The sequence below is a fragment of the Psychrobacillus sp. Z16_25 genome (assembly GCF_056856695.1).
In genome coordinates this window covers 57,672-115,342 of sequence record NZ_JBXEOV010000003.1, presented here as the reverse complement: position 1 = coordinate 115,342, position 57,671 = coordinate 57,672, and the positions used below count along the sequence as shown (strand labels likewise).

The following is a 57,671-nucleotide window of genomic DNA, read 5'->3' as shown; positions in this document are numbered from 1 at the left end:
GTTAAAGGAGCAAAAGTTAGAGGAAAAGAAGAAGCTTTCGGAGGAGGGCTCTGGTGAATCCTCTTTAACAGCCGAGGAGCAAAAAGAGCTAGCAGCGTTAGAGGATGCAAATCAGTCTCTTGCGAATAGTGCAGGAAACGCTCAAACCTCCCTAAGTAACATGGGGAAAAGACTTCCCTTCAACGCTGGAAATTTAGCTCAAGGAAACAGTCAGAGTACTAATAACCAAAGCAACAGTAATACTCAACAGGGACAAAGCCAGCAAGGAAACGGTCAGGCTGGCCAAAACCAAGGGCAACAGGGAAGCGGCCAACAAGGACAGGGTCAACAAGGTCAAGGGCAGGGACAACAAGGTCAAGGACAAGGACAGGGTCAAGGACAGGGTCAAGGGCAGGGTCAGGGTCAAGGACAGGGTCAAGGTTCAGGATCTGGCTCAGGTTCCGGTTCAGGTCAGGGTGGTAGTGGAGCTGGTCAAGGCTCAGGGGGAAGAGATTTACTTTCCATCCCTTCTAGAATCGGAGGCTCTGGATCCACAAGCGTGGATGGAGGAAAGCTAGGAGAAGGGCAAGCAGCTAGCGAGCAGGAGGCAGAGGGCCCAGTAACGAAAGGGACTGTAAGACCTTATGAAGAGGTAATTAATGAGTACAGTGACTCCTACCTCAAAAGCTCCCAGCGTATGCAGCTACCATCTGACTTACAAAGAATTGTTCAAGACTACTTTTCTTCAGTAGAAAACAATTAGGAGGAGCATATGACGTTAACAACAGAGGAATACGTAAAAATGAGTAAGCGACTCGAAGAAGTTCGAGAAGAAATTGGCCAATTTATCGTTGGGCAAAGGGAAGCAGTGGAGTTTTCTATTTATTGTGTGCTAGCAGACGGCCATGCTCTTCTAGAAGGGCTTCCGGGTCTTGGGAAAACGATGTTAATCCGAACGATATCCGAGGTGCTGGATCTTTCCTTCTCTCGTATTCAATTTACGCCTGACTTAATGCCATCGGATATAACAGGGACTAGTATGATTGAAAGAATGGAGAACGGCAAGCAACAATTTACATTCCAAAAGGGACCTATTTTCAGTCAAATGGTGCTTGCGGATGAAATAAACCGTGCTACACCCAAAACACAAAGTGCGCTTTTAGAGGCAATGGGAGAAAAAACTGTTACTGTGCTTGGGGAAACAAAGCAAATGGATAAGCCGTTCTTTGTTTTAGCGACTCAAAATCCAATTGAAATGGAGGGAACTTATCCACTACCAGAAGCGCAAATGGATAGATTCCTCTGTAAAATACTCGTTTCCTATCCAACCAAAGAAGATCTAATGGAAATTATGAAGAGAACGACAGGAGCTCAGGTAATTTCGCTTAAAAAAATCATGAATGCCGAGGAATTAATTCATGCTCAGCAGATGGTCAAAGAAGTATTAATTGCGGATGATATGCTAGAATACGCTGTCGATATTATCACTGCTACCCATCCTGATTCTACAAGTGTACCGGAAGTTAAACAATACGTTCAGTATGGCAGCGGTCCTCGTGGTTTACAAAGTTTGATTAAGCTTGCAAAGGCTCGTGCATTAGTTGCTGGAAGATATCATGTATCGATTGCGGACATTAAAACCGTGGCTAAGCCGGTACTTAGACATCGTCTGCTCTTAAATTATGAAGGAGAAGCAGAAGGTAAATCCGCTGACGATTTAATTGAGGTTATTCTACAAACGATCAAACAAGGACAATCGGTATGAGTAGTGAGCATTTAATACCGAGAGATTGGGCAGGCAAGCTTAGTCGCCTATCTATTGCCACTAAGTCAAAGCTACGTGGACAGCATAAAGGGTCCCATCGCTCTCAGCGTTTTGGTGCATCCCTTGACTTCTCTGATTTTCGTGAATACAATCCTGGGGATGATGTGCGTCAAATCGATTGGAATGTGTATGCAAGGACGGATAAATACTTTATTAAACGATTTTTAGATGAACAGGAAATGAGAGTTCATATTCTACTGGATTCTACTAAATCGATGGGTGGTACCCTAAAGTGGAGCTTTGCGAAGCAGCTAGTTATTTCTTTGGGCATGATTGTGCTGCAGAGGGATGATCGACTATCATTCTCTGTGGCTACGGAGGAGAAGGTTCTACCTTTTAGAAGAAAGGGAGCAACCTACCGACAGGCGTTCACGAAATTTGTGTCCGATATACCGGAGCCGACGCTGACGAATAGCTTTGCGAAGTCTGTCCCATCTCATTTGCCAAAGGATAGTACCGTTTTATTTATCGTGTCTGATTGCCTAGAAAAGCTTGAATATTGGGAAACACTTTTGCAAAAGCTACCGAAATTTGCTGGAGATATACGAATTCTCCAAGTAGTGACGGATGAAGAGCTTTCTCCTTCCTTTTTGGGAGATGTACAACTGGAAGATGTGGAAACAGCACAGCAACTCAATATTTCGATGTCTCCAAGAGTATTGGAAAACTATGAAAAAGAAATGCGTCAGCACCAGAGAGGCTTAGAATTATTATGTAGAAAATATGGTGTGAGAATTCAGCAGGTGAATGCGAACGAAGGGGTCTCCCATGTTTTATTTCATCAGCTAATGCGAGCAAACTGGGTACAATGAGGTGAGCAAATTTGGGGTTTAGTCAATTACCGTATTTATGGACACTTATCTTTCCATTAGCGGTTCTCTTGTATTATTTCTTTCGAAAAAAATATAAAAAGCAGGCTGTTTCCTCTACTCTCTTTTGGGAGGAGATAATGAAGGAAACGAAGGCATCTCCTTATTTGAAGCATCTCCAAAAAAATGCCTTGTTTTATCTACAGATGCTTGCAATGCTTCTGCTGGTGCTTGCCCTTCTTCAGCCATTTTGGAAAACGGAGGCTCTGGCTGGGGAACAAGTTATTTTCCTAGTCGATACCTCTGCAACGATGGAAACCTCTGTGGAGGGAGAAAGCTTACTTGAAATACATAAAAAAGAAATGCTTCAGTTAACCGAGCAATTATCAGATAAACCTTTTACCTTGATTACCACGGGCAACCAACCTAAAGTGGTCGTACGACAAAGTACGGATATAAAGGAAATAAAAGAAGCGATAGAAAAGCTTGCGTTAACCTATGAGGAAGAGAATATGCCCAAATCATTGGATTTTGCGCAATCCTTTTTTCAACAGAAGGCTACATCGGTTTATGTATTTACAGATCACCTAGATAAGCAGGCTCTTCCTTTACAATATGAAAATGTCACTTGGAATGTACGAGGCATACAAGCTGAGGTGACCAATCTATCGATTAAACGATTTGGAGCAACGAAAACGAATAATGGAATTGCCGCCTTAATTCAGATTGAAAATCAGTCAGATAAGGAACAGACGACCACTCTGATTATTTCAAATGAAGAGAAGGAAGTTAAAAGAGAGAAGGTAACCATTGCCGCTAATGAGACGACCACTCTTTCCTTTGATGATCTAGCAAGCTCATCCTATCTGAAGGCAAAAATAGAGAGTGCAGATTCCTATGCCTTGGATAATGAAATTCCTATTTATATGGCGGAGCAGCTATCTAATGTCTATGTGGATGGTAGTCTGCATTCGTTGGTGAGGACTGCATTTCAATCCCTTGATATAAATGTCAGTACGGTTCCAACCGAGCAAATTAATATGATTGATGAGGATGGAGTGCTCGTGACGAATCAGTTTAGCTCGATAGACCAGATAAAGAACCCTTCCTTATTTATTGGAAGAAACGATGAAATAGCAAAAGAGGCAAGTGGTTCGGTTTCCATGGAGGAGCATTCACTCTTTTCTTTTGCTGATTTAAGCAATATATACGTGGATAGTATTTATCCAAGTATAGAAGGCTATACAACGATTGCTAGAGTGGGAGAGGATCCCTTTATCCAGCTATCACCACGAGGGGATATTGTCGTACTAGCAGATATTCAAATGACAGACTGGCCACTGAACCCATCCTTCCCGTTGTTTATGTGGAGTGTGAAGGAACAGCTTTCTAATGGCAATGCATATCTTGGGACGTTCTCGCCAAACGAACGCAGACCACTATCGCTTGGTGGAACAAATGAATGGGAAATCTACACGATGGATGATTCCTATGAGTATTCCATTGAAAATGGAGGATCCTTTATTGCTCCTAAAAAGCCAGGGTTATATGTATTAAGATCAGGTGGAGAGGAAAGAAGCTTTTCTGTAGCTATTTCCCAAAATGAAAAAAATATAGTTAAGGGTAGCTCTTATACAATAGGTGGAGCAGAAGTAGAAAAACAGAAGGCATATGAGGAAAAATCCTTTGTACCTTATTTATTAATCGTGTTACTTGTTTTATTTGTCATAGAGTGGGAGGTGCAAAGAAGACGTGGATTTAAGAGTTGACCAACCACTATATTTTTTATTGCTCATCCCAATCGTCCTCTATTTCGTTTGGTTTTGGATCAAGCATAAGAAAACGCTCCGGAAGGAAGGGAAAACGGTATTCGTACTTCGTATCGTGGCGATTCTCTGTCTTATTCTTGGCCTAACAAATCTTTATCTTCTACTCCCAGTCAAGGAAGAACAGGTTCTTTTCTTGGTAGATAAATCAGCATCTGTTCAAGGCACTGAGCAGGAAGTAGTACGTTGGATTGAAAAGAGCTTGGAATCGAAAAAGGAAACTCATATCGTCGGGGTGTACACCTTTGCGGAGGATTTCCAATCGGAGGTTGCTATTACGGATGGCAAAGTAAATCTACCAGTCTTCTCTCCGATGAAGGAGCCAGGAAATACGGATATTGCCAGAGCATTGCAGCTGGCAACTGGCATTGTGGATTCTAATTTAGCAACTAGAATTGTGCTTTTCTCTGATGGAAATGAAACAGCTGGATCTGTAAACGACGAGCTGATGAAAATCTCCGGAGGAAATATTAGTATCGATGTCGTGCCGATTGAGCGAGTCTCTTCGGAGGATGTAGCAATTACGGAATTTGAAACTCCACCAGTTGCATTTGAAGGGGAACAGCAGCAGCTCAACGTCACACTGGAAGCAACCCAAAATGCAGAGGGGGAATTGCTATTATTCCAGAATGACGAGCTCTTGTTCCGAGAGCCAATTGTAATTGAGCAGGGAACGAATAGCTACACATTCCGAAATTCTGCAAAAGGTGAGGGGCTACTGAAATACGATGCTCAGGTAGTGATAGAAGGCGACGGACTGATTGAAAACAATAAGCTGACGAGCGTAACAAATGTGGAGAGCTCTCCAAGTCTATTGATTGTCAACCATGAGCGAGAGCATTCAAATATCGCAACTGTAATAGACCAACAGGCAATTCGCACGGATGTCATAGACGCTAGTGCACTACCTTACGATTTATCTAATTATCTCGCTTATGATGCAATCATCTTTGACAATGTGCCAGGACACGTCGTGGGAGAGGAGAAAATGACAGTAATCGAGCAGGCGGTTAAAAACTTCGGTGTTGGCTTTATGATGGTTGGAGGCAATCAAAGCTATGGACTTGGAGGCTATTTTAAAACGCCTATCGAAAAACTGTTGCCGGTAGAGATGGAAGTGAAGGGGAAGGAGCAATTGCCGTCCCTGGGACTAGTAATCGTAATGGATAGATCCGGAAGTATGTCCGGCTCCAAAATGGAGTATGCAAAAGAGGCAGCCGCAAGGTCGGTTGAGCTATTGAGAGAAGGGGATACCCTTGGCTTTATTGCGTTTGATGATCGTCCTTGGGAAATCATTGAAACTGCAACCATAGAGGACAAGGAAGAAGCAGTGGATACGATTCTCTCTGTCGGGGTAGGCGGCGGAACCGAAATCTATACGAGCTTAGCCTTAGCGGTTGAGAATCTTGCAGAATTAAAGCTTCAGCGAAAGCATATTATCCTTTTGACAGACGGCCAGTCAGCATCTAATAGTGCATATTCTGAGCTGTTAGAAACCGCTGGCGAGAAAAATATCACTGTTTCCACCGTTGCGGTAGGACAGGATGCGGATAGAGGCCTCCTAGAGAATCTTGCAGATTGGGGCTCCGGTACCTTTTATGATGTGGCAGACGAATCGACCATACCTTCCATTATGGCGAGAGAAACTGCGATGATCTCCCGAACGTATATTGAGGATAATCCATTTTATCCAATCATCTATGGGGAGCCTTCTTGGACCAGCCTATTTGCGAATGGGGTACCTCAAATGAATGCATATATCGCTACCACAGCCAAGCAAACTGCTTCGGTTGTAGCGGAAAGTGAAAAAGAGGATCCGGTTTTAGCGGAATGGATGTACGGCCTGGGTAGAACGATTGCATTTACTTCTGATTCTACAGGGGAATGGAGTGGAGATCTCGCAAGATGGGAGAACTGGGGAGATTTCTGGAACACTGCAGTGTCTCGTCTGCTTCCTTCCTATAGCGAGGTTCCTTTTACAATTCAAAAGGCTAGTGACGGAAGCTATACAGTCACAGATCCTACCGGTAAATCTTCATTTATTGAAGTTGCTGCGGTGAATGAAAAAGGAGAGGAGCTACCGGTCAACTCTGAGCCGTTATCTCCTGGAAAATCGAGAGTAACTGTCGATAGCGATCCGGGCTTAGTATTTTTCCGAATATCAAATGAAGAGAATGCAATTTACCAAGCCGGAATCTCGATCCCATACAGTGAGGAATATAAGGTACAAAAGCCAAACGCGGATTTGCTTGATATAATTGCAAGCAGTACAGGAGGTAAGGTACTAACTTCTGAAGCGGAAGCTTTCCGGGAAATGAATAACAAGAGCAGCGAAAGACAATCTATCCAGCAGTTTTTAATCTTGCTTGCGGTCATTCTCTTTTTCTTGGATATAACAATCAGAAGGTTTGGTTTCGCCCTATTATTGTCTCCTTTCCGAAGAAAGAAAGTGGAAGAACGAACTGAGCCAGTTATTACAAGCAACATGGAGCAGCTGATAAAGGCGAAGAAATAGAGATAGAATGCCAATTGGTCCGCTGGTGGAAAGCGAGAGCAGGAGAATTAGAACCCCCATTGTTAGCTGGGTCTAACAATGGGGTTTTTATGTGGGGTTTTAGTGCTTGCGATTATGCTGTTGGATCTTGCGATTAACCGAGGGTATTTTGCGATTAAGCAGGTCAATCTTGCGCTGAGGTTCTCCTGAGGAAGGGACTTGCGATAATAGAGTATCATCTTGCGATGAAGTGCACCACTACTTCGCTCAGTAGTGACCGATAATAGTAAAAAAGGAAAGGACTTACGATTCAATTGTAAGTCCTTTTTTCTCTAGTCTCTTATGCTTCTTCTTGGAAATAGATTTTATAATATTTTCGATTGGTTGCTTCGTCATAGCCAAGTTCAATCAACTGCTCGACTTCCTCCACGTTTTGCACATTTACCTGTATTTCAATGCTGGAGTCTAGCTTTATTTTTCTTTTATAGCTCTTTTCCGCTTTTACGATAGCTCCCTCTGATATGACGGTCTCGTATGGCTTCACTGCATTCACAATAATATCCTTTTGGACAGGGTCAGGCTTATCAAACACTGCTTCTACATAGTCGTCTACTTCAAACTCTTCTTCCTTTCGGAAATAATCGAGCGTTTTGTTCAAATACCCAAGTTTCTCGGTATTAGAGAAACTCTCTTCCTTTAAAATAAACTTCTTACACTCCGTTAAGGCAAGGTTTGTCTTGTAGAAGCTTTCATCTGCTATCTTAAGCTTTAGGAAGCGTTCTTGCCAATATACTACGTCTTCCTTTTTCTTTGTTTTGATGAAGACAGTTGGTGATTTGTCTGGACCATTGTCAACGATAACTGCCATGTTGTTCGCCTTTTTAACATTGATTCCGTCTACACCATGGATTTTCATGTTGTTTTCTTCATTCTTCACATCGAGATACATTTCTCTATCCTCAATTTTTACAATGGCTATCGCCTTCGTTGTTTCATTATGCCAAAAACAATTTTCAAACAAGCCAATGAAAAGCTCACCTTCTTTAATATTTGAGTGTTGAGAAACACTATGAAGATGAGTTGCTATATTTCTAGATTGCTTCAAGAAATTTTCTGCTGAATAAAAAACAGAATTTATATAAGTAAATATTTCATTTAACCCAATTTCGGTTTCATGAAAAAATTCATATTGCTGGTCAGTATCAATTTTGTGGAAGGCTAATTGTGTAAAAGCTGCTTCCAGTAGCACTTCAGGTTCTTTTTCTGCCTCATCACTCAAGATCAAGTTGTCACTCACATGATGGACGACATATTGCACTAATTTACTTTCGCTTACGTCTAGCATATCTTTCTCCTTCCAAAATCACGTATGAATGAATTTCTACCTTACCATATTTTCTTCTCCCTCGTAATAGAAATATGGAAGTCTGAAAAATGTTATTTTATGTAGGAATGAAGAACTCCTTCATCATTAAAAGCAGGAGGGTTGGGATAAATCAAATGAGAAGCAGACATGGTTCTATATTATGATTAGAATCATAACTTCTTTCTTTTTTGAACCTCAAGTTCCACGGTGTCGGACGCTTTCCCGACGGCTAACAGGAAACAGAGTTTTAACGGTGTGGCGACCAAATATCTAAAACAATTACCTTGAGTGGTTTAAAATATTAGAAAGCATCTATCAACAGAGAAATGAAGTTACGGTGAACAATATGATATTTAAAAAAGGAATTTAATTCCAAGTGCTGAAACATATGATACACTTGGATTATCTAAGTTTTCTGTTTAAGGTTATTTCTTTAATCAACTAACGGGGCAGGTTAGTTGAAGAGTGTTGTTTAATTTGTGTTCACAATCGGTTCATTTAGTTGAGTAAGCATTTTAACTACTTCTGAGGTGTTTCAATTTATAAGATTATTTATTTGTCTATGTAAACAAGAAAATGTAATCTTATTGGAGTGAATTTTATGGAAAAAGAAAATCGTTCGACAGCTTACTTAAAAATGCATAAAAATCCTAAGACAGATTTGAAATCAGATGAAGATTATATAAGATGGTCAGAAAACTGTCTCAACGAAGCGAATGCGTATTTTGAAGTATCAATTAGATGTAAGGATATGATTCTGAATGATTATAGGAACGCTTTTTTAACAAACGTTTCATTTGCATGTGAACTATATTTAAAATACTTGCTTTTAATTCAGAATATTGATTGCAGAAGGGAACATAATCTCTATAAATTATTTAAGAAATTACCTGAGAAAACACAAGATGATTTAAAGAAAAAGCACCCTTGTGGAAATATTTCCATAGATAAATTCGAACAAGAACTTGATGAAATTGGTCAAGCATATATGATTTTTCGTTACATGTACGAGCAAGGTAATATGGCTTATAATTTTTTGTTTTTGATGGAATTATTATTTACGCTCCATAGCTTAGTTCATAATAATAAAAAGGGTGATTGATTTTTATTTATCCTTTTTGCAGTAGAGGAGTAGTTAAAGTTCATGAGGTACTTAGGTAACTCTTTTTTCTTATAGAACTAACGGGGCAGTTTAGTTCAAAAAGAAAAGAAGCAACTATGCCGATGGTTTATATGTCGGTGTTATTATGGTGCTTGAACTAAGTCTGTAGAAAAGTTAAAATTAGTTATTGGAATATTCAGGGATTTTAGTTGATGTAATTTATTCCAAAAAGAAAAGGAGGGGAAAAATAAAATGAAAAAAATTATATATCTAGTGATGGCAATTATTATTGTTTCATTATCTTCTATTTATATTTACACTAATTTTATATATTATAATATTTCTCATAATCCTATTGAGGAATATAAATCTGAGAGCTATGTTGAATTTATAATCACCAAAAACCTTCCTGAAGGTGAGGAAACTAATGTAAAATGCCAAGATCCAAACGCTTGTAAGAAAGTTTTGGAGTATCTCGGCAGCTTAAACTTAAAACCTTTAAAAGATAAGACTGCAATTGAAATGCAAAACAATGAAAGTAATACGTATTACAATGGAAGGTTAAAGTTTGGAGAATCTGTTGCATCTGATACAATATTAATTTCTGATATATCTATAGATACACCTGATATAATTAGAATTAGTTCCTCCATTCCTGGTTTCAAAAGTGGATATTATAAGATTGAAGATTCAACTTTTGACTATAACTATATTTTGGATTTAATCGGGGAACCAGAAGAATAAACTGGGAATATAAATATCTTCAAACTTCTTTAACTACACTTTCAACATATAAAAACCCACTTGCACAGTAAGTTAAATGATATTGCGGATATTGGAAAGATTGTGAAATGATGTTCTTTTACTAACGGGTGCGTTGATCCAGGAAGGATTAACGCTCTTTTTGTTGGATTCCTTATTGTAGAAACGGGGCAGGTTAGTTGAATAGGATGTTTTGTTTTATTCATTTTTCAATACAGATAGACGTAGCGAGGAAAATCAATAATTTAATATTTATTTCGATGAACCATATCAATAATGAATTGTATAGAAGCTAGACTAAGTAATTGAAGTTAATCGCAATAAGTGATTAAAATCTTTACATTAACGGAACGTCAAGGATTAAGCTGTTAGATAAGGAGGGGATACTATGGAAAAAGTAACAATCAATTTAATCAATAGCTTAGATTTCTATGATAAGTGTTTATTAGGGAATGTTAATGAGAATTCATTTCGATATGAATTAATGCAACCAATGAAAACAATGTGGGATTATTTAAATGTACCATTAAAAGCAACGCAACCCAATGGATACGATGTTGTTATGGCATCGGAGATGTTAGGAATTTGGACTCCAAGAAAATCTATTCAACAAGTTAAAGATAATTTACCAAAACTTATAGAATCTAAAATTTTTGATGAATATCAAGAAGTTATTTTAAAAGGAATTTATGAATTTGAAAAGGTAGATTATTTGATTCCGCTAAAAAAAATCAACGTGTGTATTCTTTTAGGAGATGATGATAGTCAAGAAATGAAAGTAAATAATGGATATTCAGGCTTCGGTGGAATACCAGGATATATTATGCTAATGGTTATTCCTAATGATTTTAATAAGAAACGATTAAAATCTGCTTTAGCACACGAGTTTAATCATAATGTTCGTTTTACATTTGAGCCATTTAATCACGGTGATGTGACCGTGGAAGAATATATAGTCTTGGAAGGCTTAGCCGAATGTTTTGCTGAAGAAATGTACGGGCGAGAGCTTATAGGACCTTGGATTGTAGATTTTGATAAAGAAGAGATGGCATACTCAATTGAAGTGATAAAAGAGGGACGAAAGACTAAAGGTTTTGGTGAAGTAGCAGCTTATATGTTTGGGGATGAGGTTGCTAAAAAACGAGGGTATCATCCAGTTGGTTTATCAGAGAATGCAGGATATACAATTGGTTACCACTTGGTTAAGAAATACTTAGCCAACAGTAGCAAGAGTATTGCCGAAGCAACGCTGACTCCTACAGAAGAAATAATAACAGTCTCTAAATTTTTTGATTAAACTAGATTAAACTAAACCAGTTACTTTCGAATTGAATGTCTTTTCTTATGAGGCTAAAGGGGCAGCATTCCTGTAATGAAAGAAATAAATAGCTTCCTTATTTCATTAAGGGAAATCAACTTTGTGAAAGAATGTACTTACACTAAACCAGCTAATAGATTGTCAATAAAAATCTTTTAAAATAAAAATTACTTCATGCTATACTAAAAATGTGCAACGCAAATAACCCTCCGAATCTAATTTGGAAGGTTTTTGTTTTATTTGAAAAAGTTGTTACTAAAGCGTTTCTTGGAACGGTGTTTTTGTTTTTAACATCGCATAAATCCAGTGTAAAAGCTTATTAGCACATGCGATAATGGCTACTTTATAAGGCTTGCCCTCTTCACGTTTTAAATCGTTGAAGTCTCGTAATCGCTTATTTCGTGCAATGGTTTCATCCGTTGTTTTCTTTTTGCGACTATCTCGAATGGAACAGCGAACTGCTGTAAAAAGCATGTGGCGAAGCCTTGCAGAGCCTCGTTTAGTGATATGATTTTTCGTGCCTTTGAAACGACCAGATTCAAACACACTTGGATCAAGCCCCGCAAAGGCTACTAACTTTTTCGGATGATTAAACCGATCAATTTCCCCAATTTCTGAAATAATCGTGGCTGCGATTTTTTCTCCTACGCCGGGAATTGATTGGAGTAATTCATATTCTTCAAGTTGTGCCGCTAACTGATCAATCTCACGCTCCAACGTAGAAAGCTGTTGGTGGTACGCTTGAAGTAAATCAATATACATATTTAAACTAATTAAAAGGCTTTGATAAAGCGTTGATTTAAATGGATTACGTTCTGCAGCTTGGATTAATGCTTCGGCTTTTTCAAACGCCCATTTAGACGAACGTGCCTTACAGTGCGCATCAATAAATTGTGCAATCTCCTCTACACCTGATTCTAGGACTGATTCAGAGGTAGGGTAGGCCTGTAAGGTCTTTAAGGAGACCTCGGCGTATAAATCACCAAAAACTCCTTTGTACAGAGGGAATACTTGATCTAAGATGGCTTGAAATTGAAGCTTTGTTTGAACCATAATACTAGTCATATTTTCATGTTGCCTTGTCAAATGCCGAAGGTTTAGTAACTGAACCCCACGCTTTTTCTGAGGTTCTAAATCCTCCTTGTAATACAGCTCGCCTAAATGATAGGCATCTATTACATCTGTTTTCGTTTTTCGTAAGTTAGAGCTTTTAGCTCGATAAGATACTAACGGATTAACGATAATGACAATGTACTCTTTTCCTTCTAAAAACTGAACAACTGGCGCATGATAGTGACCCGTTGATTCCAATACAACTGGTGGTTTCATCCCTGTTTGACGCTCTAAATCTAGTAAATAAGCGTGTAACTCTTCTAGACCCTCCACCGTATGCTCAACCTTCACACTGCTTTTATAGGGCATTTTTTTATCCAAGAACATTTGAACCTGACTTTCACCTTTTGCGACATCCAGACCAACAACTGGATTCATAAACTATCTCCTCCTAAACGTAGTAACTCTATCTACCTTGTCATTCATATCTTCGCTTGTTATACGGGATCACCATGTCCCAACCAGCCTAATCATGTGTTAACAAGTAGAGGGCGAACAGTTTAGTTGTCGGGATCAAGTCCCACGGGGGCGTCCGTTCTACCCCGGCTACTATCAATCTATAAATTGAATAAAAAATAGTCAACCAGATTTCTCTGGCTGACCTTATAATACGAACGGGGGCGTTGATCCAAGAAGGGATTAACAATCTTTTTATTGAATTCCTTATTGTACAAACGGGGCAGTTTAGTGCAACAAGGACTATCGTCAGATTTACACGTAAAGAAGTGTTACCAAACGACGGTTTGGTAACTTGACTTATTATTTTATATTATTATTTTTTACGTTCTCACAAATCGCTACAACGTTAAAGACCCCAAAGACCGCTTTGGGAATGTATGTATAGTAGAAACTTAAATTAGAAAAGGCAGACAATTGTAACCTTTTATATTTTTAAGGGACTAATAAAGAAAGGAGGAATGTGAGATTAAAAATATTACTTTATTATTAACGATTGTATTAATGTCAATTGGTTTATTGGGCTGTCAAAATAGCGACGAAGTAGAGAAGGAGCAAGAATCCAATTATAAAGAAAATCTAAGTAAACATGCAGACAGCGGAAATCAAAGTAAAGTGGATACTATAAACTCAACATATAAAAGTAAAGATGTTTCCATTTCTATATTTGTTGAACAAGAAAGATACAGTCAGGGAGAGACGCCAGTTATTACAATAAGAAATGATGGCGAAACATTGGTGGACTACACAGGGGAAGGAACTATATTGGAATACTTACAAGATAACGTTTGGGTTGCGGCAGATAGTGATGCAGTAACATTGGATGAATTAAATGTTTTAGAACTTGGTCAGGAAATGGAACAGAAAATCCCGCCATCTATTTTACAGGAGGGTGTTTATAGGGTTGTTTTTAGATTCCATGTTAACAGCAATGAGGAGAGAAAAAGTAAAAGAGTAGCTGTTTCGTTTAACGTGGATTAACAGTTCTTAGTGAAATAAGGATTTATAAACTATACAAAATAAACTTAAATAATATTCACAAATCAAAATTTGGAAAGAAACAGAAATCCAAGAAATGCTGTGTCTTTCGTGGGTTTTCCTTTGAATATTGTTTATACAACTTTGATGCTTACAGTTTTTTTATTGAAAAACACTCTATTTGTTTAATTCCTTATTATACAAACGGGGCAGGTTAGTTGAATAAGAATACAAAAAGAGAACCTAATTGTAGTTTTGTAAAAAGATTGTTCGTTTAACACAAGGTTCTATTATATAAATAAAGATTGATTAAAATAATCCTCTCTTAGTATTAATTGGGTTGATAATCCTTAATTGGATATCTATATAATTATGTAGTTTGTTAAGATATATTTGCTCATATTAATAAAATCCGTGATTATGTAGTAAAATTTTTATAATTACTCTATGAATAGTATATCTTTAGGAGGTCAATATGAAATGGAAGGGAATACATATAGAACAAGTCAATTATTTGAAATTCTAGGTGTATCAAGAGATGCACTAAGGTATTACGAGAAACAAGGAATTGTAAAACCGAACCATGATGAATCAAATAATTATCGTCAATATAATGATTATGATATTTATACATTATTGGTTGCAGATTTTTATATAAAGAGAAACTTATCTATGAAAGAAGTTAGAAATCTACAGGAAGGAAGAGCAATAGAAGAACTGGAAACTTTATTAGAAATAAAAGCCGAACAATTAGAAGAAACCATACGAAATAATAAATTCATGCTTCAAAAAATAAAAGAAACAAAAGCATTCTGTGAGGAATTAAAAGAACATTTAAACCAATACTCCATAAGGAAATTCCCAATCTATGAAGTAATCAATGAGTTTTCTGACTTTTATTCCTTTCTGGAGTATCCTACCATATTGGAAAATATGGATATGATGAAGGATGATATTCTTAGCAAAATCATGAGGAAATTTACTTTTGATAAAAACGGATTTCTAGATTCCAGGATGTATATTGTTGAAAAGCATGAAACGATACATAAGGAAAAAAGCGGATGTTATTTACAATATTCTAAATGTATCTATACAATCGTTGAGGATGGCAGGTATCAAAATGGAAATAATGATATTAAAGATAAAGTATTTGAATCTACTTTAGAATGGGGAAACGAACAAGGACTTAAACCAAAAGGGGTTGCTTTTGTTAATACTCGTCTTATTACATATCTTGATACCAAAGAACGAGCCTTCTTAGAAATATATATTCCTGTTGAAGAAGAGTAAAATACTTTTTATTGATATTGACCTGGGGGTAACACCATAGTTTATCTTTATAACCAATGGAACAAGTTCAAACTGTTCTATTGGTTTTTTATATATAGGAGGGTGTTTGGTTTGAGTGGAATGTTAAAAAAGTATATTTTATGGACCTATGTCATGTTCTTTGTTTTTCTTATTGTCATAGGGCTGACAATGTTTCTATTAAAGTCTCAGCCCATTGTAGATATATTAATAGTGCTATCATCATGGACGGCTACATTTGTCTTCGTAACAATGTTCTGTAAAATATACCCTCAAGGGAATCTATGGAACTTTATAAAAAGCCAATTTAGGGAAAGAATCAGAATATCAACGGTATTGTGTGTCGTCCTTATTCAATTTTTGGTTTTGATTGGTAGTCTTTTAATGACAAACAAAGTGTGGGGTTTGCCCATACATGAACAATTAACTCCTTCGTGGACTTCACTTCTTATCGTATTTGGCTACAATTTAATCTTAGGACCACTCGGGGAAGAATTAGGGTGGAGGGGATTTGTATTAAATGAATTGCAAAAAAGATTCAGTCCATTAAAATCAGCCATTATCGTTGGATTGGTTTGGGGTTTCTGGCATACACCTTTATGGCTTATGTCAGGATACTCTGGATTACAATTGGTGCAATATATCATTTGTTTCTTGGGTGCCATTGTTGCTATATCAATCATCATAACTGCAATTTATAACTTGAATCATAATCTCATTATTCCTATTATGATCCACCAACTTTTCAATTATTTTATGGGCATTCAAGTTGGAAACGTACTTAATATTCTTACAGTTACCTCTGTATTATATTTAATAGTGGCTGTAGTTTTAGTCTTAGTTAATTATAAAAAGTGCTTATACAGGTAATTGAATGGAGAATCTGGTTTGTGCAAAAGACTGGACAAAGATTTGGTTTATGTGACTCTAATGATTAGCGTCTTATGCGGTCCCTTCAAACAGTAACAGTTTCAGTGAACTGTATCATATAGTAAGTATGTTAAGTTTGAATAGAAAAATTAAAACACATAAAGTAAATTAAGTTTTTAGTGGTGCTTATTCAACTAACTGGGGCATTCGTTTAAAAATTATTGATGTATTACTTCCCTTCTATTTGTCTAGACTGTTACAAATAGAGAAGGAGAGTAATAGAATGATACTATCTGAAGCTTGGAAATTATACAAAGCTGATAAACAGATCCAAGGGTATTCACCTCAGACCTTAAAGGCATATAATGTCCAATTAAACTTGTTGATTAGGCATTTGGGTGATATTTCTCTTGATGAAATAACTACTGATTCTTTAAAGCTATATCTTGGGAAAGTTGCTGAACAATTAAAGGCAGCTAGCTTAGGACATAGGATACGTTTTATTAAATCATTGTTTCGGTGGGCACAAGATGAAAATGTTTTGAATGGTAATCCAGCTTCTAAGATTAAGGAGCCAAAGTTAGATATCAGAATACCAAAGTTTTTATCTGAAGAAGAAATCGAGCATTTAAGAGAAGCCTGTTACACGCCATTAGAAAATGCATTGTTCGAATTTATGTATTCAACTGGCTGCAGAATAGGTGAGACAGTTCATTTAAATCGCCAGTCTATCAACTTTTCTAATCAATCCGTAATAGTATTAGGTAAGGGCAATAAAGAGAGAGAAGTCTATTTTAATACTAGGTGTGATATTTGGCTAAAGAGGTATTTGAACGAACGAGAGGACGATCAGGAGGCTTTATTTGTGACAGTTCGTGCTCCTCATAGGATGAGTATTCCTCAAATGAGATATGTTATTAAACGGATATCTAAGAGATCTGGTATTAACAAAAGTATTCACCCCCATCAGCTGAGACATAGTTATGCTACTACTTTATTGAATAATGGGGCGCCTTTAGAAGTCATTCAAAATTTGATGGGACATGAAAAGAGTGAAACGACTAAGATTTATGCTTATTTAAGTGGGACACTCAGACGAGAGCTATATAAAAAGTTTTTCTGATATAAACAGGGGCATTAAACCAAGGAGGATTAATGCCCTTTTATGTTGAACTCCTTATTGTAGAAACGGGGCAGGTTAGCGGAGAAGGATTTATGGGATCGTTAAGAGAATACATAACAATGATGTTATTATTTAGAAAGTGTACAGTAAGGAGGGATTTTTTTGAATGAATGTCCAAACTGTGGTAGTGGAATGAAAAAAGGGTATTTACAAAGTGGTACTAGACTTGCTTGGGTACCAAAAGTATCTAAGTTGAGTATTGAACCCAGTTTGAATAAAGAATCAGTTTTATTATCGAATCAGAGTCGCTTTTCAATTAATTATGTAGATGCTTATCTATGTGAGGATTGTAAAAAAGTCCTTATTGATTATTCCAATGAAGAATAGAGTTTACGAACTAGACTGCTTTAAGAGCGGTCTTTTTTTCTTATGCTGCTAAAGGGGCGGTTTAGTTGAACAAGGACAGTAAAATCATTTAAATTTTATTAGTGTCAATGTTAAAAATTATATTGAATTAGTAGTCAAAAAACGTGAAGGAGTGAAGATATGTGAATACATTTTTCAAATTGATTGTAGGTTTGTTTTGCGTCTTTTTATTAACAGGATGTATTGGAGAAGAATATGATTTTTCTCCACCAACTGTTTCAGTGTTTACTCCAAATGGTATTAACTCCCACGAAAATTTAGCAGAAGCAAACATAGATTGGAATTATGATGAAAAGTACAATAAAGAAACGAAGGATATTCAATCATTCGCAAAAAAACAAGATGTTATATACTTTAATGCAGGAGAGTTAGTTACTATAAACCTTGAAGATGGGGATTTTAATCCAAATGGAATAAGTGTTTCAGTCTGGCAAGAAGACAAAAAAATTGATTTAGAATATCAAAAAAACAGCCAAGACTTCTACTTACCAGAAGAAAAAGGTGAGTATATGATTGTGATTGACATAAATGCAGATAGTGGAAATGCTCAATACGTTGGGAATATCTTTATTCAATAATTTGAAGGTTAGAAACGGCAATTACTTAGGCATCTTCTTTTTCTTATTCGACAAATGGGGGCTTGATCCAAGAAGGGATTAACGCTCTTTTTGTTGAATTCCTTCTTTAACAAACGGGGCAGATTAGTTCTATAAGAAGTGTCATAAATAATTTTCATTAAGCTTGGAATAATACATCTAAAGATACTTTGAGGTATAAAAAATGACCAGAACTATTTGCCTATTCCTGCTTTCATTATGTTTGTTATTTTTATTGACAGTAATTGCAACTGCAAACGATAAATCCAGTTCTTATGAAGTAATATATCCTGAAATCGGATATAAGACTGTGGAAGAAGCATCTAAGGATTTTGAAAAACATTTTAAACAAAGACTAAAGTTACCACTTAGAGTTCCCTCGATAAGTTTCACTCATCATTTCGGAAGATTTAATGATTTAGAGGGCGACGCCAATGACTCATTTGAAGTAGAATTTATCAGTGATTTATCTTCTGAAAATCATTATAAAATTGATGTTCGACCTATTAAGTACGGCATTCCTAAACGAGAGAAGTATGTGTTAAAAACCTTTGAATTAAATAATGGGAATGAAGCCACTTATATGACTATTTCAGGTTTTAACGTGCTTGTTTTTGAAAGTGAACATTGGCAGTATATGCTAAGCATCAATAAGCAAGTTTTAGATAAAGTTACTCCCGAAGACTTAGTTGAAATAGCTAATTCTATTGATTATTGAGTCGTAGCAAAAATTATTCTTTTTATACTAATGGGTGCTTTAGCTCACAAATAGCTACTTGTAAGGGTGGCTTTTTAGAAATGAGGTGGATTCCATGAAATGGATAAATGGAAGTCATAAAGAGGATACTCGTATTTTTGGTTCTGAGTTTGAAGTTAAAGAGTGGACAGAAGCGTTATATCCAGATTTTGTTGCCTATTTAAGTAATAAAAATAATGTAGGATATGCAACACCTGATGAAAAGGTAATTATATATTTAGCATCTCTGTTTCCTCAATGGGCAGTTTATAACAATATGCAAATCGATGTCTGTACAGAAAAAACAGAAATAAATGGTCAAATTATCTATAAAATTTGGACTGTGAAATTATAATTGTTTTTCACTAACGGGTGCGTTAGTTTAATAAGACAACAAAACAAACGGAACTTCCAAGCTTATGGAAGTTCCGTTTTTCTTTAAATATTTATCAACAATAAACTTTAACAGAGCCTAATCAATAAATGCAAAAGGATAATACCCATCCAAAAAGGAACAGTTTTGTCCCATCGATATTACTTCTTTAACCGATATCTCCATAGAACATTGCTTCAGCGGTGGTAACACCAGCACGCCACTTTCCTCCATGCAAAAACGTGTCCTTCCAAAATTACTACTCAGAAGGACACGCTGTTATTTTTATCTACATCATGAAATTAAAGTACAGGCTGTTTTCTTTTCATCCAAATGATCGTAATTACCCACGCAAGGAATAGGATAACCGTACCCACTATGAATGGGATATTCAAGTTGATATCAAATAGCGTCCCTGCAAGAGCAGGTCCAATCATATTTCCTAATGACATATATGCATTGTTCATCCCAGCTGCAAAGCCCTGTCCGTCACCTGCAAGCTTTGAGACCGCAGTGTTAACGGCTGGACGAATTAACGTAGTGGCAGTAGAGAAAATCGTTGCTACTAGTAGAATTAGCCAGAAATTGTCGATTAGGAAGAAGAAAAGTAACGAAAAGGAAGCAACTAATAAGTTGTATAAAATCACATTTAGCTCACCAAATCGTTTAAATAATCTATCCACGATGAAGGTTTGGATGATTACCCCTACAAAACCACCTACTGTTAAAATTACGGCAATGCGCTGCGGAGTGTAGTCATATTTGTGATCTACATACATAGAGAAGGTAGCTTGGAAATTTGCGATTCCAAATGAAAATACAAATATGATAATCAGCATAATAAAGTATGGTGTGTGTACGGACTGCTTCATTTGAGAAAGTATATTATTTTGAGCCTTCCCTGTTACAGGTGGTACTATTGGATTTTTAACATCCGGTAAGACAAAGAAGGACAAAATCGATGAAAGTAGAGCTGCAAGTGCTGCTACATAGAATGGAAAGGTTAAACTAACTCCTGCTAAAAAACCACCGAGAGCAGGTCCAATCATAAAACCTAATGACATGGATGCACCTAGCAATCCCATTCCTTTTCCGCGATCATCTATGCTTGTTATATCTGCTACAAATGCCATGGTAGCTGGTACTAAGAAGGCTCCACCTATCCCGCTAAGAAAACGTGCAGCATAGAGCATCCATTCGTGGGTTGCCATTCCAAACCAAAACTGCGACAAGCAGAAAATAGCAAGACCGATCATAATGAGTTTTTTTCGACCAATTTTATCAGACAGTTCTCCAGCTAGGGGAGAGAATATAAATTGTCCTAATGCAAAACAGGCAATGATAAACCCTAATGCCTGGCCGCCTATCCCGAATGTTTCTAGGTAGGATGGCATTACTGGTATAACTAATCCAATACCGGACATAGCTATAAACATATTAAACATTAAAATATATAGAGCAAATTTATTCTGCTTTGTTTCCATGTTGATTCCTGCTTCCTTCATTCTATATTGTTTATTTCTTATAGCAGCTCTCCATATGACGAAACGGAGTAGCCTGTTAACTATCTATTTATAGTGAACCAACCGAATCTATCCTATACTATCTATCCTCTTTGGTTCCCAATAAAACATAATACTACATTTAAAGATAATAACATATTTGCTACCGAATAAAAACTTTCGAGACACGAAAATAATTTTTTTCGAAAAAAACTGTGGTTGAGCATAAGCTCGACCACAGAGTTAAATAGAACCCATCTTAAATTTTAAAAATAATTCGTTATAAACACCTAACATTTCTAACCCAAGGTTATTATAAACCTCTAAGTTTTCACGTGCTTCAACTGGTGGATAAAAGCGTTCGTCTGTTACTACTTCTTCATCTAATAGCTCCATTGCACCGGAGTTCGGAGTAGAGTAGCCTACATAATCGGCGTTTTGAGCAGCTACTTCGGCATCTAGCATAAAGTTGATAAATGCATGTGCACCTTCCACGTTGGCAGCTGTTTTTGGGATAACCATGTTATCGAACCATAGATTAGAGCCTTCTTCTGGAACAGCAAAATCTAAGTCTTCATTTTCCCACATCATATCTGCCGCTTGTCCAGAAAATGTGACTGCGACAGCAGCTTCTTCATTAATCATCAGCTGTGTTACCTCGTCTCCAATAATCGCTTTTACGTTAGGAGTTAGTTTGTTTAGCTTTTCAAGTGCCTCATTCAGCTCTGCTTCATTTGTTGAGTTGAGTGAATAACCAAGACTATTTAAGCCCATGCCAATGATCTCGCGTGCTCCATCCACAAGTAACACTTGACCTTCTAGAGAAGGGTCCCAAAGTGAATCCCAGGAGTCAAACGTTTGTCCCTCTAATAGGGTAGGGTTATATACAACTCCAACCGTCCCCCAGAAATAAGGGATAGAATATTGGTTCTTTGGATCAAAGGATAGATCTAGGAAGTACGGGTCAATGTTTTCTAAGTTTGGCAAAAGAGAATGATCAATAGGAAGCAATAAATCATTTTCCTTCATTTTTTCTATCGCATACTCAGATGGAACAGCTATATCATACGCAGTACCACCTTGCTCTATCTTTGTCATCATCGCTTCATTGGAATCAAACGTTTCATAGACCACGCGGTAGCCAGTTTCCTCTTCAAATTGGTCGATCAATTCTGGGTCGATATATTCTCCCCAGTTAAAAATAGTCACCGTGTCGGTGCTGCTTCTACCAGAGCTCTGGTTTAAATAGTGGTTTACGAAAAGAAGAACCACAGAAGCAACTAGAATTGCAATCCCAGCTCTTACGATTTCCTTCATTTTCTTACCCCCATTCCAATAGGGTTTTTTCCACGTTGGCTAATAAAGTAGTAGCCAACAACTAGTGCAAGGGTAACAACGAAGATAATACCGGATAAAGCATTAATCGTTAAAGTGATCCCTGCTCTTGCCATAGAATAGATTTCCACTGACAGTGTAGAGAAGCCATTTCCTGTTACAAAGAAGGTAACCGCAAAATCATCTAATGAATATGTTAGTGCTAAGAAAAATCCTGCAAAAATTCCTGGTTTGATAAATGGAATGATAACTCTTGTAAGGATGTCTCTTCTTGTGGCACCTAAATCGGCTGCAGCATCAATCAGCGAGCTATTCATTTCTTGCAGCTTTGGCAATATCATTAACACAACGATTGGAATACTAAATGCAATATGGGAAATCAAAACAGAAGCAAAGCCTAGCTTCACACCAATCGTTGTAAATAAAATCAAGAAAGATGCCCCAATTACTACGTCCGGGCTTACAATTAATACGTTATTCAAGGACAAGATAGAATTACGTAAGGATTTGTTTCGTATATAGACAATCCCTAAAGCTCCAAATAGCCCTATAACGGTAGAGAAAAGTGCTGATAGCAATGCGACAATCACCGTATTGATTAAAATCATAATAAGTCTGGTATCAGAGAAGACCGCACCATAATGCTCAAGCGTAAAGGATTCAAAGTTATTCATTCCTCCGCCACTGTTGAACGAATAGAAAATTAAATAAAAGATAGGGGTGTATAAAATAATAAAGACGATCGCTAAATAAATCTTAGCGGAAAGCTTAGTTTTTTCCATTTGGCATAACCCCCTTCTCTCTTTGACCAGTAATCGCCATGACGATGACCATGAAAATGATTAAGAAAACAGCGATTGTTGACCCCATTCCCCAGTTTTGGGTAACTAGGAATTGCTGTTCAATAGCTGTACCTAGTGTAATTACTTTGTTTCCTGCGATTAATCGAGTAATCATAAATAAAGATAGGGAAGGGATAAAGACCGCTTGAATTCCCGCTTTCACTCCATTAATCGTCAGTGGGAAAATTACCTTGGAAAAGGTAGTCCAGCTTGAAGCTCCTAAATCTCTACTTGCATCGATAAGCGAAGGATTTAGCTTATCTAAAGAGTTGAAGATTGGAAGAATCATAAACGGAATAAAAATATAGACAGATACAAATATAAAACTAAAATCAGTAAATAAAATTTGCTGCTCTGTAATACCAAAGACACCTAAGAAGGCGTTAATTGGACCGTACAGTCCAAAAATCCCGATAAACGCATAAGTTTTTAATAATAGGTTTATCCAGGAAGGGATAATGATTAAAAGTAGCCAAAGCTGCTTATGTCTAGTTTTCGTTAACAAATAGGCAGTAGGATAAGCCACTAATAAAGAAAAAAGTGTGATTAAAAAAGCATACCAAAAGGAACTAAGCGTTAGCTTTAGATAAACAGAAGTAAAGAAGTTTTGATAGTTTTCTAAAGTAAAGTTCCCATTTAAATCAAGAAAAGAATAATAGGCAATTAAGGCGATAGGTGCAATAACAAAGATTAAAATCCAAGCGTAGTAGGGAATTAAAAACAGTCGTTTTTGCTTAGTTTGCATGGCTGTCTTCTCCATAGGATTCAAGACGCTTGTCAAATTCTTCTTCTGTTTCGTTTAAACGCATAACATGAATTGCCTCTGGGTCAAAATCTAAACCTATCATCTCACCAACTGCTGCCTTTTTAGTAGAATGTACGAGCCATTCATTGCCTTCTTCATCATAAGTAGATAACTCGTAGTGCACTCCTCTAAATAACTGCGTATCTACTTTTACTTTCATTTTTCCCTTTTCTACAGAAGTGATCTCTAAATCCTCTGGACGGATTACGATATCTACTTTTTCGTTTGGGTTTAAGCCTTGGTCCACACACTCAAACTCTTTTTGACCAATTTGCACGCGGAAGTCAGCAACCATCGTTCCAGGTACGATATTTGATTCGCCAATGAAATCTGCAACAAAACGGTTGATTGGCTCATCATAAATGTCCATAGGAGTTCCACTTTGCTCAATATTGCCGGCATTTAATACGAAAATTTCATCTGACATGGCAAGTGCCTCTTCCTGGTCATGGGTAACGAAAATGAAAGTTTTCCCTAAGCGCTGTTGAAGCTCACGAAGCTCATACTGCATTTCAGAACGAAGTTTTAAATCAAGCGCTGAGAGCGGCTCGTCCAACAAAATGATTTCAGGGTCGTTTACAATCGCTCGAGCGATGGCAACACGCTGACGCTGACCACCAGACATTTCAGAGATTTCTCTATGTTCATAGCCACTAAGGTTAACAAATTTTAATGCTTCTATTACTTTTTCCTCTATCTCTTTCTTCGGCAATTTTTTTATGCGAAGACCGAATGCCACGTTGTCGAATACATTTAGATGTGGAAAGAGGGCATAGTCTTGAAAAACGGTATTTACTTGTCTTTCATTTGCCGGCAGGTTATTAATTTTTTTGCCATTAAAATATATGTTCCCGCTTGATGGTTGCATGAAGCCAGCGATCAGGCGAAGAATGGTTGTTTTCCCACAACCAGAAGGTCCTAAAAGCGTGTAAAATTTCCCTCGCTCTAGTTCAAAGTTGACGTTATTTAATACAGTAGTATCCTCGTCATAATGTTTTGTGACATTTTCAAAACGAATAATAGGTGTATCTGACATTTTTAGCCCTCCATTTATAAATAAGAATTGGTAACAACATAAATAACCTCGGAGATTCCTTCAGCAGCGTTTTTTAATAGATGCTGCTCAGATGCCTCAAAATAGATGGACTCCCCAGCAGAAGCTAAATGCTTTTGCTTTCCAAACGTTAATTCAACGCGTCCCTTTAACACATAGATGAACGTTTGGGATAAGGAGGGCTCAAATTCCCTAAATTGTCCGCCCTTTTCAAAGGTAATCTTGACAGGCTCCATTTCATTTTCATTGGATTCCGAAATTAGCCAATTTAGTTGAAATTTCTTTTCATCGTCTACATAAACCGTCTGTTCGTGTTTTCCATAAACGATTTTTTCCTCGGAGACATCGTCATCAAAGAAATCTTTCGGCTTGGAGCCTAAAACGTTCAGTATCGAAAAAAGTGTTTCAATAGAAGGAGAGTTAAGATCTCTTTCTAGCTGAGATATAAATCCTTTGCTTAAATCAGTTCTTTCACCCAGCTCTTCTTGCGTTAACCCCTTCTTTAGGCGCAATTTTTTAATTTTTTTTCCTATTTCCATACGTATTTCGTCCTTTTTTGTCTCTGTAAGAGTAATTTCTCCTAAAGCAAAGTTTATTCTAACACAACTTTAAGTTTACTTTAACAACTTTTTATAAAAAAAATAAAATAAATTATTTCGACTAATAAGGCAAAATCGTTTTCTCCTTTTTCCCTTGCATATAGTAGAGGGGATGAAGAAAAAAGGAGAGGTTGTCATGCGATTAAGAGAGTGTCTACCAGCTTTTCCGAGCTCAGCAAGCTGGATAAATAGTTACGTGGAGAAGGATGCTTTAGTAGGGACCAAACCAATCCTACTATTTGTTTGGTCGGTTAGCTGTCCATCCTGCGAGGGAACAGCCGCATGGGTGGAAAAACTTCAGCAAAAATATGAAGGCAGGTTCCATGTAGTGGGAGTTCATATGCCAAGAATGCAAGCGGACACGGATCTGAGGTTAATTAGAGAAAAAGCGAGTAGGTTAGGGATGATGTATCCCATTTTAGTGGATAATGATTCTTCCTATACAAGATTGCTTGGAAACCAGACAGTACCTAATTTTTATCTATTTGATAAAAAGGGAAGTTATCGTCACCGCCAATCGGGTGAAATTGGATTGCGAATATTGGAGCAGCGGTTAATTACCCTAATTAATGAAATGATGTAATATTTCTTAACGGTATATATTGGTTTGTGGTAAACTAGTGGCAAGTAGGCACTAGGGGGAAAGAACATGCGCAAGGAGTTCGTGGTAATAGGTTTGGGGCGCTTCGGTGGCAGCATCGTAAAGGAACTGATCGAGCAAGGAGCCGATGTAATGGCAATTGATATCGTATCAGAGCGAGTAGATGAATTTTCCTCTATCGCAACCCAGGCAGTCATAGCAGATACAACAGATGAAGTAGTATTAAAATCTTTAGGGATACGCAATTTTGAGCACGTCATTGTTGCAATAGGCGATGATATCCAATCGAGTATCCTGACTACGCTTATGCTAAAGGAAATTGGTGTAAAGAGGATAACTGTAAAGGCACAAAATGATTACCATGAAAAGGTTTTAAAAAAAATAGGTGCAGATCAAGTAGTCCATCCTGAAAGGGATATGGGGATACGACTTGCAAATAATATACTTTCTAATAACGTCCTAGATTACTTGGAGCTTTCAGATGAGCATTCCATTATGGAAATAAGAGTAAATGAAAAAATTGCGGGTCACTCTATTATAGACCTAGACATTCGAGCGAAATACGGTATTAACATAGTAGCAGTGAAAAGAGGTAATAACTTGATGATATCCCCGCAGGCCCAAGATGTCCTTCAATTAGATGACGTAATGATAATCATAGGAGCCGATGTGGATATTATTCGATTTGAGAAAAAGGTTTTCGCATAATGGCAATGAAAAATAATACAGAGCGAGTACGTGAGCGATGGATCATCACGTACTCGCTTTTTTGTTCTGGTGTTTTATGGGTATTTTGTTAAGTCATTCTCGGTTACTCTCCGTTGGGTGGGAGTTTCTCTCGTTCGTCGGGGGGTTACTCTCAGATAGGGAGACTTTATTCTCGTTCAAAATGGTAGAAGGGCATGGCAAGTGTCCGCAGGGGATTTAGTTCCATCATTTTCGGTTATTCTCGGTTGGCCGGGAGTTACTCTCGTTCGATGAGTTATTACTCTCGGATAGGAGCTGGATACTCTCGGTTGGAGAAGCTTTACTCTCATTCAGCGGTTTTATTCTCGTTCGTCGGTGGTTTACTCTCAGATAGGGGAACTTTATTCTCGGTCAAAAAATGGTAGAAGGGTATGGCCAGTATCCGCAGGGGATTTTGTTAGGGCATTTTCGGTTATTCCCATTCGCCGAGGGTTTACTCTCAGATAGGGATACTTTATTCTCGTTCAAAATGGTAGGACTAGCAATCTATTAGGACCAGACAATGAAAAAAGGGCACTTTCTTATCCGATTGGACAGAAAGTGCCTTCTTTTCAAAATTTATTAGCTATTAAAAAAGCTAAAGTTTATCAGTATTTATACTTCCATGATAATTGGTAAAATCATTGGACGACGCTTTGTTTTTTCGTATAGATAAGGACTAAGCATATCGGTGATTTCATTTTTTAGGTCAGACCATTCTAAGGACTTGTCCTGAATAGTGAAGCGTAAATGCTTGTTTAGCATTTGCTGGGCTTCATTAATCATGGTGCCTGATTCACGCATATAAACAAATCCGCGAGAGATGATGTCAGGCCCGGAGACAATTTTTTTCTTTTCCATATCTACACTTACTACAACAATTACTAAGCCTTCTTCTGAAAGGATGCGTCGGTCTCGTAAAACGATGTTTCCGATATCTCCAATTCCGCTGCCATCGATATAAATATCACCAGAAGGGATGCGGCCGGCAACATGTGCCTCGTTTGCACTTAATGCGAGGACATCACCGTTATCCATAATAAAGGTATTTTCTTCTGGAACGTCACAGTCCACTGCAAGCTCTGTATGCAGCTTCAGCATACGATATTCACCGTGGATAGGCATGAAAAACTTTGGCTTCATTAAACGAAGCATCAGCTTTTGCTCCTCTTGTGAACCATGTCCAGATGTATGCACATTGTTAAGTGAACCGTGGATTACATCTGCACCAGCTCGGAATAGAAGGTTGATCGTACGGTTGACGCTCGCTCTATTTCCTGGAATTGGAGAAGAGGAGAATACAACTGTATCACCTGGCTGGATTTGAATCTGACGGTGGGTTCCGTTGGCAATTCTAGATAATGCAGCCATAGGTTCCCCTTGACTTCCAGTACAGAGTATTAAGACTTCATTCGCTGGCAAGCGGTTAATTGCGCTAGCTTCAACGAATGTTTCTTTTGGTGCTGTGATATAGCCAAGCTCACGACCAATGGTAATATTATTGTCCATGCTTCGTCCAAACACGGCAATCTTGCGATTATGATGAACCGCTGCATCGATTACCTGTTGAAGGCGATGGATGTTAGACGCAAAGGTTGCAAAAATAATTCTTCCATCAACCTTACGGAAGATAGAGTCCATACTTTCTCCAACCTTACGTTCTGACATAGTGAAATTTGGAACCTCGGCATTGGTACTGTCTGAAAGGAGACATAGTACACCGTCTTTACCGATTTCAGCCATTTTCGTTAAGTTGGCAGGCTCTCCTACAGGTGTAAAGTCAAACTTGAAGTCACCTGTATGCACAATATTGCCAGGAGGCGTTTTGACAACTATACCAAAAGCATCTGGAATACTATGTGTAGTGCGGAAGAAGCTTACTGCCGTTTTTCTGAATTTGATGACATCATCTTCTTCAATTTCATGCATTTTGGTTTGTCTTAATAAACCATGCTCTTCTAATTTATTGCGAAGAAGCCCTAATGCGAGCTTCCCGCCATAAACTGGGATGTTGATTTGCTTCAAGAGATATGGAATTCCCCCGATATGATCTTCATGCCCATGGGTAATAAAGAGTCCTTTAATTTTATCTACATTTTTTACTAGGTATGTGTAGTCTGGAATAACATAATCAATACCCAGTAATTCATCCTCTGGAAACTTAATTCCTGCGTCAATCAAGATAATCTCATCTTGAAATTGAACGCCGTACGTGTTTTTGCCGATTTCGCCTAGTCCGCCAAGCGCGAAAACAGCTGTTTGATCGTTTTTAACAAATTTCATAGACTATTCATTCACAATCTGAAAATTTGGACTTGCTTGTTCGAACTCTAAATGTTTACCTTCAAGCAGTTGGATGAACTCGATGTTATAGTTTCGATCCTTCAGAATTGCACGGACTTCTCTTTCTGATTCTGCCTTAACGTATAAGCTCTTGGTATTTTCTCGAACTGGCACCTGATTAGCGTTTTCTTGATACAATACTTTGTAAATCATTTGTATACTCTCCTTTTTCACGTTCAAATATATCAATTCTCTTTATAATATCATGCCATTTCCCTAAAATAAAGAAAAGCCCTTCAATTTTTGAAGGGCAGCCCATTTAAGCGATCGTTTTTTGTCTGAGTATTCCGCCGAGTCGTCGCAACAGTTTCTTTTTTAAGCGTTTCAACATGGCTATTCACTCCTTAATGTTATTATATAAAAAAAACTAGAGTGTGTAAAGTATTTTTGCAGAAAAGTCAAATAATTTACAGGGGAGTTTTTTATTTATGGTCAAAAAAGTACTGATTTATGATATAGATGGTACTATCTTGGATAACGAGAAGAAAATACCAGCTGGTGTAGAGGATGCATTTGAAACCGCTAGACACAACGGTCATGAGATTGTTATTGCTACTGGAAGAGCTCCTTTTACCGCAAAAAAAATTTTCGAACAACTCAAGATTGAATCATATATATGCTATAATGGACAAATTGTTCAATTCAAAAATAAAACCATTCATAAAGGGACTTTGAGTAAGGAGGTTTTAGGGAGATTAACGGAGTTTGCAACGAATCGTAACGAGCCGCTTGTTTATATGGACATGCATGAAATGGTGTCCAACCAGCCTAGTCATGAGCATGTAATTAACAGTATTTCCACGTTGAAAATTGGTTTTCCTCGCCATGGAGAAGATTTTTATTTAACTAATGATATTCATCAAGCACTTATTTTTTGTGATTTAGATACCCAAAAGGAATATGAAAAAGCCTTTCCAGAGCTATCCTTTGTCAGATGGCATAAGCATTCCTGTGATGTTCTTCCGAAAGGCGTATCCAAGGCAGTGGGAATAGAACTATTACTTAAGCATCTTGAAAAGGGTGTGGAGGATGCCATTGCCTTTGGAGATGGGCTTAATGACCGGGAAATGCTTCAATATGTAGGAACTGGGGTAGCTATGGGTAATTGTGTAGAGGAGCTAAGAAGCATCGCGGACATTGTGACAGATACAGTAGACGACAATGGTCTGGTTAATGCGATGAAACAGCTAAGATTAATTTAAAGGAGCACTTTCATGTTAGAGTCGAAGAAAAAATTTGTACTTGTCTACGGAGATGCGTTCGTGGATTATATAGCAGAAGATCATCATAACAGAACCTTTGAGAAGTTCTTAGGTGGCGCCACTTTGAATGTCGCTGCCGGAATCGCAAGACTAGGTGGAGACGTCTCCTTCATTACAATTACAGGGGATGATGAGACCTCGGTATTTGTTCGCAAAGAGCTGGAGAATGAAGGTGTTGATCTATCCTTCAGTCAATTTGTGCCAGAAAAACGTGTTAGTGGAGTTTATGTGCATTTAACGCCTGAAAATGATCGAATCTTTCACACTTATATAGATGAAACTCCTGATTTACAAGTGGGGTTTATGAATATTAATCAGGCTGCCTTTCAGCAGGCCTCCGTTTTTCACTTTTGCTCCGGGACACTTTTCCATCCAACAGCAAGAGTAACTACGAGGAATATAGTGGAAGAAATAAAGTCTAATAATGGCCTATTGTCCTTTGATGTAAACGTTCGCCCGTTAAGATGGGAGAGCGAGGAGCTTTGTAGAGAAACAATTCTTTATTTCATGCAACAAGTTGATATTTTGAAGATGACAGATGAGGAGCTTTTCTTCCTGACGAAAACAACGAATAGAGAGGATGGATTAATGGCATTGATGCCATATAATATTCCTGTCATTTTGTTGACGTTAGGAGCAGAGGGCACACTTGCGGTGATTGGTGGAGAAAGATACCACATTCCAGTAGAAAAGATAGAAGTTGTAGATACCACTGGAGCAGGGGATGCTTTTATGGCTGGAGTATTAACAAGGATCCAACAAGAAGGTATTCCGCAAACGATGGAGCAATGGCTTCGATACATTTCATTTGGCAATTCGATGGGGGCTATGTGTGCAACTAGAATGGGTGCACTTTCGGCAATGCCTAGGTTAGCTGATATCGTCTCCGTATAAATACAAGAGGATCGAAATAGATCCTCTTGTTTTTTTTGTCCAAGCCCGTTGTAGAAGGATTATTCAGTGTGTTTTACTTTTCAAGTATAAAGGCTTTGCTCGGTATTCTGATATACATGTAAAATTCTTCCGATATCTGTTGAGTTAGGTGGAACTTTTATCATCCCTCCCCGTAAAATTAGTACGGCTATTCAACGATGGGAAGTCGATTGATTTAGATAAGTATGACAGTCTAAGGAGAGAGGGACTTGAAGCAGTATTTCTTTCGAGAGGTTGTGTATATTGACAGAGGTAAAGCGTTTGAGGTGGTAAACGAAGAACAAGAGTGTGTAGGCTTTATTGGAGAAGCAGACATCCTGGATTGTGAAAAAGAACATACTTTTTCCTTTACATCTAATAAAGGGAATAAGGTGTCCATGGGAATTAAAAAAAGAGGCTTTTATAATTTTCTGAGTGCTAGATATTTGATAGAAGTAGGGGGGAAAAACTACTTTTTAAAAGATAAGACTGGAAGCAGTTTGCTTTACTTTTGTGTCGTAGGAGAAATAGAAGGAGAAAAGTTACTAGTGGAAGAAAATTGGAATAAGGATGTCGAGGTAAAAATCCATGGAAGACAGATTGCTGCTATAAAAAAGGAAAATTTTTCGCTTAAACCAATCTTTCTTATAGATGAATTGCTCGACGAGTCATCTCCCCTTTTTGCCATAATCATTTTGATGTACTTTATGTATAAGATATACAATAAAGAGACAGCGTTTATCGAAATGCTTTTTTTAAATTAGAAAGAAGCTATCATCTCTGTAACCATTGAGAAACTAAAAGAAGGTGTCTTTATCGTTTTTCTTTCTAAGTAAATTAAAAAGAATAAAAACCCTCCGAGGAGGGTTTTTAGGATCTGTTATATGGAGTTGCATCTGGTATTTCAGCATAAGGGTTTTCTTTATTAATATGATCGTAGAACATGATTCCGTTTAGATGATCTAGCTCGTGCTGGAATGCGATAGCTGGTAATCCCTTTAAACGTTTTTTAAATGGAGTGCCATCTGGGTAAAAGCCGGTAGCGGTAATTCTCGCATAACGAGGTACATAGCCTTCGATTACCTCGTCAACGGAAAGACATCCTTCGCCGGAGGTAATATAGGTTTTTTCTACAGAGTGACTGATTATTTTAGGATTGACTGCTACAAAGCTTACTAGTTCGTCATTTTCATCGGTTAAATGGAGAGCGAACATTCTTTTCTCTTGATTGACCTGTGGAGCAGCAAGTCCGATTCCCGCTCGTAGGTTATATTTGCTGGCAATTTCTTCGTCCTGACTATTTTTTACATACTCTAGAAGGTCGTTTGCCAGCTTAATATCATCCTCAGACAATGGAAATGTCATCTCGGCTGTTTTTTTACGTAAGGTTGGGTGACCGTCTCGGATAATATCTTTCATTAAAATCATTTCAATCGTCCTTTCCGTTTTCATATATATATTATAACGAAAGTTACACGTAAGCTAAACAAAAAGAGCATATGGTTCAGTTGAATTTCCATCTCATAACTATTATAGTTTAAAAGGAAGATAGGAGGTTGAGCAATGAAACTAGTGAGATATATTTTCCCCTTCTGCATGCTATTACTCCTTTCTGCGTGTTCCTTTGGTGATACAACGGAACAAAAGCTTTCTAATATCCTTTCAGATATTTATGAATTAGAAAGTGATTATCGTGATGTGCAAGCAGACTTAGCAGAAACTGAAATAAAAGAGCAAACAAATTTTCAAAGAATGATGGAGCTTACACAAGATCAACAGGATGAGCTTGCTGTCCAGGTGGAAGATACTGCTAAAATATTGGAAGAACGCATAGCTCTAGTGGAAAAAGAAAAAACTTCCATAGAAGCTGCGAAGGAAAAGATGGAAGAATTAACTTCCCTTGTTGCTGATACAGAAGACGAAGTAGAAAAAGAAGGTATCAAAAAAGTACAAAATGCCTTAAAAAATCGTTATGAAGCTTATGATAAACTAATCGGTGAATATGATGCTCTAACAGCTTTACAAGGCGACTTGTATAATATGTTACTTGATGAAGAGGCTAATATTGGGACAATACAAGACCAGGTAGAACAGGTAAATAAGCAAAATGAGGTTGTTCAACAAGCTGTTGATCATTTTAATGAGCTAACTGCTAGTTTAAATGATGTAAAGCGAGAAGCTTTTACTGTCCTACAAGATGAATAGTTTTCTGAAAAGGTGGTACTTTAATAGTACTGCTTTTTTTATTCTCCTGATATATTACAGGAAGAAAAAAGAACTATAACAGCTAAATATATTTCTAATTTTCTAATAAAAAAATATTAGGATTCTAGATGATTGACCCTTCATTTATTCTTAAGTATACTAAGGTGGAAATGAAGTTGTATTACTCGGTTCGTGAAAACATTTTAATACAGAACAAAAGGAGAGTTGCTAAATGGCATCTAAAAAGGCATCGAAGTTTGATCCTATGAAAACGCTTCAAGAGATTGAAGAAAAATTTGAAATGTTCCAGATCTTGAATGAAGAAGGAGAAATTGTAAACAAGGAAGCAGACCCTAAATTATCAGATGAAGATTTAGTGGAATTAATGACGCGCATGGTTTACACAAGAATCTTAGACCAACGTTCTATTTCGCTTAACCGTCAAGGACGTTTAGGATTCTACGCACCAACAGCGGGACAAGAAGCTTCACAGCTTGCTTCACATTTCGCATGTGAAAAAGAGGATTTCATCTTACCTGGTTATCGTGATGTACCTCAGATTGTGTGGCACGGATTACCTTTATGGCAAGCGTTCCTTTTCTCACGTGGTCACTTTATGGGGAACCAAATACCTGAAGGTGTAAACGTTTTCCCTCCACAAATTATCATTGGTGCACAATATATCCAAGCGGCTGGTGTCGCAATGGGAATGCAAAAACGTGGCAAGAAATCAATTGCTATCACGTACACAGGTGATGGTGGGTCATCACAAGGGGACTTCTATGAAGGAATCAACTTCGCTGGAGCATACCGCTTGCCAGCTGTATTTATTGTACAAAACAACCAGTATGCTATTTCTACACCGAGAGAACTTCAAACTGCTGCAAAAACGATTGCTCAAAAGGGTATAGCTGCAGGTATTCCAAGTATATTAGTTGATGGAATGGACCCGCTAGCTGTTTATGTAGCAACAAGAGATGCTAGAGAAAGAGCAGTGAACGGAGAAGGTCCAAGTCTAATTGAAACGCTTTGTTACCGTTATGGACCGCATACAATGGCAGGTGACGATCCTACTCGTTACCGTACATCTGAAACAGACTCTGCATGGGAGAAAAAAGACCCGATTGTTCGCTTCCGTAAATATCTAGAAGCAAAAGGTATTTGGAGTGAAGAAAAAGAGAATGAAGTAATCGAACGTGCAAAAGAGGAAATTAAAGATGCGATTAAAAAAGCAGACGCTGCACCAAAACAAAAAGTAACAGACTTAATGAAGATTATGTATGAAGAAAATCCATATAACTTAGAAGAGCAATTAGCTTACTATACAGAGAAGGAGTCGAAGTAACCGATGGCACAAATGACAATGATTCAAGCAATAACGGATGCACTTCGTTGTGAGCTTAAAAACGATGAAAATGTGTTAGTCTTCGGCGAAGACGTTGGTAATAATGGTGGGGTATTCCGTGCTACGGAAGGACTTCAAAAAGAGTTTGGAGAGGACAGAGTATTTGATACTCCGTTAGCTGAGTCTGGAATTGGTGGACTAGCTGTTGGGTTATCACTTCAAGGCTTCCGTCCAGTACCTGAAATTCAGTTCTTTGGATTTGTTTATGAGGTTATGGATTCTATTAGTGGCCAATTGGCTCGTATGCGCTTCCGTACAGGAGGAGCGTTCAACGCACCAGTCACTATTCGTTCCCCATTTGGTGGTGGCGTACATACACCAGAAATGCATGCAGATAGCTTAGAGTTACTTATGACATCTAGCCCAGGTGTGAAGGTAGTAATCCCATCTACTCCATACGATGCAAAAGGATTACTAATTGCTTCTATTAGAGATAACGACCCTGTTGTTTTCTTAGAGCATATGAAATTGTATCGTTCTTTCCGTGGAGAAGTGCCAGAAGAGTCTTATACAATTCCACTTGGAAAAGCAGATGTGAAGCGTGAAGGAAAAGACTTAACAATCATTGCATATGGTGCGATGGTACATGAAAGCTTAAAGGCTGCAGAAGAGCTTGAAAAAGAAGGATATTCTGTAGAGGTAATTGACTTACGTACGGTTCAGCCTCTAGATATTGAAACAATTATCAGCTCTGTAGAAAAAACAAATCGTGCAATTGTCGTACAAGAAGCGCAAAGACAAGCAGGTATCGCTGCAAACGTAGTAGCGGAAATCACAGAAAGAGCTATTTTAAGCTTAGAAGCTCCTGTGCTTCGAGTTACAGCGCCTGATACTGTATATCCATTCTCACAAGCGGAAACAGTATGGCTTCCAAACTCTAAGGACATAATGGAAACAGCTAAGAAAGTGTTAACGTTCTAATATAATTTTTACTATTTACTATAGAGAGGATGAGGACTTTGTCATTTGAGTTTCGTTTACCTGACATCGGAGAAGGTATACATGAAGGAGAAATTGTTAAGTGGTTTGTAAAACCAGGCGATGAAGTAGAAGAGGACGATATTTTATGTGAAGTACAAAACGACAAGGCGGTCGTTGAAATTCCTTCTCCTGTAAAAGGGAAAGTAACAGATGTACTAGTAGAAGAAGGTACGGTTGCTGTTGTAGGAGATGTACTAGTAAAGCTCGACGCTCCTGGCTATGAGGATCTTCAGTTTAAAGGAGACCATGGTGGGGAAAAGAAAACAGAGGAGCAAGTTCAAGCTACTTATGAAAGTGGTCAAAACTTGGAGAAGGAGTCAGTAGAGACTTCTAACAATAACAATCAAGAGGCACCAGTAGCAGAGGCTGGAAAGACACCGGTAGGTATTGCTCCAGTCAAAGAAGAAGCAAGTGCAAATAATCGCATTATTGCAATGCCTTCTGTTCGTAAATATGCACGTGAAAACGATGTGGACATTTTAAAAGTTACTGGTACTGGTAACAATGGGCGTATTTTAAAAGAAGATATTGATGCGTTCCTATCCGGTGATCAACAATCTGCTGCAGCTGCTTCCACTGAAGTAGAGGAAGCAAACACTACATCAGAAGAAACAAAAACAGCACCTGTTGTTTTAGAGGGCGACTTCCCAGAAACACGAGAAAAGCTTTCTCCAATGCGTAAAGCAATCGCTAAAGCAATGGTTAACTCGAAGCATACTGCACCACATGTTACATTAATGGATGAAGTAGATGTAACGGAGCTAGTTGCTCACCGTAAAAAATTCAAGGATATTGCAGCGGAGAAGAATATCAAGCTGACATACTTACCATATGTGGTAAAAGCTCTAGTAAGTACGCTTCGTGAATATCCATTATTAAATACATCTTATGATGACGAAACAAATGAAGTTGTACAAAAGCATTATTATAATATCGGTATTGCAGCTGACACAGAAAAAGGTCTTCTAGTTCCAGTGATTAAGCATGCAGATCGAAAATCTGTTTTTGCCATCTCTGATGAAATTAATACCCTAGCTACTAAGGCTAGAGAAGGAAAGCTTTCTCCTGCAGAAATGAAAGGAGCTTCCTGCTCTATCACGAATATTGGTTCTGCTGGAGGTCAGTGGTTCACACCAGTTATTAATCACCCAGAGGTAGCAATACTCGGAATTGGTCGAATTTCAGAAAAACCTGTAATAAAAAATAGTGAAATTGTAGCGGCTCCTGTGTTAGCATTATCTTTGAGCTTCGATCATCGTATGATCGATGGAGCGACTGCACAGCATGCGTTAAATCATTTGAAACGTTTACTAAGCAGTCCAGAATTATTATTAATGGAGGCGTAAAAAATGGTAGTAGGAGATTTCCCGATTGAAACAGATACTTTGGTAATTGGTTCAGGACCTGGAGGTTACGTAGCGGCGATTCGTGCTGCACAAACTGGTCAAAAGGTTGTTGTAGTAGAAAAAGAACACATTGGTGGAGTGTGCTTAAATGTTGGGTGTATCCCATCAAAAGCATTGATTTCTGTTGGTCACCGTTTCGAACAAGCAAAGCATTCTGATGATATGGGTATTACAGCAACTGACGTAAAAATTGACTTTTCAAAAGCACAAGCTTTCAAGGATAGTGTTGTAAAGAAACTAACTAGTGGAGTATCTGGCTTATTGAAAGGGAATAACGTAGAGGTTGTTAGTGGAGAAGCTTATTTTGTAGATGCGAATACTGTTCGTGTAATGGATGAGTCTTCTGCTCAAACATATAAATTCAAAAACGCTATTATTGCAACTGGATCTCGTCCGGTTGAAATTCCAACTTTCAAATATACAAAACGTGTGATTAACTCAACTGGCGCATTAAACCTTGAAGAAATCCCAGGGAAATTAGTAGTAATCGGTGGAGGATACATCGGAACAGAGCTTGGTTCTGCTTATGCAAACCTTGGTTCTCAAGTTACGATTATCGAAGGTGGAGACGATATCCTAGCTGGTTTCGAAAAACAAATGACTACTATCGTGAAAAAAGGCTTGAAGAAAAAAGGCGTAGATGTAGTCGTGAAGGCTTCTGCTAAAGGTGTAGTAGAAACAGAAACAGGCGTTACTGTTACTTACGAAGCTGGAGGAGAAGAAAAATCAGTGGAAGCTGATTATGTATTAGTAACTGTAGGTCGTCGTCCAAACACAGACGAAATCGGCTTAGAGGAGCTAGGCATCAAATTTGCTGAGCGCGGTTTACTTGAAGTAGATAAACAATGCCGCACAAGCATTCCAAACATTTATGCAATTGGAGATATTGTTGCTGGTCCTCAATTAGCACACAAAGCTTCTTATGAAGGAAAAGTTGCTGCTGAAGCAATCGCTGGTCAATCCTCTGTTGTAGATTACCTAGCAATCCCAGCAGTATGCTTCACAGATCCAGAACTTGCTACAGTAGGTTTATCTGAAGCACAAGCAAAAGAGCAAGGCTTTGACGTAGTAGCAGGGAAATTCCCATTTGGTGCTAACGGCCGTGCGCTTGCATTAAATGCTGCAGAAGGCTTCGTGAAGCTTGTTTCACGTAAAGAGGATGGTTTATTACTTGGTGCACAAATTGTAGGTCAAGGAGCATCTGACATGATTGCTGAGCTTGGTCTTGCAATTGAAGCTGGTATGACTGTAGAAGATATTGCGATGACTATTCATGCTCACCCAACATTAGGTGAAATTGCAATGGAAGCTGCAGAAGTGGTAATGGGTCACCCAATCCACATTATCTCTAAATAATTTATTTCACATAAGGGTACGGAGAATATTTTCTCCGTACTTTTTTTATTGCCTAAAATAGGAACAAGATAGACTAGTGGTAGCACGGGTATATTTGGGTATTAATAAGCTGCATGTATGCTTGTTTTTTGTCCAAAATATAGGGAATGGAGAATATATACACTGTCACCTGGGAAACTACATTGGTAAAATGAAGAAAGAGAAGGGAAGGAATACATATGAAAAATGCAACTAAGATGTTATTAGCAGCTTTGTTACTAGGGTTAGGGGCTTGTAGTGGTGAAGAAGCAAAAGAGGTGGAAGAAAAGCCACAAGATACAATAACTACTTCTCAAGAGCTTGAAACAGAACAAGTTGTAGAAAAAGAGACTGTAGAGGAAGAGCCACCTGTAGAACAAGTGGAAGAGCTCTATGAACTTAATCCTGCCAACTGGACGCTAGATCCTATTGCGGATGCTGATCCCGAGGTTGTACTAATGACGATTGACGATGCGCCTGATAAGCATGCAGTAGAAATGGCCAAAACATTAAAAGAGTTAGAGGTTCCTGCCATTTTCTTTGTAAATGGACACTTCCTTGATTCGGAAGAAGGACAGAAGAACCTAAAGACAATCCATGAGCTAGGCTTTGCTATTGGTAATCACACGCAAACTCATGCAAATCTGAAAGATAGTACCGAGGAACAGCAACGAAATGAAATTTTGGAGTTAAATAAAACAATCGAAGAGATTATCGGTGAAAAGCCCAAATTCTTCCGAGCTCCATTTGGTGCAAATACAGATTTTAGTAAATCACTTGTAAAGCAAGAAGGCATGATCCTCATGAATTGGACATATGGCTACGATTGGGAAAAACAATATATGGATGCCGAGAGCTTAGCAGAAATCATGGTAAATACACCTTATTTAACAAATGGTGCAAATCTCCTGATGCATGATAGAGAGTGGACAGCGGCGGCCTTACCGAAAATTGTGGAAGGTCTTCGAGCAAAAGGCTTTGGCTTTGTCGACCCTAAAACAATTAAAGGACTTTAAACAGGCAGTAACAAGCATTTACGATTCTACTTATAGTAGGGAATCGTAGGTGCTTTTTTATTAGGCGTTGATTGTAAAGAACCTGTCTACCCAGGGTTAGCTAGATCAGGAGCGGTAGCTAGCAATTTGGTTGACATTCGCAAGTAAATCTACTGGAACCGCAAGTAACCTCATCACGAGCGCAAGTAACCGGTCCGCCTCCGCAAGTAACTGAATTGCAAGCACACGTATTGTTCAACAAACCGCTTGTATTGGAAAAAGCATGGGAATGCTCTCCACTTTTTGCAAGCGAAAAGTGACCATTTCCCAAAAAAACTGTCTACCTAGGCCGTTTTCTAAACGAACTATATTCATAGACAAGTAGGCAGAATAAGCGTAAAATATTTTCTATTCTTACATAATAGTGGAGGGGGAACTTTTCGAGGTCTTATATGAAAAAGATAGTATTCATCCTATTTCAGATTGTATTTTTATATCTATTCTCTTTCTTAGGAACGTTGATTGTGGAGATGCTTTCTATTCCGTTTCCTGGAAGTATGCTTGGACTGATTTTATTGTTTATCTGTTTACAGCTGAAAATTATTCCTGTTAGCTATATAAAAGATGGAGCAGGATTTTTGTTAGCATTTCTTGCTCTTTTCTTCGTTCCAGCTACTGCGGGAATTATGAAATATCCTCAATTTCTTTCTTGGACTGGAGGACTTATGCTATTTTCTTTGATTGCAAGTACGATTTTCACTATTTTTATAACGGGGAGAGTGTGTGAGTTCTTTTTGAAGAAATGGGCGAAGGAGGAAACGGCTTCATGACAGCTATCGTGGTTATTTTAGGGACCATTCTTCTGTATGTGGGTATGACGTATGTATATAGAAGATTTACTTATCCGTTGCTTCTGCCCATTTTAACGACGACTACTATAACCGTCATGATCTTGAGTTTGCTAGATGTTTCCTATGAGACGTATATGTCAGGTGCTAAATGGATTGACGGAATGCTTGGGCCGGCGGTTGTTAGCATGGCATATCCGCTCTATATACATAGAGAGAAGCTTCTAAAGTATCTACCGACTTTAGTGATGAGTGTTTTCGTTGCATTGCTATCTGGCATGATTAGTATAACTATTTTATCTAAGATTTTTTCTTTCGAAAAAGAAGTTTTACTCTCGTTTTTACCCAAATCCATTACTTCCCCTGTAGCGATGCCAATTAGTGAAAGTATTGGTGGTCTCCCTACGTTGACAGCAGTTCTAGTAATTATCGCCGGGCTGATAGGAGCTTTATTTGGACCTCTATTATTTAGATATGGTGGGATAGAAAGTGCAGTAAGTCGAGGGATCTCTATGGGGAGTGCCTCTCACGGAATTGGGCTAACTAAATTGAACGAATATGGTGAAGAAACCTTAACGATGGGAACGGTAGGAATGACGTTAAGCGCTATTTTTGGAGCTTTCGTTTCACCGCTCTTTGCGTTAATTTTATGAAACAAAAAGTATTTCGAAATAGCAAAGGCTATGTTTTCTAATTATTCTACAAAAATGTCATTCTAATAGATGATTACATCTAAAAACACCTACGATTTTTTATCATAGGTGTTTTACTTTTGACCGTCTAAAACTTCTCATTAAAATATCGGCTGTTGCTCTTTAATTACATGAATCATCTCTAAGGTATCGTCCTCGGGGCCTTGAACCGGTAAACCAGCCTCAAGGTTCATATGGATATAATTTATATTATTTTGAGTAATTATTTCCCCGGGAATAAAAATAGGAATCCCAGGAGGATAGACCATAACAAATTCAGCAGAGATTCTGCCGGCTGCCTTGGCTAAGGGAATGGCCTCGGTTGTTGCATAGAATGCATCTCTTGGAGACATAGCGAGACCAGGGATTTCAGGTAATGTTACAGAAGGCTCCACAACCGCTGCTTCTGATTCGTGTGCAGCTACCATTCTAGTAAGAGCGTTTACTAGTAAGTTTGCCTCTTTTTTTGTATCTCCTAAAGTAATTAAACACAAGATATTATATAAATCGGATAGCTCCACTTCAATGTTTGCTTTTTCTCGAAGCCATGTTTCCGCCTCGTAACCGGTGATTCCTAAATTTTTCACGCTAATTAATAGCTTTGTAGGATCCATATCATACGTTGCGGATGTTTTTAAGATTTCTTCTCCCACACATCGGATATGGGGGATTGCATTGATTCTTTTTCTTGTATCCTTTGCTATTCTAATGGCATCACCAATCAAATCTTCTCCATGAATGGCAAGCTGTCTTCTAGCAGTATCTAAAGATGCCAAAAGCGGATAGGAAGTGGACGTCGTTGTAAGCATGGACAAGATCGATTGTACTCTTTTAGAGGACACCAACCCTTCTCGTACGTTTAGCACGGAGCTTTGCGTCATTGAGCCACCTAGCTTATGCACAGAGGTCGCAGCCATGTCTGCTCCAGCTTCCATAGCAGAGATCGGTAGCGCTTCATGGAAATGAATATGAACCCCATGAGCTTCATCGACAACAACAGGAATGTTTTTGGCATGTGCTAAATCAACAATCTTCTTTAAATCCGCTGCCAGACCGAAGTATGTAGGATTAATCACCAAAAGTCCCTTAGCGTCTGGATGTGCTTCCAGTGCCTTTTCTACTGACTCTACAGAAATTCCATGGGAGACACCAAGCTCTTGGTCTACCTCTGGATGAATAAACACAGGGATCGCTCCCGCAAAAACGATTGCAGACATAATAGATTTGTGTACGTTCCTAGGTACGAGTAGCTTGTCTCCGGGTCCGCAAATAGTAAGTATCATCGTCATAATTGCACCACTTGTTCCCTGTACAGAGAAGAAGGTTTCATCTGCTCCAAATGCTTCTGCAGCTAGCTGCTGAGCTTTTTTTATTGCTCCTTTTGGAGAATGTAAATCGTCCAGTGGAGCAATATTGATTAAATCTATAGAAAGGATATTATCGCCGACAAATTCACGAAATGCAGGGTCTACTCCTTTTCCTTTTTTATGACCAGGTATATGAAACTGGATAGGGTGTCGATTTCGGTGCTTTAAAAGCGCATCGAAAATAGGAGTTTCTAATTGTGACAATTCTTATACCACCTCTATACGGAAATTTTTATTCTACTAATATAATTGGAACTTTTTGAAACAAGAGAATTATAGCATTTCAGGAAAAGTATTACTATAAAAATGTTAGTATTTGAAACCTGCTAAAGGATTCTTTACACTGATGAAAAGGGGGAAAGACTATGACATTCCAAACGAGAGTTACAGAGTTGCTGCAAATAAAATATCCAATCATTCAAGGTGGTTTAGCTTATTTGGCATATTCTGATCTTTGTGCAGCTGTTTCTAATGCGGGAGGACTTGGCCAAATCACTGCCATGAGTTTAAAAACTCCTGAAGAGCTGCGAGCGGAAATTCATCGAGTTAGGACGCTAACGGATAAGCCGTTCGGAGTAAACTATGCGATTGGACAAACAGGAAAACCATATGAGCATATGTTGGAAGTAGCGATAGAAGAAGATGTCCCTGTCATTTCTATGACTGGTGGAAACCCTGCTCCTTTATTAGAAAAGCTGGCAAATACCAAGATTAAAAAATTAGTGCTTGTTGCGGCAAAGCGTCAAGCGAAAAAGGCAGAGCAATTAGGTGCTGATGCAGTAATGGTAGTTGGTCAGGAAGGTGGAGGTCATCTTGGAAGAGATGACGTAGGATCAATGGTATTAATTCCTCAGGTAGTAGATGCCGTATCTATCCCCGTCATAGCTTCGGGTGGCATAGCGGACGGCCGTGGCTGGATGGCTGCGCATGCGTTAGGAGCAGAGGGCATCGAAATGGGTACAAGATTTATTGCAACAAAGGAATGTATCCATGCATCTGAGGCCTATAAACAAGCCATATTAACGAAAGAAGAAAATGATACGGTCGTTATAAAAAGATCGTTAGGAGCGCCAGCAAGGGCCTTAAAAAACGAATGGACCGATAAAATCCTGAAACTGGAGCAAGAAAACCCTACTTATGACCAGCTGAAGGACTATATAAGTGGAGAAGCTAATAAGCAATTCATTTATAATGGCTTAGACAATCAAGGCTTCGGCTGGGCAGGTCAAGCGATTGGGATGATAAAGGATATTCCGACGACGGAGGAGCTTATCCATAGGATGGTTCAGGAAGCAACAGACATACGCAAAAAATGGAGTCTATAGGAGAGATGAAGACATGGAATATAGCTATCCTTTTTCATTGGATTGGTCAACGAAAGAAATAGTGGATGTTGTCCAATTTTTTGAAGCAATAGAGGATGCCTATGAAAAAGGCATTAAACGAGAGGTACTAATGGAAAAATATAGACGATTCAAGGAGATAGTTCCTTCGATCGCTGAGGAAAAAACATATTTTCGCGACTTTGAAAAAGAGAGCGGATATGCAAGCTACCCAATTATTAAAAAGATGAAGGAATCAGATAATAATACGATAATCAAAGGGTAAAATGAAAGGCGTTCCAAAGTTCACCATGCTTCTGGAACGCCTATATTTTTTAGAGATTATGTAGAGGTTTCTATTCTTGATTATTTCATTTGAATCATTGTTTTATAAATCGGAAGAAGTTTATCAAAGGTGTCTTCTGCGATAGATAAGAATTCTTCTTCGCTTAACTTGATCGCTTGTTCCCTTGGTATATGCTTTCCAACTAGGAACTCTCCTTTTTTCACATCGCGTAATCTAATTAAAAGCTCCTCTACACCGTCTTTTCCTGCTTCTTGGATAGGAAAGGCTTCTGGCTTCATATGATCGCCTGAAACGATAAAATCTTCAGGTAATTTAGCAAAGAGATTTTGTTTGCTTAGTAAGCGCTCTGCAATCCCCTTTTTGTCAGGAGCTTCATAAATAACTGCCAGGATAATAAAGAGGTGAGATCCCCATAAACCAATTTGGAAATGTGGTAAAGCCTTGTAGCCTCGTTTATACGGTGCAAAGGCAACCCAGCTATCCTTTGGTGGATTGACTGAACGTCGTGCGTGTTTAGCGACATGTGGGAAATATTCATCTCCTAATACTCCTGAAAAGTAACCGCTATAAACTTCCCCTAATTTCTCAAATTTGGGGCGAATACGTTCAATTAAAGCGGTCATCCTATTTTCTAAGCCCTCTATTTCGAATACTTCAAAGTCTGATTTGTTCCAAAAAGTTTTGTTCATATCATGGCTCCTTTCACTTTATATGTTTATTTTAACGAATTTATGGGTAAAAATCTTGTAAGTAGTTAAATTAATTTAACACATATCGACCAGTTGCATAATGTAAAATAAAAGTTCTAAATATTCAAGAAATTATAGTGGAGAAAGGTGTGTTAACTATGAGACAGGTTGTGCATATTATCCGAAAATATGACATGGAGAAGGAAAAAATCCAGACCTTGAAATTAGAGTTGGATTACCAGCTTGCAACTTTATATGAGGCCATGCAAAACAACGATGAGGAAGAGATAAGCGATACCAAGGAGCAGCTGAAAGAAATTCACAAGCTGTTAGAAGAGCTTAATGCACTCGACTGACACTAATAATAAAAGACACCATGCTAGTAAACGACAGCAGGTGTTTTTTTCTTTATACTAGAAGAAATGGTTGTAGAAGGGGAGCTGTCGATGAACTTACATTCTTTAGATAAATATGCAAAATCGCTGATTAAACAAGCAGCTAATAATATACGGCATTCGTTTTCTTCCGAACTTATTATTGAATCAAAAGAAGCAGCAAATGACTTAGTAACCAATATCGATAAAGAAACCGAACAGTTTTTTATTCGCCATATTCGAAGTGATTATCCAGACCATCGCATTTTGGGAGAAGAAGGGTTTGGGGATACCTTTACTGATTTAAAAGGGTATGTATGGATACTCGATCCGATTGATGGAACTACTAACTTTATTCATTTTAAGCGAAACTTTGCGATTTCTTTGGGGATATACAAAGATGGGGTTGGGATACTCGGGTATATTTATAACGTGATGGAGGATGAGCTAGTAAGTGCTACAGCTAATGAGGGTGCTTATGTGAACGATATTAGAATTCCTCCTTTAGAAAGCACGACAGTGGACCAAGCGATTATCGGGGTTAATGCTAGTTGGATTGCTCCTAATCGATATATTGAGCATGATGGAATGCTTGCACTACTTCGGGATGCACGAGCTACTCGGTCACTGGGATCTGCTGCTATCGAAATCTCTTATGTAGCAACTGGTAAGTTAGATGCTTATATGTCGATGCGGTTAGGCCCGTGGGACGTGGCAGGAGGCATGGTCATTGCCAAAGAAGTAGGGGCAATAGTTTCAACCTTGGAGAATGAATCTGTCAATCTATTAAAGAAGGGCTCCTTCCTAGTTTCGAAGCCTGGCTTACATGAGCAATTGTTATCTGAATATATTTTATGGAAGAAATAAAAGAGGCAAGGTAATGGGAGATACCCTGTTTGGTGCAGAAATAAGAAAGCACTTATGATTTTTTATCATAAGTGCTATTCATTCAATTTGACTCTATAGATGATTGGAGTCTATAACAAGCCCTTTTCTCTCATTTGCTTCTTTGTTTTAAAGCCAAAGCCCATTACTACACACAACAAGACGATGAAAAGGATGATCAGTGGTATATTGCGTAGTGCAACAGCTACTCCAATCAAGGCCATAGAAAGCATTGCACCTAGGGAGAACAGAACGAAAATCCATTTAATATTACCCATTTATGTTAACCTCCAAAAAAATAGTGAAAAAAATTATTACTTTAATCTCGCTTGTGATATAATAACACAGTTATGGAGTCGAAAAAAGAATATGGAGTGGAAATATGACAAAATTACGTCAAGATTTAAGAAACATAGCTATTATAGCACACGTTGACCACGGAAAAACTACATTAGTTGACCAATTATTAAAACAATCTGGTACGTTCCGTTCAAATGAGCATGTAGAAGAAAGAGCAATGGACTCTGGTGATATTGAGCGTGAGCGTGGTATTACGATTCTAGCGAAAAATACAGCCATTCAATATAAAGATACCAAAATCAACATTTTGGATACACCTGGACACGCTGACTTCGGAGGAGAAGTAGAGCGTATTATGAAAATGGTAGACGGTGTTCTATTAATCGTAGATGCATATGAAGGTTGTATGCCACAAACTCGATTTGTGTTGAAGAAGGCTCTTGAGCAAAACATCAAACCTATCGTAGTGGTAAATAAAATTGACCGAGACTTTGCTCGTCCTGCTGAAGTGGTAGATGAAGTGCTTGAATTATTCATTGAATTAGAAGCAAACGACGAACAATTAGAATTCCCTGTTATCTATGCATCTGGTATTAATGGAACAGCGAGTCTTTCAGATGACCCTGCTGATCAAGAAGAAAACATGCAAGTTATTTACGATGCAATTGTAGAACAGATTCCTGCACCAGTGGATAATAGTGAGGAACCACTTCAGTTCCAAGTATCATTACTTGATTACAATGACTATGTTGGTCGTATCGGTATCGGACGTGTCTTCCGCGGTACTATCGAAGTTGGACAGCAAGTAGCTCTAATGAAATTAGACGGCTCTGTAAAGAACTTCCGTGTAACAAAAATCTTTGGCTTCTTAGGATTGAAACGAGTAGAGATTCAAAAAGCTTCTGCAGGAGATTTGATTGCAATCTCTGGTATGGAGGATATCAATGTTGGAGAAACCATTTGTCCAATCGAGCACCAAGAGGCTCTACCGATTCTTCATATCGACGAACCGACTCTACAAATGACGTTCCTTGTGAATAATAGTCCATTTGCAGGTCGTGAAGGAAAATGGGTAACTGCTCGTAAGATTCAAGAACGTTTGGATGCACAGCTGCAAACGGACGTATCTTTACGTGTAGATCCAACAGATTCTCCGGATGCTTGGGTTGTATCTGGTCGTGGAGAATTGCATTTATCTATTTTAATTGAGAACATGCGTCGTGAAGGCTTTGAGCTTCAAGTTTCCAAGCCAGAGGTTATCGTGAAGGTCATTGACGGGGTTCGTTGTGAGCCAGTAGAACGTGTTCAAATAGACGTGCCTGAAGAAAACGTTGGATCAATTATTGAATCTATCGGTGTACGTAAAGGTGAAATGCTAGATATGATCAATAACGGAAGCGGCCAAGTACGTCTTATCTTCTTAGTGCCAGCTCGTGGATTAATCGGTTATACAACAGAATTCCTTACCCTAACTCGTGGTTATGGAATTATCAACCATACTTTTGAAGAGTACAAGCCAATGGCACCTGGTCGTGTAGGAGGCAGATCTAAAGGGGTTCTTGTTTCAATGGAAACAGGTGCAGCATCTACTTACGGAATTCAAGGAGTAGAAGATCGTGGAACTATCTTCGTAGAGCCAGGAACAGAAATCTATGAAGGAATGATTGTTGGAGAGCATACACGTGATAATGACTTAACAGTGAATATCACAAAAGTGAAAGCAGCAAACAACATTCGTTCTGCTAATAAAGAACAAACAACAACACTTAAGAAGCCTCGTCTAATGTCTCTAGAGGAATCTCTAGAATATCTAAATGATGATGAGTATTGTGAAATAACACCTGAGTCAATCCGCTTACGTAAAAAAATTCTTGATAAGAATGAGCGCGAACGTATGGCGAAGAAAAAGAAATACGCTGAACAGGAATAGTAACTGAAAGGGTGTAGAACCTTGGAGGAGCAGCAATTTGTTTTTGGTAGGATGTCAAGCATCGCTAGATATATCTATGAAGTAATGCCAAACTTCGATGTGGCTGGTTATGTATTGTTTTTCATCGTCTTTTTGTTATCCGTGATTGTTTATAAGCTAGGCTTTGCCAAAAAGCTGAAATTTAGCCAAAACGTAGTGATTTATATCTTCTTAGTTTTGGGATGCTTAATGCTAACGTTCCTAGCCTTTTTCCTTCCAGTAGTAGAAGGATTAATCGTAGCAGCATTGATCTTGATTATTTACAAAACACGAATGAAGCTAGAAAAAAGAGGCACAGCTTCTTAAGAGAAAGCACTAGAATCCTTGGATTTTAGTGCTTTTTCGTATGAAAATAGTAAGTGAAATCTAACTTGGGTAGTAAAACGGTGATTTGAATTTAGAATGGGAATATATTGGTGAAAATATTTTGTGACTGGTAGTTACTAGTCGAAAAGGATGGACCGCTACCACTTAGCCAGCTAGACAGACTCTTTGGAGATGGCCACTTTTTGCAGCAAAAAGTGGAGTGTATTCCCATGTCTCTTCCAATACGTGTGGTCGTAGAGATAATATGTGCGCCTGTGAGTTGGTTACTTGCGGAGGCGGAGCCTTTACTTGCAGTCGTGATGAGGTTACGTACGGTTCCAATAGATTTACTTGCGAAAGTCAACTTTTAGGCTCGTTTTACCAATAGAAAACCACATCCTCTTTTTAGATAAAGAGGGTGTGGTTATTTTGGGTTAGAAATCGTTTTCTATTAAACGTGAGCTTCTGTAGAAGTGGAAGTTCCCAGTTGCTAGACGTTCTTTCGTTCTTTCTTCAATACGTTGGTGACAAATAGTGCACATATACGTATGAATGGGGCGATTTCGAAGCTTTTTAGCTAGAGGTAGGTCGTGTGGTAGCTCATCGATTTTATCGCAAATGACACATTGTACCTTCATTTCATCAGCTCCTACTCTACACGAAATGCTGTGATTTGTTTGATGGGATTATTAAGGTTTGAACCGTCTTTATAAATAATATGGACAGGTCCATCCTCCTTTAAAGGCTTTCCTTTGTGACTAAATTTCATGAGAATACTGTCTAAATCATCTAGCGCAAGCTTATGCTCTCCATTAGCCGTTTCAATGACTAAAGTAGTTGCGTCTTTATTTGGTTCTGCGTTTAAGATGAATTGCTTTAAATCAATTCCATAGGTATTGGTTAGTAATTTTGTTCTTTCATATTTCTTTTCGGACTTTAAAGTAGGAGGAAATACGGCTCCTTCTATAATTTCACGAGACCAATGGGCAGAGGTGACTTTTGTATATTCTTCTGACTCATCTTTATACTCGTATTTTCCTTCGAAGTATTCATCTAAATCTATTTTACGATCATCAAAGATCCAAACCGATGGGTCAAGTGTAATACTAAATTTCACTGAACCCTTTATAGGAATGATAAATTCCATCAAAATTGCCTCCTTCATCTTTCTAGTTATAAGTATACAAGGAAATTGAAAACTTCTAAAGAAATATTCATTATCTCCCTATTATACATGATAGAACACTTGCATTTTTTTCATTTCAAAGATACACTTTAGGAAGTTAAAGAACAGAAATAAAAATAATGGGGGCGTCCTCATGGATACAAATATACAGGTTTCCTATAAGGAGAAAGCATTGGAGCTTCTTAAAAAAGATGCTGAAAAGATAGCTCAATTGATAAAAGTTCAAATGGATAATCTGACAATGCCACAATGTCCTCTATATGAAGAGGTTCTTGATACGCAAATGTTTGGTTTGTCTCGTGAAATAGACTTTGCTGTAAAGCTTGGCCTTCTTGAAAAAGAAGAGGGTAGAGAAATTATGGCCTCCTTGGAGAAAGAACTGTCTGTTTTACACGAAATCCATACAGAAAAATAAATTAACAAACTCAAACAAGTCGTGTTTGAGTTTTTTTCTATAGTATTTTCACGAGGTTTTTTATTAAGTACAAACAAGGAGTTAAAATGATTACATATTTCAAACGATACTTTAAACACTTCGACTACCCATTGTTTTTTGTCTATTTGTCTCTTTGCTTGTTCGGACTAGTGATGATTTATAGCGCAAGTATGGGCTGGGCTGTAATCAAGTATGGTTGGGAGCCGGATGTCTTTTTTAATAACCAAAAGCTGAATCTCGCAATCTCTCTTCCAGCGTTTTTTCTCGCGTCTATTTTTCCTTATAAGCATTATAAAAGTAAGCCGATGATGATGCTAATGCTTGGTGTCATGTTTACCTTGCTGTTGTTAGTACATTTTATCGGTTCTGGTGGGGAAAGTGGATCTCAAAGCTGGATTCACCTCGGCTTTGGGAATATCCAACCGTCGGAAGTCGCAAAAATCGTGATTGTTCTTTATTTTGCGGCTATCTTTACTAAAAAATATCAAGCAGGTACTATCAATAAATTAAATGAATCAGTTGGTCCTCCGTTACTGGTCCTTCTAGGTGTATTTGTATCCGTAATGCTTGAAACAGATATCGGAAATACTTTAATTATTTGCTTTGTGGCGGTTTCAGTTATAGCTGTTAGTGGAATTAAATTTAAGTATTTTGCTAAAATGATAGGGTTAGTTAGTATTGTAATAGCATTCGGTTTGTTAGTTATTTACCTATTAAAGGATTCTTTGCTGACGGAGCGACGGTTAGGAAGATTAGAAGCGTTTTTTAATCCTTTTGCAGACGAACTTAATTTCGGCTATCAGATTGTCAATGGCTATATCGCAATTGGGTCAGGTGGGCTTAAAGGTTTGGGACTCGGCAATTCGAATCAGAAGTTTGGTTACCTGCCAGAGCCACATACAGATTTTATCATGGCCATCATTGCAGAGGAGCTAGGACTGATAGGTGTGCTTGTTGTTTTACTAGGATTATTTTTTCTGGTTTTTAAAGCCATTTCAATCAGCATAACCACAAAGGATCCTCAAGCAAGAATGATAGCTGCTGGGATAGCCAGTATAATAGGTTTTCAAACATTCGTGAATCTAGGAGGAATGCTAGGACTTATCCCATTAACGGGTGTACCATTACCATTTATCAGCTATGGTGGTACGTCAGTCATTCTGTTATCAATCGCAATGGGGATTTTGATGAATGTTTCTATGTTTGTTAAGTTAGAAAAGTCAAAACAATAAGGGGTGCAGTGAATGAATAATATCAAGAAAATATTAGTAGCAAACAGAGGAGAAATTGCTATTCGAATTTTCCGTGCATGTACGGAGTTAAACTTACGTACGGTTGCGGTATATTCCAAAGAAGACAGTGGAGCTTTCCACCGCTTTAAGTCAGATGAATCCTATCTGGTTGGAGAAGGGAAGAAACCGATTGATGCTTATCTAGATATAGAAGATATTATTCGGATTGCCAAGAAGAGTAATGCAGATGCTATCCATCCGGGGTATGGATTCCTATCAGAAAATGTTGAGTTTGCTAGAAGATGTGAAGAGGAAGGGATCATTTTTATTGGACCTGAATCGAGACATTTAGATATGTTTGGAGATAAAGTAAAGGCACGTGAGCAGGCAATAAATGCTGGAATTCCAGTTATACCTGGTAGTGACGGTCCGGTTGGAAGCCTAGAGGAAATGAGAGCCTTTGGAGAAAAGCATGGTTACCCTCTGATGATTAAGGCTTCCTTAGGTGGAGGCGGACGTGGAATGCGCGTGGTGCCTTCGAAGGAGGAGCTGGAGAGTGCTTATGAGCGTGCGAAATCAGAGGCTAAAGCAGCATTTGGCTCAGACGAGGTTTATGTTGAAAGATTTATTGATAAGCCAAAGCATATAGAGGTTCAAATCCTTGGTGACAAAGAAGGAAATCTTCTTCACCTGTACGAGCGTGATTGTTCTATTCAAAGAAGACATCAAAAGGTAGTAGAAATTGCACCTTCTAATTCATTGAGCCCACAGCTAAGAGATGAAATCTGTCGGGCGGCAGTCAAGCTAATGAATAATGTTGGATATGTTAATGCAGGTACTGTAGAGTTTTTGGTTACGGACAATGAATTTTATTTCATCGAAGTAAATCCACGTATTCAGGTGGAGCATACAATTACTGAAATGATTACAGGGATTGATATTGTCCATGCGCAAATTAAAATTGCCGATGGATTGTCTTTAAATAGCGAGGATATGAACATACCGAAGCAGGAGGATATTCCGTTATTTGGTTATGCCATTCAGTCTCGTGTTACTACAGAGGATCCACTAAATAACTTCATGCCTGATACTGGGAAGCTTATGGTTTATCGCTCAGGCGGTGGCTTTGGAGTTCGTCTAGATGCAGGAAATGGTTTCCAGGGAGCAGTTATATCCCCTTATTACGATTCTCTTTTAGTAAAGGTTTCTACATGGGGAATGTCCTTTAAAGAAGCAGCAGCGAAGATGGACCGGAATTTACAGGAGTTCCGTATTAGAGGAATTAAAACGAATATTCCTTTCTTAGAGAATGTTGTTAAGCACCCATCGTTTTTATCAGGTCAATTTAATACTAGCTTCATCGATACAACACCAGAGTTGTTTTTATTCCCGACTAAAAAAGACCGTGGCACGAAGTTGCTGAACTACATAGGAAACGTGACTGTAAACGGCTTCCCAGGAATTGAGCAAAAGGGTAAGCCAGCATTTGAACAGACAACGATACCAAACTTCGATTTATCAGAGGCACCTCCTGCAGGAACAAAGGATATTTTAGAGCAGCAGGGTGTAGAAGGTCTGATGAAGTGGGTGAAGGATCAAAAAAACGTTCTGTTAACAGACACGACATTCCGCGATGCTCATCAGTCGTTATTAGCAACACGTGTTAGATCCTATGACATGTATGCGATAGCAAAGCAATCTGCTAGAGGGATGCATGACCTGTTCTCCTTTGAAATGTGGGGAGGAGCAACTTTCGATGTTGCATACCGATTCTTAAAAGAAAATCCATGGGATCGCTTGATTAAAATGCGCGAAATGATTCCGAATGTGTTGTTCCAAATGCTTTTCCGTGGAGCAAATGCAGTAGGATATAAAAACTATCCAGATAATGTGATTCGTGAGTTTATTCAACGCTCTGCAGAAGCAGGTGTGGACGTATTCCGTATATTCGACAGCTTGAACTGGATTAAAGGGATGGAAGTAGCGATTGATGCTACTCGACAGTCCGGAAAGATTGCAGAAGCAGCTATTTGTTATACAGGAGACATTTTAGACCCTTCAAGAAGTAAATATACAATTCAATATTATAAGGACATGGCGAAGGAACTAGAGCAGCTAGGGGCACATATTCTGGCAATTAAAGATATGGCTGGTTTGTTAAAACCGGAGGCAGCATATCGTCTAGTTAGCGAGCTAAAGGAGACAGTGGATATACCAATTCACCTTCATACGCACGACACAAGTGGAAATGGTATTTACACATATGCAAAGGCAATCGATGCAGGAGTAGATATTTTAGACACTGCTCTAAGTTCTATGGCTGGTTTAACCTCACAGCCAAGTGCAAGCAGCTTGAGCTATGCGATGAAAGGCAGTTCACGAGAGATTATTGGAGATGTGCAATCCTTTGAAAAGCTATCTGGCTATTGGGAAGGCGTTCGTAAATACTACAAAGACTTTGAAAGTGGCATGATGAGCCCACATACAGAAATCTATGTACACGAAATGCCAGGTGGACAGTATAGCAATCTTCAACAGCAAGCAAAGGCAGTCGGCTTAGGTGACAGATGGGAAGAGGTCAAGGAAATGTATTCCCGTGTGAATCTATTGTTCGGGGATGTAGTAAAAGTAACCCCATCTTCTAAGATTGTGGGAGACATGGCTTTATTTATGGTACAAAATAATCTAGATGAAATTTCAGTGATTACGAGAGGGAAAATGGTAGACTTCCCTGACTCTGTTATTGAATTTTTTGAAGGGTATATTGGGCAACCATATGGTGGCTTCCCGGCAGAGCTACAAAAAGTCATCTTAAAAGATCGCAAGCCTATCACGGTAAGACCTGGTGAATTATTAGAGCCAGTCAACTTTGAAGAGATTGAAAAACAACTATTTGAAAAGATGGGTAGACCTGTTTCTTGTCAAGAGGTTCTTGCCTATACGCTTTATCCAAAGGTATTCGACGAATATTGCGCCACAGTGAAAAACTTTGGTGATGTGTCCGTGTTAGATACGCCAACCTTCTTATATGGTATGAATCTTGGAGAAGAGATTGAAGTCGAAATAGAGGTTGGAAAGACGCTAATGATTAAGCTTGTATCGATTAGTGAGCCTACAGCAGAAGGCAATCGTATCATTTATTTTGAGTTAAATGGTCAGCCACGTGAGATTACGATACAAGATATGAATATGGAAACGACTCATCTGACGAAACCAAAAGCGGATGTAACGAATGAAAGCCATATTGGCGCAACGATGCCTGGGACTGTATTGAAGGTAGTTGTGTCAAAAGGTGATTCCGTGAAACGAGGAGAGCATCTACTAATTACGGAAGCGATGAAGATGGAGACGACGGTTCAAGCTCCATATGATGGAATCGTGAAAGAGATTTATGTAGGTGCTGGAGAAGGCATCCAAACAGGTGATTTGCTAATTGAAATGGAAAGACAATAAGGCTGTCTATATATTAAAGTAAGTTAGTGCCTATACCAAAATATTGGGTTAGGGCAAATTAAATGAGCGCTTATGATTCTATCTGGATGATGGGATCGTAAGTGCTTTTTTATTTTGAACCGCTGGTTCTCCGCTGCGTCGGACGCTTTCCGTGGGGGCGTGGTAAGCCAGCACCCATCGCTAACGCGCGTGGTTGTGCTGTCTTACCTACCACCCTGCTCCCACAGGAGTCGCCGACGCTGCTCCGAACCAAATAGTGTTATCTTCTATAAATTTAAATGAATTTTAATAATAAATATCAGAAAGAATAAAACTTATCAATAAAGAAATTGGCTGGTCGTCTGCTTTTCTTCATTCAGATTTCTAAGACTCTAGGTTCCACTGCTTAGATGCTTTCCGGAAGTAAGCACCCAACTCTTACGCGAGTGGCTGTGCTGTCTTACCTATCACCCTGCTCCCGCAGGAGTCGCCGCCGCTGCTACGAACCAGTAGTACTTCCTTCTATTAATGAATTTTAATCAATCAATATTAGAATGAATAACACTACTTATCAAGAAAGGAAGGGGGCTTGACCACCCTTTTTTCTTTCTAATTCTTATGATTCCAGGTTCTCCGTTGTGTCAGACGCTTTCCGTGAGGCCAATAGGATGTTGGTCAGGGAAACGTTGTCACACGACATGTCGTTCTTAGTTTTCCAGCCCTAAAGTAAGTCAAAGCTGCCTGTCACTTCTGAGGTGAAGATAATGAGGGATTGGCCACTACTATTAGACATGTGGAGATAAAGAAAGTGAAATCGCTTTAGGCGGACACTTTTCCTGTTTAGAATGAGCCATAGCTAAACACTATCACAGGGTGCTATCGCTCACGCATCACCCTGTTTCTATAGGAGTTGCCGAGGCTGCTTTGTCTAAAGCTTTTTTATGATTGCTTTTGATGGTAGATAGATATATAAGCTGTTTTGTAGGGAATTGGTATGTGTTTGGTTTAAAAAAGGGGAGAATGGTTGTGTATTAATCTACTAAAATATGGGGTAAAGAAAAGCTGTACGGTTTATTCCGTACAGCTTAGTTTTCTATTCTTTTATTTTACTACGAGATAGCAATAATACCATATAACATAGCAGTCCGAATAGGAGTGATATGAATAATGAGTGTAATAATGCAATGTAAAGGTTGAGTTTCGTAAAGACAACGATAGCTCCGGTTGTTACCTGGCAGCTTACTAGAATTAAGGCGATAATCCAGCCCCAATATACTACCTTTTGATCTTTATAATGCTTTATGACATGAATAGCAATGATTAATATCCAAATAAATATTAGTCCAGCAGCTAAACGATGTCCCATCTGCACCCATTCGTATAAATTAGAAGGAAGTGCAAAGCTCTCGTTGTTACATAGTGGCCAATCGTTACAAATCAAGCTTGATTCGGTATGTCTCACTAGAGCGCCTGTATAGATAACGATATAAGAATATAAAATTACACCGATTGTATGGAATTTCAGCGTCTTTCCTATTCTCACTTTATCAGCATTAAACTTTTTATCTACTTCAAATATTAAGAGAGTTAGAAGTAATACTGCTGCAAAGGAAATTAAGGAGATTCCAAAGTGAAGAGCAAGTATAAAGTCACCTTGACCCCATAATACTTGTGCTGCACCAATCAAGGCCTGTAGTATTAAGAAAAATAATGCCATAAAAGATAGAAATTTTGTTTCCCTAACATGTCCTAATGCACGCCATGACCATATAGATAAAGCTGCAATTAATATACCCACTGCACCTGTAACTAATCGATGGGAAAATTCTATTAATACTTCTGCTGTGATTACATCTGGAATCAGCTGTCCATTACAGCCTGGCCAATGTCTTCCGCAACCCATCCCGCTATCTGTTTTCGTTACAAGGGCACCACCTAATAGAATTAGGAGCATACCGATTGTTGAAGCAACAGCTAACCATTTAAGATATTTATTATAATGCAATACTTCACCTACTTTATATGTTGATTTAAATGCTTTCTATTAAAGCAATCTGCTACTTGATAATATCGAAACCGACAAGAAAAAACAATGTTTAACATTTGAACAGATTGCTGGGAAATCATCAATTCACAAATTGTTCATAAAATTGCCCCTTCTAAGCAACGCAGAGATAGCGGAAATGATTTACTATTGTTATGATTGTAAGCAATCTTAGGAATTAGTGCTATAATTCGGAAATCTCTTTTGACTCTAGAAATTGTAAAGAATTTTCGATATAGTATTAAGTAGCGGAATATGCTTACAACTATGAAAGGAGGGGCAGCATGTCAAATGGTCATTCTATCACCGCTACAAACGAAACGAAGAGGGACCCAGTAACTACATCATTTTTGAAAGACTTCCTTTCATTAATAAAAATTGGAATAGTAAATTCAAATTTGGTAACTACCTTTACAGGCTTATGGTTGGCTTTTCAATTTACGAATCGCAGTTTTCTACAAGAGTTAGATTTACT

General features: G+C 38.3%; 57 protein-coding genes and 1 pseudogene (2 of these 58 cut by a window edge). 41 read left to right on the top strand and 17 right to left on the bottom strand.

Annotation, left to right across the window (positions count from 1 at the left end):
- The 5 genes in view from AC1VU3_RS05105 to AC1VU3_RS05085 are tightly spaced (at most 11 nt apart) and all read left to right on the top strand, a layout consistent with a single transcriptional unit that may run on beyond the window.
- Positions 1 to 742 carry the 3' portion of a hypothetical protein gene (locus AC1VU3_RS05105; protein WP_482982948.1) on the top strand. Its footprint begins 674 nt before the window's first position, so 742 of the gene's 1,416 nt are visible here — the last part of the coding sequence; its start codon lies off the left edge, out of view; it ends in the stop codon at positions 740 to 742.
- 9 nt (positions 743 to 751) lie between these two features.
- Entirely contained in the window at positions 752 to 1,744 is a 993-nt protein-coding gene (locus tag AC1VU3_RS05100) for an AAA family ATPase (RefSeq protein WP_480388711.1), read from the top strand.
- Positions 1,741 to 2,616 (top strand): DUF58 domain-containing protein, encoded by an 876-nt coding sequence (locus AC1VU3_RS05095; RefSeq protein WP_482982947.1) that lies wholly within the window; start codon positions 1,741 to 1,743, stop codon positions 2,614 to 2,616. The genes AC1VU3_RS05100 and AC1VU3_RS05095 overlap by 4 nt, the downstream gene beginning before the upstream one ends.
- A gap of 11 nt (positions 2,617 to 2,627) precedes the next feature.
- Positions 2,628 to 4,382 (top strand): vWA domain-containing protein, encoded by a 1,755-nt coding sequence (locus AC1VU3_RS05090; protein WP_482982946.1) that lies wholly within the window; start codon positions 2,628 to 2,630, stop codon positions 4,380 to 4,382.
- Positions 4,366 to 6,954, top strand: a complete 2,589-nt coding sequence (locus AC1VU3_RS05085; RefSeq protein WP_482982945.1) for a VWA domain-containing protein — start codon at positions 4,366 to 4,368, stop codon at positions 6,952 to 6,954. The genes AC1VU3_RS05090 and AC1VU3_RS05085 overlap by 17 nt, the downstream gene beginning before the upstream one ends.
- A 319-nt stretch (positions 6,955 to 7,273) precedes the next feature.
- Here AC1VU3_RS05085 and AC1VU3_RS05080 read toward each other — a convergent pair whose 3' ends face one another.
- Positions 7,274 to 8,278, bottom strand: a complete 1,005-nt coding sequence (locus AC1VU3_RS05080; RefSeq protein ID WP_480388707.1) for a nucleoid-associated protein — start codon at positions 8,276 to 8,278, stop codon at positions 7,274 to 7,276.
- Between the two features lie 261 nt (positions 8,279 to 8,539).
- On the opposite strand from AC1VU3_RS05080, the pseudogene AC1VU3_RS05075 reads away from it, so the two are divergent.
- From AC1VU3_RS05075 to AC1VU3_RS05060, 4 genes and pseudogenes are all read left to right on the top strand, one after another.
- Positions 8,540 to 8,722, top strand: a pseudogene (locus AC1VU3_RS05075) (IS1595 family transposase); the annotation flags it as partial.
- 178 nt (positions 8,723 to 8,900) lie between these two features.
- Complete coding sequence (locus AC1VU3_RS05070; protein ID WP_480388706.1) at positions 8,901 to 9,401, top strand: HEPN domain-containing protein; 501 nt, start codon at positions 8,901 to 8,903, stop codon at positions 9,399 to 9,401.
- A 252-nt stretch (positions 9,402 to 9,653) separates the two neighbouring features.
- Positions 9,654 to 10,145 carry a hypothetical protein gene (locus AC1VU3_RS05065; RefSeq protein ID WP_482982944.1) on the top strand — a complete coding sequence of 164 codons (492 nt, stop codon included), beginning with the start codon at positions 9,654 to 9,656 and terminating at the stop codon, positions 10,143 to 10,145.
- A 406-nt stretch (positions 10,146 to 10,551) separates the two neighbouring features.
- Positions 10,552 to 11,460 carry a DUF2268 domain-containing putative Zn-dependent protease gene (locus AC1VU3_RS05060; protein WP_482982943.1) on the top strand — a complete coding sequence of 303 codons (909 nt, stop codon included), beginning with the start codon at positions 10,552 to 10,554 and terminating at the stop codon, positions 11,458 to 11,460.
- A gap of 276 nt (positions 11,461 to 11,736) precedes the next feature.
- On the opposite strand, the gene AC1VU3_RS05055 is transcribed toward AC1VU3_RS05060, so the two are convergent.
- Complete coding sequence (locus AC1VU3_RS05055; RefSeq protein ID WP_482982942.1) at positions 11,737 to 12,972, bottom strand: IS110 family RNA-guided transposase; 1,236 nt, start codon at positions 12,970 to 12,972, stop codon at positions 11,737 to 11,739.
- Positions 12,973 to 13,554: 582 nt separating this feature from the next.
- Here AC1VU3_RS05055 and AC1VU3_RS05050 point away from each other — a divergent pair.
- From AC1VU3_RS05050 to AC1VU3_RS05015, 8 genes are all read left to right on the top strand, one after another.
- Positions 13,555 to 14,031: an immunoglobulin-like domain-containing protein gene (locus AC1VU3_RS05050; RefSeq protein WP_480388703.1), complete on the top strand. Its 477-nt coding sequence runs from the start codon at positions 13,555 to 13,557 to the stop codon at positions 14,029 to 14,031.
- 477 nt (positions 14,032 to 14,508) lie between these two features.
- The gene (locus AC1VU3_RS05045; protein WP_482982941.1) at positions 14,509 to 15,318 is read left to right on the top strand and encodes a MerR family transcriptional regulator; all 810 of its coding nucleotides are present in this window, start codon (positions 14,509 to 14,511) and stop codon (positions 15,316 to 15,318) included.
- A gap of 120 nt (positions 15,319 to 15,438) precedes the next feature.
- The gene (locus AC1VU3_RS05040) at positions 15,439 to 16,206 is read left to right on the top strand and encodes a CPBP family intramembrane glutamic endopeptidase (RefSeq protein ID WP_482983034.1); all 768 of its coding nucleotides are present in this window, start codon (positions 15,439 to 15,441) and stop codon (positions 16,204 to 16,206) included.
- Positions 16,207 to 16,489: 283 nt separating this feature from the next.
- Positions 16,490 to 17,329 (top strand): tyrosine-type recombinase/integrase, encoded by an 840-nt coding sequence (locus AC1VU3_RS05035; RefSeq protein ID WP_482982940.1) that lies wholly within the window; start codon positions 16,490 to 16,492, stop codon positions 17,327 to 17,329.
- 162 nt (positions 17,330 to 17,491) lie between these two features.
- Positions 17,492 to 17,716 carry a PF20097 family protein gene (locus AC1VU3_RS05030; protein WP_482982939.1) on the top strand — a complete coding sequence of 75 codons (225 nt, stop codon included), beginning with the start codon at positions 17,492 to 17,494 and terminating at the stop codon, positions 17,714 to 17,716.
- A gap of 161 nt (positions 17,717 to 17,877) precedes the next feature.
- Entirely contained in the window at positions 17,878 to 18,333 is a 456-nt protein-coding gene (locus AC1VU3_RS05025; protein ID WP_480388699.1) for a hypothetical protein, read from the top strand.
- 202 nt (positions 18,334 to 18,535) lie between these two features.
- Entirely contained in the window at positions 18,536 to 19,069 is a 534-nt protein-coding gene (locus tag AC1VU3_RS05020) for a hypothetical protein (protein WP_482982938.1), read from the top strand.
- 94 nt (positions 19,070 to 19,163) lie between these two features.
- Positions 19,164 to 19,442: a hypothetical protein gene (locus AC1VU3_RS05015; RefSeq protein WP_482982937.1), complete on the top strand. Its 279-nt coding sequence runs from the start codon at positions 19,164 to 19,166 to the stop codon at positions 19,440 to 19,442.
- 320 nt (positions 19,443 to 19,762) lie between these two features.
- Here AC1VU3_RS05015 and AC1VU3_RS05010 read toward each other — a convergent pair whose 3' ends face one another.
- From AC1VU3_RS05010 to AC1VU3_RS04985, 6 genes are all read right to left on the bottom strand, one after another.
- The gene (locus tag AC1VU3_RS05010; RefSeq protein ID WP_480389975.1) at positions 19,763 to 20,944 is read right to left on the bottom strand and encodes an MFS transporter; all 1,182 of its coding nucleotides are present in this window, start codon (positions 20,942 to 20,944) and stop codon (positions 19,763 to 19,765) included.
- A 261-nt stretch (positions 20,945 to 21,205) separates the two neighbouring features.
- Complete coding sequence (locus AC1VU3_RS05005) at positions 21,206 to 22,279, bottom strand: ABC transporter substrate-binding protein (protein ID WP_480389976.1); 1,074 nt, start codon at positions 22,277 to 22,279, stop codon at positions 21,206 to 21,208.
- Entirely contained in the window at positions 22,276 to 23,079 is an 804-nt protein-coding gene (locus AC1VU3_RS05000) for an ABC transporter permease (RefSeq protein WP_480389977.1), read from the bottom strand. Before AC1VU3_RS05000 ends, AC1VU3_RS05005 begins: the two co-directional genes overlap by 4 nt.
- The gene (locus AC1VU3_RS04995; protein WP_480389978.1) at positions 23,066 to 23,884 is read right to left on the bottom strand and encodes an ABC transporter permease; all 819 of its coding nucleotides are present in this window, start codon (positions 23,882 to 23,884) and stop codon (positions 23,066 to 23,068) included. The genes AC1VU3_RS05000 and AC1VU3_RS04995 overlap by 14 nt, the downstream gene beginning before the upstream one ends.
- Entirely contained in the window at positions 23,874 to 24,980 is a 1,107-nt protein-coding gene (locus tag AC1VU3_RS04990; RefSeq protein WP_480389979.1) for an ABC transporter ATP-binding protein, read from the bottom strand. The genes AC1VU3_RS04995 and AC1VU3_RS04990 overlap by 11 nt, the downstream gene beginning before the upstream one ends.
- Before the next feature lie 14 nt (positions 24,981 to 24,994).
- Positions 24,995 to 25,537 (bottom strand): helix-turn-helix domain-containing protein, encoded by a 543-nt coding sequence (locus AC1VU3_RS04985; protein WP_480389980.1) that lies wholly within the window; start codon positions 25,535 to 25,537, stop codon positions 24,995 to 24,997.
- A gap of 196 nt (positions 25,538 to 25,733) precedes the next feature.
- Here AC1VU3_RS04985 and AC1VU3_RS04980 point away from each other — a divergent pair, with 196 nt between their 5' ends.
- Positions 25,734 to 26,180, top strand: coding sequence for a TlpA family protein disulfide reductase (locus tag AC1VU3_RS04980; RefSeq protein WP_482982936.1), 447 nt, complete (start codon positions 25,734 to 25,736; stop codon positions 26,178 to 26,180).
- 66 nt (positions 26,181 to 26,246) lie between these two features.
- Complete coding sequence (locus tag AC1VU3_RS04975) at positions 26,247 to 26,906, top strand: potassium channel family protein (protein WP_480389982.1); 660 nt, start codon at positions 26,247 to 26,249, stop codon at positions 26,904 to 26,906.
- A 633-nt stretch (positions 26,907 to 27,539) separates the two neighbouring features.
- On the opposite strand, the gene rnjA is transcribed toward AC1VU3_RS04975, so the two are convergent.
- Positions 27,540 to 29,207, bottom strand: coding sequence for a ribonuclease J1 (gene rnjA / locus AC1VU3_RS04970; RefSeq protein WP_480389983.1), 1,668 nt, complete (start codon positions 29,205 to 29,207; stop codon positions 27,540 to 27,542).
- A gap of 3 nt (positions 29,208 to 29,210) precedes the next feature.
- Positions 29,211 to 29,420 (bottom strand): DNA-dependent RNA polymerase subunit epsilon, encoded by a 210-nt coding sequence (locus tag AC1VU3_RS04965; RefSeq protein WP_480389984.1) that lies wholly within the window; start codon positions 29,418 to 29,420, stop codon positions 29,211 to 29,213.
- A gap of 275 nt (positions 29,421 to 29,695) precedes the next feature.
- On the opposite strand from AC1VU3_RS04965, the gene AC1VU3_RS04960 reads away from it, so the two are divergent.
- The 3 genes from AC1VU3_RS04960 (at position 29,696) to AC1VU3_RS04950 (ending at position 32,205) form a co-directional block, all read left to right on the top strand.
- A complete protein-coding gene (locus tag AC1VU3_RS04960; RefSeq protein ID WP_480389985.1) occupies positions 29,696 to 30,469 on the top strand; it encodes a Cof-type HAD-IIB family hydrolase in 774 nt (257 codons plus the stop codon).
- A 12-nt stretch (positions 30,470 to 30,481) separates the two neighbouring features.
- Positions 30,482 to 31,423, top strand: coding sequence for a carbohydrate kinase family protein (locus tag AC1VU3_RS04955; protein ID WP_480389986.1), 942 nt, complete (start codon positions 30,482 to 30,484; stop codon positions 31,421 to 31,423).
- Between the two features lie 248 nt (positions 31,424 to 31,671).
- Complete coding sequence (locus AC1VU3_RS04950) at positions 31,672 to 32,205, top strand: hypothetical protein (RefSeq protein ID WP_480389987.1); 534 nt, start codon at positions 31,672 to 31,674, stop codon at positions 32,203 to 32,205.
- 106 nt (positions 32,206 to 32,311) lie between these two features.
- Here the strand turns inward: AC1VU3_RS04950 and def are convergent, their stop codons facing one another.
- Positions 32,312 to 32,869, bottom strand: a complete 558-nt coding sequence (def, locus tag AC1VU3_RS04945) for a peptide deformylase (protein ID WP_480389988.1) — start codon at positions 32,867 to 32,869, stop codon at positions 32,312 to 32,314.
- 135 nt (positions 32,870 to 33,004) lie between these two features.
- Between def and AC1VU3_RS04940 the strand changes: the two genes are divergently transcribed.
- The 8 genes from AC1VU3_RS04940 to AC1VU3_RS04905 all read left to right on the top strand — a co-directional run bounded on the left by AC1VU3_RS04940 (position 33,005) and on the right by AC1VU3_RS04905 (position 41,308).
- The gene (locus tag AC1VU3_RS04940) at positions 33,005 to 33,646 is read left to right on the top strand and encodes a YkyA family protein (RefSeq protein WP_480389989.1); all 642 of its coding nucleotides are present in this window, start codon (positions 33,005 to 33,007) and stop codon (positions 33,644 to 33,646) included.
- 232 nt (positions 33,647 to 33,878) lie between these two features.
- A complete protein-coding gene (pdhA, locus tag AC1VU3_RS04935; protein ID WP_480389990.1) occupies positions 33,879 to 34,991 on the top strand; it encodes a pyruvate dehydrogenase (acetyl-transferring) E1 component subunit alpha in 1,113 nt (370 codons plus the stop codon).
- 3 nt (positions 34,992 to 34,994) lie between these two features.
- A complete protein-coding gene (locus tag AC1VU3_RS04930; protein ID WP_482982935.1) occupies positions 34,995 to 35,972 on the top strand; it encodes an alpha-ketoacid dehydrogenase subunit beta in 978 nt (325 codons plus the stop codon).
- A gap of 38 nt (positions 35,973 to 36,010) precedes the next feature.
- On the top strand, positions 36,011 to 37,378 hold the full coding sequence (locus AC1VU3_RS04925; protein WP_482982934.1) for a dihydrolipoamide acetyltransferase family protein: 1,368 nt from the start codon (positions 36,011 to 36,013) through the stop codon (positions 37,376 to 37,378).
- A gap of 3 nt (positions 37,379 to 37,381) precedes the next feature.
- Positions 37,382 to 38,794, top strand: coding sequence for a dihydrolipoyl dehydrogenase (lpdA, locus tag AC1VU3_RS04920; protein ID WP_480389993.1), 1,413 nt, complete (start codon positions 37,382 to 37,384; stop codon positions 38,792 to 38,794).
- A gap of 218 nt (positions 38,795 to 39,012) precedes the next feature.
- The gene (locus AC1VU3_RS04915) at positions 39,013 to 39,828 is read left to right on the top strand and encodes a polysaccharide deacetylase family protein (protein WP_480389994.1); all 816 of its coding nucleotides are present in this window, start codon (positions 39,013 to 39,015) and stop codon (positions 39,826 to 39,828) included.
- A 431-nt stretch (positions 39,829 to 40,259) separates the two neighbouring features.
- On the top strand, positions 40,260 to 40,637 hold the full coding sequence (locus AC1VU3_RS04910; RefSeq protein ID WP_480389995.1) for a CidA/LrgA family protein: 378 nt from the start codon (positions 40,260 to 40,262) through the stop codon (positions 40,635 to 40,637).
- On the top strand, positions 40,634 to 41,308 hold the full coding sequence (locus AC1VU3_RS04905) for an LrgB family protein (RefSeq protein ID WP_480389996.1): 675 nt from the start codon (positions 40,634 to 40,636) through the stop codon (positions 41,306 to 41,308). Before AC1VU3_RS04910 ends, AC1VU3_RS04905 begins: the two co-directional genes overlap by 4 nt.
- Before the next feature lie 140 nt (positions 41,309 to 41,448).
- Here the strand turns inward: AC1VU3_RS04905 and AC1VU3_RS04900 are convergent, their stop codons facing one another.
- Positions 41,449 to 42,918, bottom strand: coding sequence for an aminotransferase class I/II-fold pyridoxal phosphate-dependent enzyme (locus tag AC1VU3_RS04900; protein ID WP_480389997.1), 1,470 nt, complete (start codon positions 42,916 to 42,918; stop codon positions 41,449 to 41,451).
- Positions 42,919 to 43,079: 161 nt separating this feature from the next.
- On the opposite strand from AC1VU3_RS04900, the gene AC1VU3_RS04895 reads away from it, so the two are divergent.
- Both AC1VU3_RS04895 and AC1VU3_RS04890 read left to right on the top strand, forming a co-directional pair.
- A complete protein-coding gene (locus tag AC1VU3_RS04895; RefSeq protein WP_480389998.1) occupies positions 43,080 to 44,039 on the top strand; it encodes an NAD(P)H-dependent flavin oxidoreductase in 960 nt (319 codons plus the stop codon).
- 13 nt (positions 44,040 to 44,052) lie between these two features.
- On the top strand, positions 44,053 to 44,322 hold the full coding sequence (locus AC1VU3_RS04890; RefSeq protein WP_480389999.1) for a UPF0223 family protein: 270 nt from the start codon (positions 44,053 to 44,055) through the stop codon (positions 44,320 to 44,322).
- An 80-nt stretch (positions 44,323 to 44,402) separates the two neighbouring features.
- On the opposite strand, the gene AC1VU3_RS04885 is transcribed toward AC1VU3_RS04890, so the two are convergent.
- Positions 44,403 to 45,032, bottom strand: coding sequence for a YktB family protein (locus AC1VU3_RS04885; protein WP_480390000.1), 630 nt, complete (start codon positions 45,030 to 45,032; stop codon positions 44,403 to 44,405).
- Between the two features lie 158 nt (positions 45,033 to 45,190).
- Between AC1VU3_RS04885 and AC1VU3_RS04880 the strand changes: the two genes are divergently transcribed.
- Positions 45,191 to 45,388, top strand: coding sequence for a hypothetical protein (locus AC1VU3_RS04880; RefSeq protein ID WP_480390001.1), 198 nt, complete (start codon positions 45,191 to 45,193; stop codon positions 45,386 to 45,388).
- A gap of 90 nt (positions 45,389 to 45,478) precedes the next feature.
- Positions 45,479 to 46,273, top strand: coding sequence for an inositol monophosphatase family protein (locus tag AC1VU3_RS04875; RefSeq protein ID WP_482982933.1), 795 nt, complete (start codon positions 45,479 to 45,481; stop codon positions 46,271 to 46,273).
- Between the two features lie 110 nt (positions 46,274 to 46,383).
- On the opposite strand, the gene AC1VU3_RS04870 is transcribed toward AC1VU3_RS04875, so the two are convergent.
- Entirely contained in the window at positions 46,384 to 46,569 is a 186-nt protein-coding gene (locus AC1VU3_RS04870; RefSeq protein WP_480390003.1) for a YlaF family protein, read from the bottom strand.
- A gap of 104 nt (positions 46,570 to 46,673) precedes the next feature.
- On the opposite strand from AC1VU3_RS04870, the gene typA reads away from it, so the two are divergent.
- From typA to AC1VU3_RS04855, 3 genes are all read left to right on the top strand, one after another.
- The gene (gene typA / locus AC1VU3_RS04865; RefSeq protein ID WP_480390004.1) at positions 46,674 to 48,521 is read left to right on the top strand and encodes a translational GTPase TypA; all 1,848 of its coding nucleotides are present in this window, start codon (positions 46,674 to 46,676) and stop codon (positions 48,519 to 48,521) included.
- Positions 48,522 to 48,542: 21 nt separating this feature from the next.
- Positions 48,543 to 48,866, top strand: coding sequence for a YlaH-like family protein (locus tag AC1VU3_RS04860; RefSeq protein ID WP_480390005.1), 324 nt, complete (start codon positions 48,543 to 48,545; stop codon positions 48,864 to 48,866).
- Between the two features lie 230 nt (positions 48,867 to 49,096).
- A complete protein-coding gene (locus tag AC1VU3_RS04855) occupies positions 49,097 to 49,237 on the top strand; it encodes a hypothetical protein (RefSeq protein ID WP_482982932.1) in 141 nt (46 codons plus the stop codon).
- 63 nt (positions 49,238 to 49,300) lie between these two features.
- On the opposite strand, the gene AC1VU3_RS04850 is transcribed toward AC1VU3_RS04855, so the two are convergent.
- Together AC1VU3_RS04850 and AC1VU3_RS04845 are read right to left on the bottom strand one after the other, a co-directional pair.
- Positions 49,301 to 49,504, bottom strand: a complete 204-nt coding sequence (locus AC1VU3_RS04850) for a YlaI family protein (protein WP_482982931.1) — start codon at positions 49,502 to 49,504, stop codon at positions 49,301 to 49,303.
- An 11-nt stretch (positions 49,505 to 49,515) separates the two neighbouring features.
- Positions 49,516 to 50,013, bottom strand: coding sequence for a P-loop NTPase family protein (locus AC1VU3_RS04845; RefSeq protein WP_482982930.1), 498 nt, complete (start codon positions 50,011 to 50,013; stop codon positions 49,516 to 49,518).
- 172 nt (positions 50,014 to 50,185) lie between these two features.
- On the opposite strand from AC1VU3_RS04845, the gene AC1VU3_RS04840 reads away from it, so the two are divergent.
- From AC1VU3_RS04840 to pyc, 3 genes are all read left to right on the top strand, one after another.
- A complete protein-coding gene (locus AC1VU3_RS04840) occupies positions 50,186 to 50,467 on the top strand; it encodes an Fpa/YlaN family protein (RefSeq protein WP_480390009.1) in 282 nt (93 codons plus the stop codon).
- An 86-nt stretch (positions 50,468 to 50,553) separates the two neighbouring features.
- Positions 50,554 to 51,720 carry an FtsW/RodA/SpoVE family cell cycle protein gene (locus tag AC1VU3_RS04835; protein WP_480390010.1) on the top strand — a complete coding sequence of 389 codons (1,167 nt, stop codon included), beginning with the start codon at positions 50,554 to 50,556 and terminating at the stop codon, positions 51,718 to 51,720.
- A gap of 12 nt (positions 51,721 to 51,732) precedes the next feature.
- Positions 51,733 to 55,173: a pyruvate carboxylase gene (pyc, locus tag AC1VU3_RS04830; RefSeq protein ID WP_482982929.1), complete on the top strand. Its 3,441-nt coding sequence runs from the start codon at positions 51,733 to 51,735 to the stop codon at positions 55,171 to 55,173.
- Positions 55,174 to 56,245: 1,072 nt separating this feature from the next.
- Here pyc and AC1VU3_RS04825 read toward each other — a convergent pair.
- Positions 56,246 to 57,157 carry a COX15/CtaA family protein gene (locus tag AC1VU3_RS04825; RefSeq protein ID WP_480390012.1) on the bottom strand — a complete coding sequence of 304 codons (912 nt, stop codon included), beginning with the start codon at positions 57,155 to 57,157 and terminating at the stop codon, positions 56,246 to 56,248.
- 323 nt (positions 57,158 to 57,480) lie between these two features.
- Here AC1VU3_RS04825 and cyoE point away from each other — a divergent pair, with 323 nt between their 5' ends.
- Positions 57,481 to 57,671: the beginning of a heme o synthase gene (cyoE, locus tag AC1VU3_RS04820; RefSeq protein WP_480390013.1), read on the top strand. Its footprint extends 733 nt past the window's final position; only the first 191 of its 924 coding nucleotides appear in the window; its start codon is at positions 57,481 to 57,483; its stop codon lies off the right edge, out of view.

Coding starts and splice junctions, on each gene's coding strand:
- AC1VU3_RS05100 (WP_480388711.1), top strand. CDS start 752: ATGACGTTAACAACAGAGGAATACGTAAAAATGAGTAAGCGACTCGAA.
- AC1VU3_RS05095 (WP_482982947.1), top strand. CDS start 1,741: ATGAGTAGTGAGCATTTAATACCGAGAGATTGGGCAGGCAAGCTTAGT.
- AC1VU3_RS05080 (WP_480388707.1), bottom strand. CDS start 8,278: ATGCTAGACGTAAGCGAAAGTAAATTAGTGCAATATGTCGTCCATCAT.
- AC1VU3_RS05070 (WP_480388706.1), top strand. CDS start 8,901: ATGGAAAAAGAAAATCGTTCGACAGCTTACTTAAAAATGCATAAAAAT.
- AC1VU3_RS05065 (WP_482982944.1), top strand. CDS start 9,654: ATGAAAAAAATTATATATCTAGTGATGGCAATTATTATTGTTTCATTA.
- AC1VU3_RS05060 (WP_482982943.1), top strand. CDS start 10,552: ATGGAAAAAGTAACAATCAATTTAATCAATAGCTTAGATTTCTATGAT.
- AC1VU3_RS05055 (WP_482982942.1), bottom strand. CDS start 12,972: ATGAATCCAGTTGTTGGTCTGGATGTCGCAAAAGGTGAAAGTCAGGTT.
- AC1VU3_RS05050 (WP_480388703.1), top strand. CDS start 13,555: ATGTCAATTGGTTTATTGGGCTGTCAAAATAGCGACGAAGTAGAGAAG.
- AC1VU3_RS05045 (WP_482982941.1), top strand. CDS start 14,509: ATGGAAGGGAATACATATAGAACAAGTCAATTATTTGAAATTCTAGGT.
- AC1VU3_RS05040 (WP_482983034.1), top strand. CDS start 15,439: ATGTTAAAAAAGTATATTTTATGGACCTATGTCATGTTCTTTGTTTTT.
- AC1VU3_RS05035 (WP_482982940.1), top strand. CDS start 16,490: ATGATACTATCTGAAGCTTGGAAATTATACAAAGCTGATAAACAGATC.
- AC1VU3_RS05020 (WP_482982938.1), top strand. CDS start 18,536: ATGACCAGAACTATTTGCCTATTCCTGCTTTCATTATGTTTGTTATTT.
- AC1VU3_RS05015 (WP_482982937.1), top strand. CDS start 19,164: ATGAAATGGATAAATGGAAGTCATAAAGAGGATACTCGTATTTTTGGT.
- AC1VU3_RS05010 (WP_480389975.1), bottom strand. CDS start 20,944: ATGGAAACAAAGCAGAATAAATTTGCTCTATATATTTTAATGTTTAAT.
- AC1VU3_RS05005 (WP_480389976.1), bottom strand. CDS start 22,279: ATGAAGGAAATCGTAAGAGCTGGGATTGCAATTCTAGTTGCTTCTGTG.
- AC1VU3_RS05000 (WP_480389977.1), bottom strand. CDS start 23,079: ATGGAAAAAACTAAGCTTTCCGCTAAGATTTATTTAGCGATCGTCTTT.
- AC1VU3_RS04995 (WP_480389978.1), bottom strand. CDS start 23,884: ATGCAAACTAAGCAAAAACGACTGTTTTTAATTCCCTACTACGCTTGG.
- AC1VU3_RS04990 (WP_480389979.1), bottom strand. CDS start 24,980: ATGTCAGATACACCTATTATTCGTTTTGAAAATGTCACAAAACATTAT.
- AC1VU3_RS04985 (WP_480389980.1), bottom strand. CDS start 25,537: ATGGAAATAGGAAAAAAAATTAAAAAATTGCGCCTAAAGAAGGGGTTA.
- AC1VU3_RS04980 (WP_482982936.1), top strand. CDS start 25,734: ATGCGATTAAGAGAGTGTCTACCAGCTTTTCCGAGCTCAGCAAGCTGG.
- AC1VU3_RS04975 (WP_480389982.1), top strand. CDS start 26,247: ATGCGCAAGGAGTTCGTGGTAATAGGTTTGGGGCGCTTCGGTGGCAGC.
- rnjA (WP_480389983.1), bottom strand. CDS start 29,207: ATGAAATTTGTTAAAAACGATCAAACAGCTGTTTTCGCGCTTGGCGGA.
- AC1VU3_RS04965 (WP_480389984.1), bottom strand. CDS start 29,420: ATGATTTACAAAGTATTGTATCAAGAAAACGCTAATCAGGTGCCAGTT.
- AC1VU3_RS04960 (WP_480389985.1), top strand. CDS start 29,696: ATGGTCAAAAAAGTACTGATTTATGATATAGATGGTACTATCTTGGAT.
- AC1VU3_RS04955 (WP_480389986.1), top strand. CDS start 30,482: ATGTTAGAGTCGAAGAAAAAATTTGTACTTGTCTACGGAGATGCGTTC.
- def (WP_480389988.1), bottom strand. CDS start 32,869: ATGATTTTAATGAAAGATATTATCCGAGACGGTCACCCAACCTTACGT.
- AC1VU3_RS04940 (WP_480389989.1), top strand. CDS start 33,005: ATGAAACTAGTGAGATATATTTTCCCCTTCTGCATGCTATTACTCCTT.
- pdhA (WP_480389990.1), top strand. CDS start 33,879: ATGGCATCTAAAAAGGCATCGAAGTTTGATCCTATGAAAACGCTTCAA.
- AC1VU3_RS04930 (WP_482982935.1), top strand. CDS start 34,995: ATGGCACAAATGACAATGATTCAAGCAATAACGGATGCACTTCGTTGT.
- lpdA (WP_480389993.1), top strand. CDS start 37,382: ATGGTAGTAGGAGATTTCCCGATTGAAACAGATACTTTGGTAATTGGT.
- AC1VU3_RS04915 (WP_480389994.1), top strand. CDS start 39,013: ATGAAAAATGCAACTAAGATGTTATTAGCAGCTTTGTTACTAGGGTTA.
- AC1VU3_RS04910 (WP_480389995.1), top strand. CDS start 40,260: ATGAAAAAGATAGTATTCATCCTATTTCAGATTGTATTTTTATATCTA.
- AC1VU3_RS04905 (WP_480389996.1), top strand. CDS start 40,634: ATGACAGCTATCGTGGTTATTTTAGGGACCATTCTTCTGTATGTGGGT.
- AC1VU3_RS04895 (WP_480389998.1), top strand. CDS start 43,080: ATGACATTCCAAACGAGAGTTACAGAGTTGCTGCAAATAAAATATCCA.
- AC1VU3_RS04890 (WP_480389999.1), top strand. CDS start 44,053: ATGGAATATAGCTATCCTTTTTCATTGGATTGGTCAACGAAAGAAATA.
- AC1VU3_RS04885 (WP_480390000.1), bottom strand. CDS start 45,032: ATGAACAAAACTTTTTGGAACAAATCAGACTTTGAAGTATTCGAAATA.
- AC1VU3_RS04880 (WP_480390001.1), top strand. CDS start 45,191: ATGAGACAGGTTGTGCATATTATCCGAAAATATGACATGGAGAAGGAA.
- AC1VU3_RS04875 (WP_482982933.1), top strand. CDS start 45,479: ATGAACTTACATTCTTTAGATAAATATGCAAAATCGCTGATTAAACAA.
- AC1VU3_RS04870 (WP_480390003.1), bottom strand. CDS start 46,569: ATGGGTAATATTAAATGGATTTTCGTTCTGTTCTCCCTAGGTGCAATG.
- typA (WP_480390004.1), top strand. CDS start 46,674: ATGACAAAATTACGTCAAGATTTAAGAAACATAGCTATTATAGCACAC.
- AC1VU3_RS04855 (WP_482982932.1), top strand. CDS start 49,097: ATGTCTCTTCCAATACGTGTGGTCGTAGAGATAATATGTGCGCCTGTG.
- AC1VU3_RS04850 (WP_482982931.1), bottom strand. CDS start 49,504: ATGAAGGTACAATGTGTCATTTGCGATAAAATCGATGAGCTACCACAC.
- AC1VU3_RS04845 (WP_482982930.1), bottom strand. CDS start 50,013: ATGGAATTTATCATTCCTATAAAGGGTTCAGTGAAATTTAGTATTACA.
- AC1VU3_RS04840 (WP_480390009.1), top strand. CDS start 50,186: ATGGATACAAATATACAGGTTTCCTATAAGGAGAAAGCATTGGAGCTT.
- AC1VU3_RS04835 (WP_480390010.1), top strand. CDS start 50,554: ATGATTACATATTTCAAACGATACTTTAAACACTTCGACTACCCATTG.
- pyc (WP_482982929.1), top strand. CDS start 51,733: ATGAATAATATCAAGAAAATATTAGTAGCAAACAGAGGAGAAATTGCT.